This window comes from Massilia sp. GER05 (genome assembly GCF_052056005.1).
GTDB lineage: Bacteria > Pseudomonadota > Gammaproteobacteria > Burkholderiales > Burkholderiaceae_D > Telluria > Telluria orientalis.
On record NZ_CP178858.1, the window covers coordinates 460,496 to 516,927 of the forward strand.

Annotated in this window: 50 protein-coding genes, 1 tRNA gene and 1 pseudogene (2 of these 52 running past the window's edge); 17 read left to right on the top strand and 35 right to left on the bottom strand. The window is 66.5% G+C overall.

Going from position 1 to position 56,432, the window contains the following annotated elements; translation table 11 throughout:
• Positions 1 to 150, bottom strand: partial view of a GNAT family N-acetyltransferase gene (locus ACL58G_RS02020; protein ID WP_413386180.1) — the beginning only. Its footprint begins 369 nt before the window's first position; 150 of the gene's 519 nt are visible here — the first part of the coding sequence; its start codon is at positions 148 to 150; its stop codon lies beyond the left edge, outside the window.
• A gap of 69 nt (positions 151 to 219) precedes the next feature.
• Here ACL58G_RS02020 and ACL58G_RS02025 point away from each other — a divergent pair, with 69 nt between their 5' ends.
• Positions 220 to 1,650 (top strand): HD domain-containing phosphohydrolase, encoded by a 1,431-nt coding sequence (locus tag ACL58G_RS02025; protein WP_440964888.1) that lies wholly within the window; start codon positions 220 to 222, stop codon positions 1,648 to 1,650.
• A gap of 78 nt (positions 1,651 to 1,728) precedes the next feature.
• Here the strand turns inward: ACL58G_RS02025 and pth are convergent, their stop codons facing one another.
• Both pth and ACL58G_RS02035 read right to left on the bottom strand, forming a co-directional pair.
• On the bottom strand, positions 1,729 to 2,313 hold the full coding sequence (pth, locus tag ACL58G_RS02030) for an aminoacyl-tRNA hydrolase (protein ID WP_413386178.1): 585 nt from the start codon (positions 2,311 to 2,313) through the stop codon (positions 1,729 to 1,731).
• 79 nt (positions 2,314 to 2,392) lie between these two features.
• A complete protein-coding gene (locus ACL58G_RS02035; RefSeq protein ID WP_440964889.1) occupies positions 2,393 to 3,172 on the bottom strand; it encodes an alpha/beta fold hydrolase in 780 nt (259 codons plus the stop codon).
• A 144-nt stretch (positions 3,173 to 3,316) separates the two neighbouring features.
• Here ACL58G_RS02035 and ACL58G_RS02040 point away from each other — a divergent pair, with 144 nt between their 5' ends.
• On the top strand, positions 3,317 to 4,786 hold the full coding sequence (locus ACL58G_RS02040; RefSeq protein WP_440964891.1) for an HD domain-containing phosphohydrolase: 1,470 nt from the start codon (positions 3,317 to 3,319) through the stop codon (positions 4,784 to 4,786).
• A gap of 57 nt (positions 4,787 to 4,843) precedes the next feature.
• On the opposite strand, the gene ACL58G_RS02045 is transcribed toward ACL58G_RS02040, so the two are convergent.
• The 6 genes from ACL58G_RS02045 to ACL58G_RS02070 form a co-directional block, all read right to left on the bottom strand.
• Positions 4,844 to 5,431, bottom strand: coding sequence for a 50S ribosomal protein L25/general stress protein Ctc (locus ACL58G_RS02045; protein WP_413338968.1), 588 nt, complete (start codon positions 5,429 to 5,431; stop codon positions 4,844 to 4,846).
• A 275-nt stretch (positions 5,432 to 5,706) separates the two neighbouring features.
• Positions 5,707 to 6,657, bottom strand: a complete 951-nt coding sequence (locus ACL58G_RS02050) for a ribose-phosphate pyrophosphokinase (RefSeq protein ID WP_056126570.1) — start codon at positions 6,655 to 6,657, stop codon at positions 5,707 to 5,709.
• A gap of 161 nt (positions 6,658 to 6,818) precedes the next feature.
• Positions 6,819 to 6,895, bottom strand: a tRNA-Gln gene (locus tag ACL58G_RS02055).
• A gap of 73 nt (positions 6,896 to 6,968) precedes the next feature.
• Positions 6,969 to 7,868, bottom strand: a complete 900-nt coding sequence (gene ispE / locus ACL58G_RS02060) for a 4-(cytidine 5'-diphospho)-2-C-methyl-D-erythritol kinase (protein ID WP_440964893.1) — start codon at positions 7,866 to 7,868, stop codon at positions 6,969 to 6,971.
• A gap of 1 nt (position 7,869) precedes the next feature.
• A complete protein-coding gene (locus tag ACL58G_RS02065) occupies positions 7,870 to 8,484 on the bottom strand; it encodes an outer membrane lipoprotein LolB (RefSeq protein ID WP_413386174.1) in 615 nt (204 codons plus the stop codon).
• Positions 8,485 to 8,542: 58 nt separating this feature from the next.
• Positions 8,543 to 10,330: a tetratricopeptide repeat protein gene (locus tag ACL58G_RS02070; RefSeq protein ID WP_440964895.1), complete on the bottom strand. Its 1,788-nt coding sequence runs from the start codon at positions 10,328 to 10,330 to the stop codon at positions 8,543 to 8,545.
• Positions 10,331 to 10,530: 200 nt separating this feature from the next.
• On the opposite strand from ACL58G_RS02070, the gene mutM reads away from it, so the two are divergent.
• The 4 genes from mutM (at position 10,531) to ACL58G_RS02090 (ending at position 14,961) form a co-directional block, all read left to right on the top strand.
• Positions 10,531 to 11,364, top strand: a complete 834-nt coding sequence (gene mutM, locus ACL58G_RS02075; protein WP_440964896.1) for a bifunctional DNA-formamidopyrimidine glycosylase/DNA-(apurinic or apyrimidinic site) lyase — start codon at positions 10,531 to 10,533, stop codon at positions 11,362 to 11,364.
• Positions 11,365 to 11,402: 38 nt separating this feature from the next.
• Positions 11,403 to 13,337: a dynamin family protein gene (locus ACL58G_RS02080; protein WP_440964898.1), complete on the top strand. Its 1,935-nt coding sequence runs from the start codon at positions 11,403 to 11,405 to the stop codon at positions 13,335 to 13,337.
• A 3-nt stretch (positions 13,338 to 13,340) separates the two neighbouring features.
• Complete coding sequence (mutY, locus tag ACL58G_RS02085) at positions 13,341 to 14,450, top strand: A/G-specific adenine glycosylase (RefSeq protein WP_440964900.1); 1,110 nt, start codon at positions 13,341 to 13,343, stop codon at positions 14,448 to 14,450.
• Positions 14,451 to 14,592: 142 nt separating this feature from the next.
• Entirely contained in the window at positions 14,593 to 14,961 is a 369-nt protein-coding gene (locus tag ACL58G_RS02090) for a VOC family protein (RefSeq protein ID WP_440964901.1), read from the top strand.
• 3 nt (positions 14,962 to 14,964) lie between these two features.
• Here ACL58G_RS02090 and ACL58G_RS02095 read toward each other — a convergent pair whose 3' ends face one another.
• From ACL58G_RS02095 to ACL58G_RS02130, 8 genes are all read right to left on the bottom strand, one after another.
• The gene (locus ACL58G_RS02095) at positions 14,965 to 16,104 is read right to left on the bottom strand and encodes a deoxyguanosinetriphosphate triphosphohydrolase (RefSeq protein ID WP_440964903.1); all 1,140 of its coding nucleotides are present in this window, start codon (positions 16,102 to 16,104) and stop codon (positions 14,965 to 14,967) included.
• On the bottom strand, positions 16,101 to 17,714 hold the full coding sequence (gene aroKB / locus ACL58G_RS02100) for a bifunctional shikimate kinase/3-dehydroquinate synthase AroKB (RefSeq protein WP_440967939.1): 1,614 nt from the start codon (positions 17,712 to 17,714) through the stop codon (positions 16,101 to 16,103). The genes ACL58G_RS02095 and aroKB overlap by 4 nt, the downstream gene beginning before the upstream one ends.
• Positions 17,715 to 17,830: 116 nt before the next feature.
• Positions 17,831 to 19,810, bottom strand: coding sequence for a hypothetical protein (locus ACL58G_RS02105; protein ID WP_440964905.1), 1,980 nt, complete (start codon positions 19,808 to 19,810; stop codon positions 17,831 to 17,833).
• A gap of 25 nt (positions 19,811 to 19,835) precedes the next feature.
• The gene (gene pilQ / locus ACL58G_RS02110; protein WP_440964907.1) at positions 19,836 to 21,989 is read right to left on the bottom strand and encodes a type IV pilus secretin PilQ; all 2,154 of its coding nucleotides are present in this window, start codon (positions 21,987 to 21,989) and stop codon (positions 19,836 to 19,838) included.
• A complete protein-coding gene (locus ACL58G_RS02115; RefSeq protein WP_440964908.1) occupies positions 21,986 to 22,525 on the bottom strand; it encodes a pilus assembly protein PilP in 540 nt (179 codons plus the stop codon). The genes pilQ and ACL58G_RS02115 overlap by 4 nt, the downstream gene beginning before the upstream one ends.
• Entirely contained in the window at positions 22,522 to 23,190 is a 669-nt protein-coding gene (locus tag ACL58G_RS02120; RefSeq protein ID WP_413386163.1) for a type 4a pilus biogenesis protein PilO, read from the bottom strand. The genes ACL58G_RS02115 and ACL58G_RS02120 overlap by 4 nt, the downstream gene beginning before the upstream one ends.
• The gene (locus tag ACL58G_RS02125; protein ID WP_440964909.1) at positions 23,187 to 23,816 is read right to left on the bottom strand and encodes a PilN domain-containing protein; all 630 of its coding nucleotides are present in this window, start codon (positions 23,814 to 23,816) and stop codon (positions 23,187 to 23,189) included. Before ACL58G_RS02125 ends, ACL58G_RS02120 begins: the two co-directional genes overlap by 4 nt.
• Positions 23,816 to 24,889, bottom strand: coding sequence for a pilus assembly protein PilM (locus ACL58G_RS02130; RefSeq protein WP_440964910.1), 1,074 nt, complete (start codon positions 24,887 to 24,889; stop codon positions 23,816 to 23,818). Before ACL58G_RS02130 ends, ACL58G_RS02125 begins: the two co-directional genes overlap by 1 nt.
• Before the next feature lie 298 nt (positions 24,890 to 25,187).
• Between ACL58G_RS02130 and ACL58G_RS02135 the strand changes: the two genes are divergently transcribed.
• Together ACL58G_RS02135 and ACL58G_RS02140 are read left to right on the top strand one after the other, a co-directional pair.
• The gene (locus ACL58G_RS02135; protein WP_440964912.1) at positions 25,188 to 27,539 is read left to right on the top strand and encodes a penicillin-binding protein 1A; all 2,352 of its coding nucleotides are present in this window, start codon (positions 25,188 to 25,190) and stop codon (positions 27,537 to 27,539) included.
• Positions 27,540 to 27,697: 158 nt separating this feature from the next.
• Positions 27,698 to 28,291, top strand: a complete 594-nt coding sequence (locus ACL58G_RS02140; protein WP_413386159.1) for a PEP-CTERM sorting domain-containing protein — start codon at positions 27,698 to 27,700, stop codon at positions 28,289 to 28,291.
• A gap of 35 nt (positions 28,292 to 28,326) precedes the next feature.
• On the opposite strand, the gene cyaY is transcribed toward ACL58G_RS02140, so the two are convergent.
• Positions 28,327 to 28,656: an iron donor protein CyaY gene (gene cyaY / locus ACL58G_RS02145; RefSeq protein WP_056126539.1), complete on the bottom strand. Its 330-nt coding sequence runs from the start codon at positions 28,654 to 28,656 to the stop codon at positions 28,327 to 28,329.
• Between the two features lie 41 nt (positions 28,657 to 28,697).
• Here cyaY and lptM point away from each other — a divergent pair, with 41 nt between their 5' ends.
• Entirely contained in the window at positions 28,698 to 28,973 is a 276-nt protein-coding gene (gene lptM / locus ACL58G_RS02150) for an LPS translocon maturation chaperone LptM (protein ID WP_229412148.1), read from the top strand.
• An 11-nt stretch (positions 28,974 to 28,984) separates the two neighbouring features.
• Positions 28,985 to 30,256, top strand: coding sequence for a diaminopimelate decarboxylase (gene lysA, locus ACL58G_RS02155; protein ID WP_440964915.1), 1,272 nt, complete (start codon positions 28,985 to 28,987; stop codon positions 30,254 to 30,256).
• A gap of 149 nt (positions 30,257 to 30,405) precedes the next feature.
• Here lysA and ACL58G_RS02160 read toward each other — a convergent pair whose 3' ends face one another.
• The 6 genes and pseudogenes from ACL58G_RS02160 to ACL58G_RS02185 form a co-directional block, all read right to left on the bottom strand.
• Positions 30,406 to 30,588, bottom strand: coding sequence for a hypothetical protein (locus tag ACL58G_RS02160; protein ID WP_036239466.1), 183 nt, complete (start codon positions 30,586 to 30,588; stop codon positions 30,406 to 30,408).
• Positions 30,589 to 30,592: 4 nt separating this feature from the next.
• The gene (locus ACL58G_RS02165) at positions 30,593 to 31,234 is read right to left on the bottom strand and encodes a sulfite oxidase heme-binding subunit YedZ (protein WP_413340186.1); all 642 of its coding nucleotides are present in this window, start codon (positions 31,232 to 31,234) and stop codon (positions 30,593 to 30,595) included.
• Between the two features lie 13 nt (positions 31,235 to 31,247).
• Complete coding sequence (msrP, locus tag ACL58G_RS02170; protein ID WP_440964918.1) at positions 31,248 to 32,225, bottom strand: protein-methionine-sulfoxide reductase catalytic subunit MsrP; 978 nt, start codon at positions 32,223 to 32,225, stop codon at positions 31,248 to 31,250.
• Positions 32,226 to 32,345: 120 nt separating this feature from the next.
• Positions 32,346 to 33,513 (bottom strand): annotated as a pseudogene (gene ccsB / locus ACL58G_RS02175) (c-type cytochrome biogenesis protein CcsB).
• A 30-nt stretch (positions 33,514 to 33,543) separates the two neighbouring features.
• Positions 33,544 to 35,637 carry a cytochrome c biogenesis protein ResB gene (locus ACL58G_RS02180; protein WP_440964919.1) on the bottom strand — a complete coding sequence of 698 codons (2,094 nt, stop codon included), beginning with the start codon at positions 35,635 to 35,637 and terminating at the stop codon, positions 33,544 to 33,546.
• 143 nt (positions 35,638 to 35,780) lie between these two features.
• On the bottom strand, positions 35,781 to 36,464 hold the full coding sequence (locus ACL58G_RS02185) for a c-type cytochrome (RefSeq protein WP_440964921.1): 684 nt from the start codon (positions 36,462 to 36,464) through the stop codon (positions 35,781 to 35,783).
• Positions 36,465 to 36,639: 175 nt separating this feature from the next.
• On the opposite strand from ACL58G_RS02185, the gene yihA reads away from it, so the two are divergent.
• The 3 genes from yihA (at position 36,640) to ACL58G_RS02200 (ending at position 39,686) form a co-directional block, all read left to right on the top strand.
• Positions 36,640 to 37,326, top strand: a complete 687-nt coding sequence (yihA, locus tag ACL58G_RS02190) for a ribosome biogenesis GTP-binding protein YihA/YsxC (RefSeq protein ID WP_371765272.1) — start codon at positions 36,640 to 36,642, stop codon at positions 37,324 to 37,326.
• 14 nt (positions 37,327 to 37,340) lie between these two features.
• Positions 37,341 to 38,354: a porphobilinogen synthase gene (gene hemB / locus ACL58G_RS02195; protein WP_056126520.1), complete on the top strand. Its 1,014-nt coding sequence runs from the start codon at positions 37,341 to 37,343 to the stop codon at positions 38,352 to 38,354.
• Positions 38,355 to 38,438: 84 nt separating this feature from the next.
• Entirely contained in the window at positions 38,439 to 39,686 is a 1,248-nt protein-coding gene (locus ACL58G_RS02200; protein WP_440964923.1) for an MFS transporter, read from the top strand.
• A gap of 176 nt (positions 39,687 to 39,862) precedes the next feature.
• Here ACL58G_RS02200 and ACL58G_RS02205 read toward each other — a convergent pair whose 3' ends face one another.
• A complete protein-coding gene (locus ACL58G_RS02205; protein ID WP_440964925.1) occupies positions 39,863 to 40,783 on the bottom strand; it encodes a LysR family transcriptional regulator in 921 nt (306 codons plus the stop codon).
• Between the two features lie 106 nt (positions 40,784 to 40,889).
• Here ACL58G_RS02205 and ACL58G_RS02210 point away from each other — a divergent pair, with 106 nt between their 5' ends.
• From ACL58G_RS02210 to ACL58G_RS02225, 4 genes are all read left to right on the top strand, one after another.
• Positions 40,890 to 41,975 carry a tartrate dehydrogenase gene (locus ACL58G_RS02210; protein ID WP_440964927.1) on the top strand — a complete coding sequence of 362 codons (1,086 nt, stop codon included), beginning with the start codon at positions 40,890 to 40,892 and terminating at the stop codon, positions 41,973 to 41,975.
• A 130-nt stretch (positions 41,976 to 42,105) separates the two neighbouring features.
• Positions 42,106 to 43,203, top strand: coding sequence for a tartrate dehydrogenase (locus ACL58G_RS02215; RefSeq protein WP_440964928.1), 1,098 nt, complete (start codon positions 42,106 to 42,108; stop codon positions 43,201 to 43,203).
• Positions 43,200 to 44,174, top strand: coding sequence for a M14 family metallopeptidase (locus tag ACL58G_RS02220; RefSeq protein WP_440964930.1), 975 nt, complete (start codon positions 43,200 to 43,202; stop codon positions 44,172 to 44,174). The genes ACL58G_RS02215 and ACL58G_RS02220 overlap by 4 nt, the downstream gene beginning before the upstream one ends.
• A 157-nt stretch (positions 44,175 to 44,331) precedes the next feature.
• A complete protein-coding gene (locus ACL58G_RS02225) occupies positions 44,332 to 45,813 on the top strand; it encodes an NAD-dependent succinate-semialdehyde dehydrogenase (RefSeq protein ID WP_440964932.1) in 1,482 nt (493 codons plus the stop codon).
• A gap of 259 nt (positions 45,814 to 46,072) precedes the next feature.
• Here ACL58G_RS02225 and ACL58G_RS02230 read toward each other — a convergent pair whose 3' ends face one another.
• From ACL58G_RS02230 to ACL58G_RS02275, 10 genes are all read right to left on the bottom strand, one after another.
• Positions 46,073 to 47,047: a porin gene (locus ACL58G_RS02230; protein ID WP_440964934.1), complete on the bottom strand. Its 975-nt coding sequence runs from the start codon at positions 47,045 to 47,047 to the stop codon at positions 46,073 to 46,075.
• A 202-nt stretch (positions 47,048 to 47,249) separates the two neighbouring features.
• A complete protein-coding gene (locus ACL58G_RS02235; protein WP_440964936.1) occupies positions 47,250 to 48,221 on the bottom strand; it encodes a threonine/serine dehydratase in 972 nt (323 codons plus the stop codon).
• On the bottom strand, positions 48,214 to 49,230 hold the full coding sequence (locus ACL58G_RS02240) for an ornithine cyclodeaminase family protein (protein WP_440964938.1): 1,017 nt from the start codon (positions 49,228 to 49,230) through the stop codon (positions 48,214 to 48,216). Before ACL58G_RS02240 ends, ACL58G_RS02235 begins: the two co-directional genes overlap by 8 nt.
• Before the next feature lie 16 nt (positions 49,231 to 49,246).
• Positions 49,247 to 50,173: a 2-hydroxyacid dehydrogenase gene (locus ACL58G_RS02245; protein WP_440964940.1), complete on the bottom strand. Its 927-nt coding sequence runs from the start codon at positions 50,171 to 50,173 to the stop codon at positions 49,247 to 49,249.
• Between the two features lie 48 nt (positions 50,174 to 50,221).
• Entirely contained in the window at positions 50,222 to 50,998 is a 777-nt protein-coding gene (locus ACL58G_RS02250) for a cupin domain-containing protein (RefSeq protein WP_440964942.1), read from the bottom strand.
• 37 nt (positions 50,999 to 51,035) lie between these two features.
• Positions 51,036 to 52,181 (bottom strand): NAD(P)/FAD-dependent oxidoreductase, encoded by a 1,146-nt coding sequence (locus ACL58G_RS02255; RefSeq protein ID WP_440964944.1) that lies wholly within the window; start codon positions 52,179 to 52,181, stop codon positions 51,036 to 51,038.
• Positions 52,178 to 53,554, bottom strand: coding sequence for an FAD-dependent oxidoreductase (locus tag ACL58G_RS02260; protein WP_440964945.1), 1,377 nt, complete (start codon positions 53,552 to 53,554; stop codon positions 52,178 to 52,180). Before ACL58G_RS02260 ends, ACL58G_RS02255 begins: the two co-directional genes overlap by 4 nt.
• Positions 53,536 to 53,844, bottom strand: a complete 309-nt coding sequence (locus ACL58G_RS02265; protein WP_413339462.1) for a (2Fe-2S)-binding protein — start codon at positions 53,842 to 53,844, stop codon at positions 53,536 to 53,538. Before ACL58G_RS02265 ends, ACL58G_RS02260 begins: the two co-directional genes overlap by 19 nt.
• Positions 53,841 to 55,694 carry an ABC transporter ATP-binding protein gene (locus ACL58G_RS02270; RefSeq protein WP_440964946.1) on the bottom strand — a complete coding sequence of 618 codons (1,854 nt, stop codon included), beginning with the start codon at positions 55,692 to 55,694 and terminating at the stop codon, positions 53,841 to 53,843. The genes ACL58G_RS02265 and ACL58G_RS02270 overlap by 4 nt, the downstream gene beginning before the upstream one ends.
• Position 55,695: 1 nt before the next feature.
• A protein-coding gene (locus tag ACL58G_RS02275) for an ABC transporter permease (RefSeq protein ID WP_440964948.1) crosses the window boundary here: on the bottom strand, positions 55,696 to 56,432 show its 3' portion. The gene runs 115 nt beyond the window's last position; only the last 737 of its 852 coding nucleotides appear in the window; its start codon lies beyond the right edge, outside the window — the gene reads right to left on this strand; it ends in the stop codon at positions 55,696 to 55,698.

Sequence of the window (56,432 nt, forward strand, 5' to 3'; positions counted from 1 at the left end):
CACGACGAACAGCGGACCGTCCGGGTCGTCCAGCGCGGAACGCAGCCATGATTCCTCCGATGCCGGGAAGTGAGCCGGCACATTGGAGCGAAAGGCCGCCAGCACGGCCTTGCGGTCGTCCAGACGGTAGCGGCGGATACTGATCTTCATGGCGGCAGCCTAGCACAGTGAACTGTCGCGCGCCTTGTACGCCAGGGCAATGGCCGTTACATTAGTGCCATGCAACCCGATGAAACCATTACCGTCGAAGACGCCGTGCAGGTGCTGGCCATGGTCGGCGACCTGTCCATGGGCCTGTCGCCGGATCACTCCATCCGCACGGCGCGGCTTGCCGCCCGGCTGGCGGAAGAAAACGGCGACGGTGCCGATGCCTGCACGAGCACGAGAATGGTGGCGCTGCTGCGCTGGTCGGGCAGCACGGCGACGGCGGCCGGATTCGCGCACCTGCTGGGCGACGACGTCAGGGGCCGCCATGCGATGGTGACGCGGACGTTGTCCGGCCACGCCGGCCTCACGTTCGCCAACGTGATGCCGCTGGCGCAAATGCAGTGCGAGGTGGCGGGCGATATCGCCGTGCTGCTCGGGTTGCCGGGAGACGTCGAGAACAGCCTGCGCCACCTGTTCGGCAGCCACCACCGCGGCGACATGCAGGAGGTGCTGTTCGCCCCGAACATCCCGCGCGCCGTGTTCTATGTGCGTCTGGCCGGCGACCTGGAAGTGCTGGCGCCCGCGCACGGGACGGACGGCGCCTTGCGCCTGATCGGCGAGCGCGCCGGGGTGAAATATCCGGCGACGTTCGTGCAGAGACTGTCGCCGCATGCGCAGGACTGGCTGGGCATGCTGGAAGAACCGTCCTGCGCGGCCGATTATCCCGGCCACGACCGGCGCGTGCCGTTGTCCATCGTGGCCGACGTCATCGAACTGAAGCTGCCGTGGCTCACGGGCTATTCGCGCCGCGTGGCCGCGCTGGCGCGGCGCAGTGCGTCGCTGGCCGGCATGATGGCACTCGAAGAAAGTCCGCTGGTGCGGGCCGCGCTGCTGCACGGCATCGGCAAGGTAGCGATACCGAACGTCGTGTGGGAGCGGCCGGGCAAGCTCGATGCGGATGACTGGGACCAGGTGCGCAAGGTGCCGTTCTGGACGGCGCGCGCGGGCACGCAGATACCCGCGATCCAGCACGAGGCCACGCTCGCGTCCTTCATCTACGAGCGCCTCGACGGCAGCGGGTATTTCCGCAAGGCGCGCGGCGAAGCGTTAGGCATGCAGGAACGGCTGCTCGGCGCGGCCGCCGCGTTCGTCTCGCTGTGCTCGCCGCGGCCATGGCGGCCCGCGCATGGCGAGGCGGCCGCGTCCACGTTGATGACGGCACAGGCGGCGGCCGGACGCTTCGACCGCCAGGCTGTCGAGGCCGTCCTCGCGGCGGCCCGCGGCCCCGCACAACGGCCGCCCGTGCGCGACCGCCTGCTGTCCGATCGGGAACTCGAAGTGCTGCGCCACATCAGCCGGGGCGAAACGAGCCGCGAGGCGGCCCGCGCCATGCGCATCACGCCGGCGAGCGTCCGCATGCACGTCGACAATATCTTTCAGAAGCTGGAATCGGGCTCACGCCCCGCGGCCACGTTGAAGGCGCTGGCGCGCGGGCTAATCTGAGACTCGTGAACACCGGGGTCAGAGCCCGATTTTGAGCAATTTCCAAATTTCGGGCTCTGACCCCGGTTTGCGGCAACGTCAGTCCGTGTGCAGCTGCATCGTCGCAGCGCTCATCTTGCCTTCGCATACCATCGGGATAATGCGCAGGCTTTTATCGATGGCTTCCTCGATCAGGGTCTGCTCTTCGCGGCGCGGGCGATGCAGCACGAAGTCGGCCACGGCCTGCTGCAAATTCAGCGTGCGCGGATGGCCGATGCCCAGGCGGAGGCGCCAGTAATCCTGGGTGCCGAGCGCGGCCGTGATGTCTTTCAGGCCGTTGTGGCCGCCCGAGGAACCACCGCGCTTGAGCTTGGCGGCGCCCGGTGGCAGGTCGAGTTCGTCGTGCACGACGAGGATCTCTTCCGGTCCGATCTTGAAGAAGCGTGCCAGGCCCCCCACCGACTGGCCGGAGCGGTTCATGAAGGTCAGCGGCTCGAGCAGCCAGACGTCCTTGCCTGAGATCGATGTCTTGGCGACCATGGCGTTGAAGCGCGATTCGCGCTGCAGGTGGCAGCCGGGCAAGGAGTTGGCGAGGTTGTCGACGAGCCAGAAGCCGGCGTTGTGACGGGTTTGTTCGTATTCCGGGCCGGGGTTGCCGAGGCCGACGATCAGGCGAATGTGCATAAAACGTGAAAATCGAGCGTAAAGCTCGATTATCACGTAAAACGCGGCCGGCGCGGCCGCGTGAACGATCATTGAGCGCTTATTTGCTCGCGGCGACCGCGTCCAGGATCACCTTGGCGACGTCCGCCGGACGCGACTGCTGCGGCACGTGGCTGGTCGGCAGCTCGGTCGTCTTCGCGCCGATGGCCTTCGCGAAGCGGCGCTCCAGGTCCGGCTGGATCATGCGGTCGTTCTTGCTGACGATGTACCAGCTCGGGTGGTTTTTCCAGGCCGCGACCGTCGTCTTCTCGCCGAACGCTTTCACTGCAATCGGGCCCTGGGTGGCGGCCATCACGGCGGCGTGATCGGCGGGCACGTCCTGGGCAAAATTCTCTTTCAGCACGGCAGGCGACAGGCTGGCGAAGCCAGCTTTGTCGACCGTCAGCTTGGTGATGCCCGGTGCCGGCGGCAGGTCCTTGCCGAGGTCGGCGGTAGCCTGGCCGGCATCCGGCGCGAAGGCCGCGACGTAGACGAGGCTGGCCACTTTGTCGCCCGCGCCCGCTTCCGTGATCACGGTACCGCCCCACGAGTGGCCGACGAGCACGACCTTGCCCGGCTGGTTGTCGATCGCGCGCCTGGTGGCGGCGACGTCGTCGGCCAGCGAGGTCAGGCTGTTCTGCACGGCCGTGACCTTGACGCCCTTGGCCTGCAGCAGCGAGATCACTTTGGCCCAGTCGGAGCCGTCGGCGAATGCGCCGTGGACGATGACGACGGACGGTTGCTCGGCGGCGGTGGCGGCGTGGGCGAAACCGGTGCCGGCGGCGGCGATGGCGGCAGCGGCGGCGACGTTGCGGAGGACGGTGGTGATCGATGCTTTCATGATGGCTCCCTTAGTTGGTCAGTAGGTGGTTCGTTGTTGGGGTGTCGATGGAAGCCAGTGTAGAGAGACGGACCGAACCGCGGTATCGGTCGATCGACCGACCCCGACCTTGCCGCCACGCGCCATCGTCGTTACAGTACCGGGATGCAAATCGACAACACCGTCTCCGTCGAAGACGCCGTCCAGGCCCTGGCCCTTGTCGGCGACCTGTCCATGGGCCAGCCGACCGATGGCTCCATCCGCGCGGCACGACTCGCGGCGCGCCTCGCGCAGGCCGACGGCGCTACGCTTGACGCCTGCTGCCATGCGCGGCTCGTCGCCCTGCTGCGCTGGTCCGGCTGCACGGCGAACGCGTCCGGCTTCGCGACCCTGCTCGGCGACGACGTCGGCGGCCGCGACGCCATGCTCACGCAGACGCTGCCCGCGGACAATCCGCTGACGGTCCAGAGCGTGACGCCGCTGGCACGCATCCACTGCGAGGTGTCGGGCGACATCGCCGGCCTGCTGGGCCTGCCGGCCGAAGTCGAGGCGGGGCTCCGTCACGTCTGGGAGCATTACGATGGCAATGGCCTGCCGGAACGGTTGCGCGGATCGGCCATTCCGACCGTCGTCTTCTACACGAGCCTGGCCGGCGACCTCGAGATCCTCGCGCGGACGCATGGCCTGCCCGAGGCGCTGCAGATGATTGCCCGGATGGCCGGCCGCAAGTACCCGGCGCCGCTCGCGCGCCTGCTTGCCGGGCACGCGCAGGCGTGGCTGGACGAGCTGGACACGCCGGCGCCGGCGGCCGTCGACCCGCTGCTGGCGCGGCACGTGCCGCTGTCCATCGTGGCCGACATGATGGAGTTGAAGCTGCCGTGGCTCGCGGGTTACTCGCGCCGCGTGGCCGAGCTGGTGGAAGCGGCCGCCGCGCGCGCGGACCTGTCGCCGGCCCAGCAGCAAAGTCTCGGCCGCGCCGCCCTCATCCACGGCATGGGCCGCGCGGCGGTATCGAACACGATCTGGGAACGGGAGGGAAAACTCAGCGCCGCCGACTGGGAAAAGATCCGGCTCGTGCCGTACTGGACCGCGCGGGCCGGCGTCCAGATCCCGACCCTGCGTCTTGAAGCCGCACTGGCGTCGCACGCCTACGAACGGCTGGACGGCAGCGGCTATTTCCGCAACCTGGATGCCGATGGGCTCGGTCTGCCGCACCGCCTGCTGGCGGCCGCATGCGCGTACGTGGCGCTGTGCATGCCGCGGCCATGGCGTCCGGCGTATTCACAAGATGAGGCTGCGCGCGTGCTGGCCGGGCAAACACAAAGCTTCGATGCCGATGCCATACGCCACGTTATTGAAGCGGCCGGCGTTCCGGCGGCCGGCGTCCCGGCGGCCGGCGTTCGGGCGGCCGGCGTCCCTGCCCCAGCGGCACCGGCCCGCAAGAGCCTGCTGTCCGACCGCGAAATCGAAGTCCTGCGCCGCATCAGCCTGGGCGAAAGCAACAAGGAAGCGGCGCGGGTCATGCAGATCAGCCCGTCAACCGTGCGCACGCACGTGGAAAGCATTTTCCGCAAGCTGGCGTGCTCGACGCGGGCCGCGGCCACGCTCAAGGCGCTCACCCTGGGACTGATCTGAAAAACAAAAAACCCGCCGGACTCGCGTCGCGGCGGGTTTTGTGATGCTGAGTAAAAATTACTCGGCAGCGGCTTCGGCCGTAGCGGCACCGCGCGGGATCGACGAGGTGGCGACGGTCTGGTCCTTGCCGTGAGCAACGATGGTCACGCCTTCCGGCAGGGCCAGCTGCGACACGTGGATCGACTGGCCGGCTTCCAGCTTCGACAGGTCGACGGTGATGAATTCCGGCAGTTGGCCCGGCAGGCAGGACACGTCCAGTTCGTTCAGCACGTGCGACACGATGGCGCCGCTCAGCTTGACTGCCGGCGAGATCTCGGCGTTGACGAAGTGCAGGGCGACCTTGGCGTGGATCGGCTGCGAAGCGTCGACGCGCTGGAAGTCAGCGTGCAGGACCAGTTGCTTGTATGCGTGCATCTGGAAGTCACGCAGCAGGACTTTCTGCGTCTTGCCGTCCAGTTCCAGATCCAGGATCGAACCGTGGAAAGCTTCTTTCTTGAGCGCGTGGAACAACGCGTTGCCGTCCAGGGCGATCAGTTCCGGGGCAGCGGCGCCACCGTAGATGATGCCCGGGGTCTGGCCGGCGTTGCGCAGGCGGCGGCTCGCTCCGGTCCCCTGCTGAGTACGTGCAAATGCGACTACTTTCATGGTGTTACTCCAAAGTGTGGGCCCGAATGCCGGCGCGTGCCGGCCCGGTTGCCCGGGTTGTGATGTCCCCGCGACCAGGGACATCGGTAAAGAGCGCACTCGCGCACGCTCAAGAAATTCGGTACAGCTTGATGCGCCAACGGCGCGCCAGCATCTTTACCTTGCGCGCCGTGTCTTACGGGTCATTCATGCGTTTTGTGGGCTCGGGGAGCCCACCCTACGACGATAACGAATCGTAGGGTGGGCACCCCGTGCCCACCATGCATACCGCGAAATTAATCGACGAACAGCGAGATGACCGAGTCGCCCTTGACGATACGCTTGAACGTTTCGGCCAGCAGCGGTGCGCAGGTCAGCTGGCGGATCTTGCCGCAAGCCTGGGCAGCCGGGCTCAGCGGGATCGTGTCGGTGACGACCAGTTCATCCAGCGGCGAGTTCGCGATACGCTCGATCGCCGGGCCGGACAGGACCGGGTGCGTGCAGTACGCGACGACTTTCTTCGCGCCACGCTCCTTGAGGACTTCGGCGGCCTTGGTCAGCGTGCCTGCGGTGTCGACCATGTCGTCCATGATCACGCAGTTGCGGCCTTCGACTTCACCGATGATGTTCATGACTTCCGACACGTTCGCCTTCGGGCGGCGCTTGTCGATGATCGCCAGGTCGCAGCCGAGGCGCTTGGCCAGGGCACGGGCACGCACCACGCCGCCGACGTCCGGCGACACGACGAGCAGGTCGTCGTAGTTGCGCTTCTGCAGGTCACCCAGCAGCAGCGGCGATGCGTAGATGTTGTCGACCGGGATGTCGAAGAAGCCCTGGATCTGGTCGGCGTGCAGGTCCATGATCAGGACGCGCTCGACGCCGGCTTCCTGCAGCATGTTCGCGACGACTTTCGCCGAGATCGCGACACGCGCGGAACGCGGACGGCGGTCCTGGCGGGCATAGCCGAAGTACGGAATCGCCGCGGTGATGCGGCCAGCCGATGCGCGCTTGAGAGCGTCGACCATCAGCATGATTTCCATCAGGCTGTCGTTAGTGGGAGCGCAGGTCGATTGCAGAACGAAGACGTCCTTGCCGCGAACGTTCTCGTTGATTTCGACCATGACTTCGCCGTCGGAGAACTTCGAAACTACGGCTTTGCCGAGAGGAATGCCGAGGTTTTTTGCGACCCCTTCTGCTAGCGCCGGATTGGCATTGCCGGTAAAAACCATCAGGTTTTCGTAAGCCATGGGAGTCCCAGAGATGTAAGAGCGTTGAAAGAAACTTGAAAAGTCGCTAATCGTCGGATGATTAACGCTGAACCACAAAAAAAAATGAGCCGCTCATTGGCGGCTCCATTTTTATCTGCCTGCTGGAGCACGTGTCATCATCAGCTCAGGCAAAGAAACTTTGGCAGGGGAACAAGGATTCGAACCTTGGTATGCCGGAATCAAAATCCGGTGCCTTAACCAGCTTGGCGATTCCCCTACACTGAAACTTACAGCTTGCCGCTGCACTCGATTATTATATCGTCGAATGCGTCGACAGGCAGAATTTTATTCTACAACTCGTTGATTTGCAAGAGCGATTTCATCGGATGTCGCTGCAGCGCTTTCGCTTTCCACGCCCTCCACCGAGCGGGCACATGCTTCAGTACCCGTTCAGCTTCCTGCTCTGTGGAAAATGCGCAAAACACGCACGAGCCCGAACCAGTCATCCTGGCCGCTCCGTAACCACCCAACCATTCGATCGCCTCTGCTACCGGCGGGAACAAGCGGGCTGCCACGTCCTGCAAATCATTTTTTCCGAAGCCAATCAAATCATTCGATTCGACATGTCGTCTGGAAAAGTCCGATATTGTGATGGCTTTCGTGTTTCTTGTCAAATCGGGGGCCGTAAAAATTGCAACGGTGGGAACGGACACGCCCGGCTCGATGACCACATACCAGCAATCCGGCCCCGGCACGGCCTGCAATGCCTCCCCCACGCCTTCGGCGAATGCCGTCTCGCCGAACAGGAAAAACGGGATGTCCGCGCCCAGCGGCAGGCCCAGCGCGATCAGCTCGGCATCCGTCAGGCCGGCCTGCCATAGATGATTGGCCGCCATCAGCGCCGTGGCCGCGTCGGACGAGCCACCGCCGAGTCCGCCGCCCATCGGCAGGCATTTCTCGACGGCGACGTCGATGCCGGGCGGCAGGCGCCCGTGGCGGCGCTGGTATTCCGCCTGCAGCGCGCGCAGGGCGCGGACGATCAGGTCCTGCTCTTCCGGCACGCCGGGCACATCCGTCGTGCGCACGATGCGCTCGTCGCTCCGTACATCGAAGTGCAGCGTGTCGCTGCGGTCGATGAGTTGGAACACGGATTGCAGCAGGTGGTAGCCGTCCGGCCGGCGGCCCACGACGTGCAGGAACAGGTTCAGCTTGGCCGGCGCGGGACAGTTGTGCAGAGACGTCGGCGCCATGTCACGCCACCGGATCGATGACGATGCGGATCGTCAGCGCATCGCCGACGGCCGTCGTGCTGCGCTCGGCATCGATGCGGCGCGGCATCGGGGCGCCGCCCGGGCCGTTCTGCCATTCCACGAAACGCAGGCGCCAGCCGTCGTTCGTGACGACGCTGTCGTGCGCGGGCGACGCCGTGAAGCGCTTGCCGCTCGCGTCGACGGCATAGCCCTGCAGCCAGTCGCGCAGGCCGCTCACGGGCAGGGTCCAGCCGAGGGACTTCGCCGTCAGCGTGTCGATGTCTTTTTCCACGCGCGGCGCGCGGCCGGACTGTTTCAACGTCGCGGTCTCGGGCGTGACCGTGATCTCGGCGACGGTCTGGCCCAGCGGCGAGAACAGGGAGACATCGATGCGGCCGGGGCGCTGCGCCCACGTGAAATTGCCGTTGATCGATTGCGGCTGGCCATCCTTCTGGTAGTTCGCAGCCAGGCGGCCGTTCAGGTCGATGGTGTCGCGGTAGGCGCCCACCTGGGCGGTCGGGTTGGCCAGCGGGACGTTGGCGGTGGTGGCGCAGCCGGCCAGGGCCGCGACGCAGGCGGCGGCGATAACGAATCGGGAAAGTGAATGCATCGGCATGAAGTCAGCAAGTCGAATGAACCGACGGACGCCGCAGCGTCCGTCGATTGTCATTATTTCACAGAGTCTGGTGCAGGCGCGCCAGTGTGCTCTTCAACGCGTCATTCTTCGGATCCCTGGCCTGCGCCTCGCGCCATAGCTTGCGGGCATCGTCCTTCTGGCCTTTCTTCCACAGCACTTCGCCCAGGTGGACGGCGATTTCCGGATCGTTGCGCACCTCATAGGCCTTGCGCAAGTGGACCTCGGCCTCGTCCAGCTTGCCAAGGCGATAGTTCACCCAGCCCATGCTGTCGAGGATGAACGGGTCGCCCGGCGCCATTTTCAGGGCCTTGGAGATCAGTTGATAGGCTTCCTTCAGGCGGATGTTGCGGTCGGCCAGCGAATAGCCGAGCGCGTTATAAGCCTGCATATTGTCCGGCGACTTGGCGATCACTTTCCGCAGCGCCTTTTCCATCACGGCCGTCTTGCCCATCTTTTCGGCCATCAGGGCATAGTCGTACAGGAAGTCCGTATTGTCCGGGAAGCGCTTGACGCCCTGCTCCATCAGCTTGAACGCGTCCTTGGCCTGGCCCGCGTCGCGCAGGATTTGCGCTTCGACGAGGACGATCTGCGCCTGCTCCGTCTTGTCGTCCGTCTTCAGGGTGCCCAGCAGCTTGCGCGCGCCGGCGACGTCGCCCTGCTTCGCGGTCAGCTGGGCGCGGCGCAGCTCGGCGCCGAACTGGACCTTCGGATCCTCGGTGTCGAGCCGGTCGAGCCAGTCGGCCGCAGCCTTGTAATCGCCCCGTTCCTCGGCGATCTGCGACAGGATCATCACGGCCTTCGACGGGTCGCGCTCGTCTTCCGGCGCCTTGTCCATCAGGTCCACGAAGCGGCTGAAATATTTTTCCGCGGCCGTGCGGTCGTTCATCTGCATCGACAGGATGCCGAGCGCGTACAGGGTGCCCGGATTGTCGGGCTGGGCTTTATCCAGCGTGAGGAATTCCTGGCGCGCGGCCTCGTACTGCTTTTCGTTGACGAGCAGGCGCGCATACGCGGAACGCACTTCGCGCGCCTCCGGGTGGGCGGCGAGGAAATCCTTCAGCACCTTGATGGCGCCGCCTTCGTCCTCGCTCACCTGGGCCGCGGTCAGCGCGGCGATCTCGGAATCGGGCTTCAGTTGCAGGGCCGTTTGCGCCTCGCGCCTGGCGGCCGCCTTGTCGTTGCGCGCCAGCGCGGCTTGGGCCAGCACGACGTGCGTTTCCATCAGGTTGCCGTACGGCGCGACGAGGCGCTCGAGCATGGCGCTGGCCGCTTCCTTGTCCTTGGCACGCAGCAGCAGTTGCTGCATCTGGAACATGACGAGGCCGCGCGCGGCCGGGGTCGCGTCCGCCAGACGCTGTTTCAAGATATTTTCGGCCTCGCCGAGGTTGTCGGAGAGGATGACCAACCCCAGATAGTACTGGCTGGCCTCTTCGGAGTCCGGTGCGTACTGGCGCCACAGTTTCACGGCGGCGAGCGCGTCGTCGGCCTGCTTGGCGGACAGCGCCATCTCGGCGGCGCGCTTGGCCAGGCGCGGGTCCTTCGTCTGCTGGGCCAGGCTCATCATCGTCAGGTACGGTCCCTGCCAGTCCCCGTTCTTGTAGGCCATCTCGGCCTGCATGAGCTGACTCATCATGGCCGGGGTCATCTCGACGTTGGGAAGTTTTTCGGCCTGTTCGCCTTCCTTGGCCTGGTCGGGATGGTCCCGGGCTTCGGCGGCGGCGAGCGGCTGATCGGACAGATCCTGGGCCGGTTGCTGCTGCTTGGGAGCCACAGCGCAGGCCGACAGCAGTGCGGAGAGGGTTACAATGGCGAAAGCGTTTTTCAAGGCAAGTCCCACGTCATCGAGATTGTCCGATTCTACGCCATGCACCCGCCCCGCGTGCGCCGCTGCAACACGAATTTACATTCCGATCATTTCAAAGGGTCGCTTCAACATGTTCAGGGCAAGGCGCAGCGACGCAGACAGTGCTGTAGCACGGCAAGGAGCTGCAACACCGCACTGGACATTTTTAAGCGAGACCATACATGCCTGAATTACCAGAAGTGGAAGTCACCCGGCGGGGGGTTGCACCTCACCTGGAAGACCGCATCGTCGAAGACGTCGTGCCGCGCCGCGACGGCCTGCGCTGGCCCTTTCCCCCGAATCTGCGCGAGCTGCTCACGGGCCGCCGCATCCTCGGCACGGGCCGGCGCGGCAAATACCTGCTGCTGACATTCGAACATGGCACCTTGATCGTCCACCTGGGCATGTCCGGTCATTTGCGCGTGCTGCCGGAAGGGGTCGAATTGAAAAAGCACGACCACTTCGACCTCGTCGTGCGCGGCCCGGAAGGCCGGCGGGTGCTGCGCCTGCACGACCCGCGCCGCTTCGGCGCCGTCCTCTGGCACGGCCACGACGACGGCGAGCTGGAACAGCACGTGCTGCTGCGCGGCCTGGGCGTGGAACCGCTCGAAGACAAGTTCTCCGGCGCCCTGCTCCACCAGGCGACGAGAAACCGCAGTGCCCCGATCAAGCAGGTGCTGCTCGCGGGCGACATCGTCGTCGGGGTCGGCAATATCTATGCGTGCGAGAGCCTGTTCCGCGCCGGCATCAACCCGAAGACGGCCGCCGGCAAGATCAGCCGCGCCCGCTACGACAAGCTCGCCGAAGCGATCCGCGACATCCTCGCCGCCGCCATCGTGCAAGGTGGCAGCACGCTGCGTGACTTTATTGCCGTAAATGGTCAATCGGGCTATTTCCAGCAGACATATTTCGTCTATGATCGTGCAGGAGTTCCTTGCCGCAACTGTGGCACGCCGGTCCGCCAGATCAAGCAGGGCCAGCGGTCCACGTTCTACTGCGCGGTCTGCCAGCGGTAAGGTCATCGACGAGGCACGGGACACGCGGGACACCTAATATGCAGGATTTGCAACAGTACGCGTACTGGCGCGCGCAGGTCGCCCAGGCGCTGGAAGCGTATCGCGGCTGGGCCCAGGGGGCCGAGCTGCTGGACGGGGCGGCGGAACAGCGCGTCGCGCGTGCGCTCGCACGGCTGCGCGACGACCGCCTGTCGGTCGCGTTCGTGGCCGAATTCTCGCGCGGTAAATCCGAACTGATCAACGCCATCTTCTTTGCCGACTACGGCCAGCGCATCGTGCCGTCGAGCCCCGGCCGCACGACGATGTGCCCGACCGAATTCGCCTGGGAGCCGGCGCTCGTCCCCTGCATCCGCCTGCTCCCGATCGAGACCCGCGCCGAGCGCCTCGCGACGGGCGACTATCGCGACGTGCCGGATGCGTGGACCGTGCTGCCGCTGGACCTGTCCGCGCCGGAGCGCATGCACGAGACCTTCCTGCAGGTGAGCCTCACGCGCCGCGTCGCGCCGGACGAAGCGCAGCGCTACGGCCTGTACGATCCCGACGATCCCGACCTCGCGGCGACCCTGGGCGCGGACGGCCTCGTCGAGATCCCGCGCTGGCGCCATGCGCTGATCAATGTGCCGCATCCGCTGCTCCAGCAGGGCCTCGTGATCCTCGACACGCCGGGCCTGAATGCGATCGGCACGGAGCCGGAGCTGACGCTGAACCTGATCCCGAACGCGCACGCCGTGCTGTTCATCCTGGCCGCCGAGACGGGCGTCACGAAGAGCGACATCGACGTCTGGCGCACCCATATCAACGCCGATTCCGGGTCCAATGCGGGACGGATCGTCGTGCTGAACAAGATCGACGCATTGTGGGACGAGCTGCGCAGGCCGCACGACAACGACGCCGCCATCGCGCGCCAGCAGCACGACGCCGCGCGCCTGCTGGGCGTGGCGGATGCGCAGGTGTTCCCGGTGTCCGCGCAAAAGGCCCTCGTCGGCAAGATCACGGGCGATTACGCCCTGTTCGAAAAGAGCCGCATGGGCGCGCTGGAATCGGCGCTGTTCCATGAACTGATCCCGGCGCGCCAGGACATCCTGCGCCGCCAGCTGCAGGAGGATCTCGCGACGTTGACGGGCGCCCAGTCCGCGCTGCTGGCCGCGCGCGGGCGCGACCTCGTCGAGCAGCTGCAGGAACTGCAAAGCCTGCGCGGCAAGAACCAGGGCGTGATCGCCCACATGGTGCGCCGTGTCGAGATGGAAAAGAAGGAATTCGACGCCAGCCTGTTCAAGCTGCAGGGCACGCGCGCCGTGTTCACGACCTTGTCGACGGAGCTCTACTCCATCATCGGCATGGACGTCGTGCAGGACCATGTCGAGGCCGTGCGCGCCGCGATGGAAGCCGCGCGCTTTTCGACGGGCATGCGCGCGCCGGTGCGGACCTTCTTCGACCAGGCGCGCGCATGCCTGGCTGCGGCGCAAGCAAAAATCGCCGAGATCGCGGCGATGATGGAGACGATGGTGCGGCGCTTCTCCACCGAGCACGGACTCGCGCTGGCGCTGCCGGCCGCGCTGTCGCTGGAACGCTACCGCCGCGAGATCGACGCCATCGAAGCGATCTATGTGAAGCAGTTCGGCACGGCGACCCTGCTCATCACGATCCGCGGCACCCTGCTCGAACGCTTCTTCGACACGATCGCGTCGCGCATCAAATTCGCGTTCCGCGAAGCGAACGGCGACGCCGAGGCGTGGCTGAAGGTGGTCATGGCGCCGCTCGAAGCGCAGATCCGCCAGCACCGCGACCAGCTGCGCCACCGCCAGGCATCGATCCAGCGCATCCTGGAAGCCACCGACAGCCTGGAACAGAAAATCGCCGCCTTCGAGGCGGCCCAACACGACCTGGAGCAGGTCAAGGCGCGGCTGGTGAATTTATCCGGCGGCGTCGCGGACGCCTTGCGCGCCGACCTGCCCGAATTGCGAGCAGCTTGATAGATGAAACGCAGCACCGACACCGAAATCCTGTCCGACCCCAGCTTCTCGCGCGCCGTCATCGACTGGCAGCGCGCCCACGGCCGCCACGCCCTGCCCTGGCAGAACACGCGCGACGCGTACCGCATCTGGCTCTCCGAGATCATGCTGCAGCAGACGCAGGTGACGGCGGTGCTGGCCTATTACGCGCGCTTCCTCGAGCGCTTCCCGACCGTGCACGACCTCGCCGCCGCGCCGGCGGAAGACGTGATGACGCACTGGAGCGGCCTCGGTTACTACACGCGGGCGCGCAACCTGCACGCGTGCGCCAGGCGCGTCGTTGCCGACTACGGCGGCGTGTTCCCGAGCGACCCGGCACTGCTGGCCGACCTGCCCGGCATCGGCCGCTCGACGGCTGCCGCCATCGCCGCGTTTTCCGCCGGCGCGCGCGCCGCGATTTTGGACGGCAACGTCAAGCGCGTGTTCGCGCGCGTGTTCGGCATCGACGAATACCCGGGCCTCAAGCCGGTGGAAGACGCGTTGTGGCGCCGCGCCGACGCGCTGCTGCCGGAAGGCGACGGCATCGAGGCGTACACGCAGGGCCTGATGGACCTGGGCGCCACGCTGTGCACGCGCGGCAAACCGGACTGCGACCGCTGCCCGCTGCGCGACCGCTGCGTGGCATTCGCGACCGACCGCACCTCGGTGCTGCCCGTGCCGAAGCCGAAGAAGGCGACGCGGGAGCGGCGCGCGCTGATGCTGGCCGTCGTCGACAACGGCCAGGTGCTGCTGCAGCAGCGGCCGGATTCCGGCATCTGGGGCGGCCTGCTGTCGCTGCCGGAATACGATGGCCACGTGGCGCTGGACGAGGCGGACGACGTGTCGCCGACGACGCTGGCCGGCGCCGCCGGCGAGTTCGGCACGGTGGCCGAGGTCGAACCGCTGCTGCCGCTGGTACACGGCTTCACGCACTACCGCCTGCACATCCAGCCCTACCGGATCGGCCTTCAGGCGCGCGGCGAGGCGCCGCCGGGCCACGTGTGGTGGGACCTGGCGACCATCGCGGACGCACCGCTGCCGGCGCCGATCAAGAAGCTGCTGGGGCAACTGGCCGCCCCATCGCTGTTCAGCTAACACCGGGGTCAGAGCCCGATTTTTGGAAATTGGCACTAGGCTTTTGCCCAAATTCGGGCTCTGACCCCGGTTGTCTCCTGACAGGAATTGACAGTGGTCCGGCCTAGACTGGCCGCACTGTCAACCAATGAAGGAGAACACCATGCTGACCCCGACCTACACCATCCTCTACGTCGCCGATCCGCACGCCAGCGCACGCCTGTACGGCAAGCTGCTGGACGCGCAGCACGTCGAGAGCTCGCCCACGTTCGTGCTGTTCCCGCTGGAGAATGGCCGCATGCTGGGCCTGTGGGCGAAGTCCGATGCGGTGCCGGCCGCCGACTTCCACGGCTGCGGCAGCGAGCTCGCGTTCCGCGTGACCGACGACGCGCAAGTCGATGCGCTGCACGGCAAGTGGCGCGACGCCGGCCTGCGTATCCTGCAGGCCCCGGCCAAGGTGGATTTCGGCTACACGTTCACCGCGGCCGATCCGGATGGGCACCGGCTGCGCGTGTTCGCGCGCGGCGAGTGAGCATCAGAACGTATCGAGCGAATAAATGCGCCGGTGTTCCTTGATCGCATACCGGTCCGTCATCCCGGCGATGTAATCCGCGATCTTGCGCGCCTGTTTCATGGTGTCGCCGGATGCCACCTGGTAATCCGGCGGCAGCAGCACGGGATCGGTCATGAAGGCGTCGAACAGCTCGTGCACGATGCGACTCGCCTTCACGCGCATGCGGTTCACCTGGTAGTGGCGGTACAGGTTCGCGTGCAGGAAGCGCTTCAGTGCCGTCGTCTCCTCGCGCATCTTCCGGGAGAAGCGGATCAAAGGCGGACCGGCACGCACGTCCTCGATGCTCTGCGGCGAAGCGTCCGCCAGCAGCTCGGCCGACGTCGCGGCCAGGTCGGCCGTCATCGCCGTGATCATCAAACGGATCGTCTCGTACAGCTCGCGCCGGCCCTGCAGGCCCGGGTACTGCCGCACGACCTCGCGGTGCAGGCGCGCGAACAAATCCACCTCTTCCATCTGCTTCATCGTCAGCAGGCCCGAACGCAGGCCGTCGTCGATGTCGTGGTTGTTGTACGCGATTTCGTCGGCCAGGTTCGTCAGCTGCGCTTCCAGGCTCGGTTGCGTCCTGTCGATGAAGCGCTGGCCGAGGTCTCCCAGCTGGCGCGCGTTCGTCAGCGAGCAGTGCTTCAGGATGCCTTCGCGCGTCTCGAACGTGAGGTTCAGGCCATCGAAGGCGCCGTAGTGTTCCTCGAGATGGTCGACGACGCGCAGGCTTTGCAGGTTGTGCTCGAAGCCGCCGTAGTCCTTCATGCAGTCGTTCAGCACGTCCTGGCCGACGTGGCCGAAGGGCGTGTGCCCGAGGTCGTGCGCGAGCGCGGTCGCTTCGACGAGGTCTTCGTTCAGGCGCAGGCTGCGCGCCAGCGTGCGCCCGATCTGCGCCACTTCGATCGAGTGCGTGAGGCGGGTGCGGAATAAATCTCCCTCGTGATTCAGGAAGACCTGGGTTTTATACTCGAGCCGGCGGAACGCGGTCGAGTGGATGATGCGGTCGCGGTCGCGCTGGAATTCGCTGCGCGAGCCGGGCGACGGTTCCGGATGACGACGCCCACGGCTCTTCGACGACTGCGCCGCGTAGGGAGCCAGGTGGGCGTCGAAGTCGATCATGACGAGCAGGCCTGCAACGTGGCGTCGAGCAGTTCGCGCGGCGCGTTCGTGATGCTCGGGCTGCCCAGCGGTTTCAGGAGGATGAACTTGATGGCGCCGCCCTCGTTCTTCTTGTCGACTTCCATCAGCTCGATCCAGCGCTCGATGCCCAGGTCCGGCGCGACGACCGGCAGCCCGGCCGCCTTCACGAGCGCGCGCACGCGCTCGAGCGCGGCGTCGTCGATGAGGTTCAAACGGCGCGACAGGTCGGCCGCCATCACCATACCGCAGCCGACGGCCTCGCCGTGCAGCCACGCGCCATAGCCCAGGCCCGCCTCGATGGCGTGGCCGAACGTGTGGCCGAAGTTCAGCACCGCGCGCAGGCCGCCTTCGCGCTCGTCGCGGGCGACGACGTCGGCCTTGATCTCGCACGAGCGCGCGATCGCGTGCGCGAGGGCCGCGTGGTCGCGCGCCACCAGTTTCCCGATGTTCGCCTCGATCCAGTCGAAGAACGGGGCGTCGAGGATGGCGCCGTGCTTGATGACTTCCGCCAGGCCGGCCGACAGCTCGCGGTCCGGCAGGGTGTCGAGCGTGGCGGTGTCGGCGATCACGGCGCGCGGTTGATAGAACGCGCCGATCATGTTCTTGCCCAGCGGGTGGTTGATGCCCGTCTTGCCGCCGACCGAGGAATCGACCTGCGCGAGCAAGGTGGTCGGGATCTGCACGAACGGCACGCCGCGCATGTAGGTCGCGGCCGCGAAACCGGTCATGTCGCCGATCACGCCGCCGCCCAGCGCCACGAGGGTCGTCTTGCGGTCGCACTTGTTGGCCAGCAACGCGTCGAACACCTCGTTCAGGCTCTCCCAGTTCTTGAACTCCTCGCCGTCGCGCAGGATGATGGGCACGACCTCGCGGCCGGCCGCCCGGAGCGGGCCCGCAACCTTGTCCAGGTACAGCGGGGCGACGGTGGTGTTGGTGACGATGGCCACCTTGCCGCTGCCGCCGATGTGACGGTTGAGTAAAGAAGAATCGTCCAGCAGGCCGCGTCCGATCGCGATCGGATAGCTGCGGTCGCCCAGCTCGACGTTAAGAGAGATGCATGCCTGTTCGTTCATTGTCGTCTTTGCGTTGGCCTGCTCGCGCGCGGCGTTGTCCGCGTCGAGCTGGTCCAGGATTGTCTGAACCATCGATTGTACGTTAGGTCGGCCCGTGTCGATGACCATGTCGGCGATCTCGCGGTACAGCGGCTCGCGCTGCGCGGTCAGGTCTTCCAGCTTCCTGCGCGGGTCGGCCGTCTGCAGCAGCGGGCGGTTCTTGTCGTGCGCCGTGCGCGCGAGGATGCTGGAGACGCTCGCGCGCAGGTAGATCACGGTGCCCCGCTCCGCCAGCAGCGCGCGGCTGGCCGGGTTCAGCACGGCGCCGCCGCCGGTCGCCAGCACGATGCCGTTCTGCGCGGTGAGTTCGCGGATCACGTCGGCTTCGCGGCGGCGGAAGCTGGCCTCGCCCTCGATCTCGAAGATCCACGGAATCGTGGCGCCCGTGCGCGCCTCGATCTCGTGGTCGGAATCGATGAAGGTCATGTCCAGGCGCCGCGCCAGCAGGCGGCCGATGGTGGTCTTGCCGGCCCCCATCAGGCCGACGAGGAAGATGTTGTTGTTCTTACAGTCAGACACGTGTACGCGTTCAAATAAAAACGGCCAGGATATCCCTGGCCGCTTTGTTGCAATTGGGCATCCCTTAAGAAAACTTATGGGCAGGTGAACGACAGTTTAAACGGAATACTGGTTACGGAGCCAGCGGGCGTCGTGACCGTGACGTTGAACTTGGCCGTGGACGGTCCCGTGCAATTGGTCGGGCTCGTGCTGCCGACGCTGAACAAATGCGTATAGCCCTGCGGGATGCTGCCCACCGTCAGGCCGGTCGGATCGTCGACGGCGCTGTTCGTGTGCGGCGCGACGCTCGGCACCGTGGCGGGCACCACCGGCGCCGCGTTGCCGCCGAGCATACCCGTGATCGCGACCGTGGAATTGGCCGGCATCGGGTTGTTGTTCACGTCGTTGAACTGCAGCCGGAAGCTCTTGGTCGCACTGGACGGCAGGGTGCCCAGGTCGATCTCGCCGCTCGCCAGCGGCGTGGGGCTGGCGTCCATGTAGACGTATTTGACGGCGCTGCCGCTCATGAAGATCGCGGTCCGGGTGTAGACGGTATTCGTGCCGTCCGTCGAGCTGGCGCAGATCGTGGCCAGGCCGGGGCGGGTCGCGTCCGGGGTGGCGGCGTTGCACGGCGTGGCCGGCGTGCCCGGGATCGCGACGCGCGGCGCCTGGGTGCGGAACGCGACCGAGCAGACGCCGTTGACGGTGTTGCAGCCGCCTTTGTCGGACGAGCCGATGGCCCCCATGTTCGTCTGGAACACGACCGGCGTGCCGTCCGGGACCGGGTTGCCGAAGGCGTCGGCCACCATCACCTGCACGGTCGTGGCGGACGGGTTGTCCACGCTCCAGCCCTCGACGTTGAACGAGCCCGAGCTCAGCGAGAACCCGCGCTGCGCCGGCAGGCCGGTCGTCACGACGATCGAGTCGGACAGGGTCGAGATGTCCGGACCGCCGTTGGTGCCGGTGCCCTTCAGCGTGGCCTGCACGCGGAACGACGTCGGGGTCGCGCCCGAGTTGACCGTCGTGACCACGCTGCCGGTGGCATCGGTCGTGTCGCTGGCCTTGTTGATGACGACGTCGGCGCCCGCGGGCACCGGCGTGAAGTCCACGCGCTGGCCGGCCAGCGGATTGCCGAAGATGTCGACGACCTTGTACGTCAGGATCGCGGTTTCGGTGCGGCCGTTGCCGCCGTTGCCGCGCACGACGATCGATTGCGTGGTCGGCGTGGCGCCCACGAACTGCACCGACGCGGCGGCCGGCGGCGCGATCGCCAGCGTGGCCGACGCCGACTTGGCGATGCCGGCGGCCGTCACGGTGATGATGTCGTTGTTGGCGCAGCCCTTGTCGCGGTAGACCGTCTGCACGGTGCCGTTATTGGTCGGCACGGTCGCGGCCAGCGTTGCCTTGCCGGCCGTGACGCACGCGGAGCTGAAACTGACGTTGACCTGCTGGTCCGTGTACTTGCTGGAACCGTTCAGCACGTCGACCGACAGCACGGTCGAACCGTAGGCCTGGATGCTGGCCGGGCTGGCGGACAGGGTGCCGAACGTCAGCGTGGTGGCGCCGACGGAATAGTTCGCGGTGCCGCTCACGGTCGTGCCGGCGACGCTCGACGTGGCGGTCACGGTGCCCGCGCCGCCGGAGGCCAGGCTGGCGGCGCGCATGCTGACCTTCGCGACGCCGTTGACATCCGTGAGCGCGGTGGCGGCGGTCGGCGAGAACACGGCCAGCGTGTTGTCGGTGGCGAAGGTCACGATCGCGTTCGGCACGGGCTTCTTGTCCGCGTCCAGCACGGTGGCATTGACGGTCAGCAGCGTGGCGCCGGAGAGCGCATTGGTCGACGCGCCGGCCGCGTTCGTGAAGCCCACGGAGACGGTGGGCGCCGCAGGGGTGGTCGTGCCGCCGGTACCGCCGGTGCCGCCGGTCCCCGTGCTGCCGGAACCGGAGCCGGTCCCGCCGCTCACGGCGCCCGGATTGCCGCCGCCGCCGCCGCATGCGGTCAGCACCATGGCCATCAGCAGGCCGGCCACGCGCATGCCGTGGCGCGCCGTGGAGTCGTTCTTGAAGTCGTTCATGTGTGGGTTCTTGTTGATGATTCCGTCAATGACCGTTCTGCAGGCGCTCGGCCACGATCTTCGGCGTGATGAAGACGAGCAGCTCGGTCTTGGTGTTCTGGCGCGACGTCGACTTGAACAGATTGCCCACGACCGGGATGTCGCCGAACAGCGGCACCTTGTTGTCGTTGCGGGTCTCGGTCATCTGGTAGATGCCGCCCAGGACCACCGTGCCGCCGTTCTCGACCATCACCTTGGTCTTCACGTGCTGCGTGTTGATGGCGAAGCCCGACGCGGTCGCCTCGCCCTTCGAATCCTTGGCCACGTCCACGTCCAGCACGACGTTGCCGTCCGGGGTGATCTGCGGCGTGACTTCCAGCTTCAGGTTCGCCTTCTTGAACGTGACCGACGTGGCGCCGCTGCTCGTGGCCTGTTGGTACGGCAGCTCGACGCCCTGCTCGATGATGGCCGGGACGTTGTCCTCGGTGACCACGCGCGGGCTGGAGATGATCTTGCCCTTGCCGTCCGCTTCCAGCGCGGACAGTTCCAGGTTGAGGAAGCGGTTCGCCGCCGACGAGAACAGGGAGAATGCGATCGACGGCGCATTCGTGCCGTTGATGCCGGCCGCCGGCAGGTTCACGAGCGTGGTGTTGGTGTAGCCGTCGCCCTTGTCCGGCGTCTGGCCCGTGACCTGGCCCACGCCCGTCAGGTTGCCGCCGATGGCCACGCGCTGGTTGCCGCTGACCTGGTAGCCGGTGTCGCCGCCGCGCAAGGTGCGCAGGTCGGCAAAACCGAGCTTGGCGCCGAGGTTGCGCGAGAAACCGTCGTTCGCTTCCACGAGGCGCGCCTCGACGAGCACCTGCCTGGTGGCGATGTCGGTCTTCTGGATCAGTTTGCGGATGTCTTCGATCTTCGACGCGATGTCCGTGACGAACAGCTGGTTCGTGCGCGGGTCGATGATGGCGCTGCCGCGCTTGGACAGCACGCGGTTCTTGCCGCCGCCGTCGCCGCTGGCGCCGCCGTTCTGGTCGAGGCCGAACACGGTGCGGAACGACTCGGCCTTCTGGTAGTTCAGCTGGAAGATCTCGGAGCGCAGCGGTTCCAGGTCGGAGATCTGGGCCTTCTGCTCGAGCTCCAGTTTTTCCTTGGTCAGCAGTTCTTCCTTCGGCGCGATCCACAGCACGTTGCCGTTCTTGCGCATGTCGAGGCCCTTGGCCTGCAGGACGACGTCCAGCGCCTGGTCCCACGGCACGTCCTTCAGGCGCAGCGTGAGGTTGCCGGTGACGGAATCGCTCGTGATGATGTTCAGGCCCGAGATGTCGGCGATCGCCTGCAGCGCCTGGCGCACCTCGACGTTCTGGAAGTTGAACGACAGCTTCTCGCCGCGGTAGCCCGCGCCGCCTGCGCCGCCGGCCGGCCGGTTCGGATCTTCCTTGACGGGCTTGACGTCGATGACGAGCTGCGTGTCGCTCTGGTAGACGCTCTGCTCCCAGTTGCCGTGCGCTTCGACGACCATGTGCGTGTTCTCGCCCTTGGTCGTCGTCGTGATGCGCGACACGGGCGTGCCGAAGTCGGTCACGTCCAGGCGCCGGCGCAAGGTCGGCGGCACGCCGGTTTTCATGAAATCGACGAGGATCTGCGAGCCGACCTGGCGCACGTCGACGGCGACCTGGCCGTTCGGCAGGTCGACGACGATGCGGCCTTCGCCATGGGTGCCGCGGCGGAAATCGAGATCGCGCAGCAGCGGCAGGCTGGCCGGGACTGCGCTTGCCGCGCGGGCCGGCTCGCCGGCGGCGTCGATGGCGCGCGCGGGCGCGCCCGAGCCTTCGACGGTGACGATGACATCCTTGCCGTCGACGGCGGTCGCGTAGTTCAGCACGCGCTTCAGGTTCAGCACGAGACGCGTGCGCTCGCCCGCCTGCACGACGTTCACGCCGCGCACGTCGCCCAGGTTGATGTCCTGGACGTTCTTGCCGGTGGCGTTGGCGGTGGCGCCGAAATCGAGCGCGATGCGGGCCGGGTTGGTGATCGAAAAGCCGATCGGCAGCTGCTTTGGCGGCGCCTTCATGCCCACGCGGACGACGACGTTGCCGCCCTGCTGGTTGGCGCTGATCGACTCGATCGCGTTGTCCTGGGCCCAGGCGCACACCGTGGCAAGCGCCAGCAGCATGCCGCCCGCGGCGGAAAGGAATCGGGTCATTTACGGTTCTCCTTGGTTTGCAGCTCCAGCTTCGTCATGCGTTGCGTCCATTCTCCGGCGGCGTCCTGCACCACTTCGCGGATGTCCACGGCGTCCTCGCCTACGTGCGTCACGACGCCGAAGTTCTGGCCGATGCGCTGGCCGGCCTTCACCTGGTACAGCGCGCGTTCGATCTGCAGCAGCGCGAAGCGCGTGCCGCCCTTTTCCATCGTGCCGACCATCTGCATGGTGTCGAGCGGGAAGGTCTCCAGCTGCTCGCGCGGGCGCTGCAGGTCCGGCTGGTTCGGGTTGTTCGACGTCGCGGCCGTGCGGGCCAGTTCGCCCAGCAGCTTGTTCGCATCGAACGGGTCGACGGCATCCTTCGCGCCGTACGCGTAAGGCAGGAAGTCCTTCGGCTCGGGCAGCGGCTTCACGGCCGGGCGCGTGTCGCGCTTGACCTGTTCCATCCAGTCGCGCACTTCGCGCACGTCGGAATCGCCGCAGCCGGCCAGCAGCAGGGTCGCCATCAGGGCGCCGATCGCGATGCGCGGGCTCATGCCTTCCCCTTCTTGGCGGTCTTCTTCGCCTTGCGGGCCTTGGCCTGCGCATCCAGTTCGTCCTGGTCGAGGTAGCGGAAGGTCTTGGCGATCGCGTCGAGCGACAGCGTGCCGTCCTTGCCGGCGGTGAGCGCCAGGTTGTTCAGGGTGACGATGCGGGGCATCCTGGCCATGTCGGCCGCGAATTCGCCGATGTCGTGGTAGTGGCCCGTGACCTTGATGTCGATCGGCAGCTCGGCGTAGTAATCCTTGACGACGACCTGGCCCGGCTTGAACAGTTCGAACTGCAGGCCGCGGCCGATGCCGGCCTGGTTGATGTCGGACAGCAGCGCGGCCATCTCGGCCTTGCTCGGCAACTGCTTTTCCAGGCGCTCGACGTAGCGGTTCACCTGCTGCTGCTGGGCTTCCAGCGCGTCCAGGTTGATCGCCTGCGCCATCTTGACCTTGTAGTCGTCGCGCAGCTTGAGTTCCTGCGCGGCCAGAGCGGCCTGCTCCTCGAACTGGCCGCTCCAGTAAAAGAAGTAGCCGAGGCCGAGGACGGCCGCCATCACGCCGGCCGCGCACAACAGGCGCGGCGCCAGCGGCCACAGGCCGGGATGGCGTCCCTGCAGGCCCTCGAACTGGGCGGCCAGGTCGGCGAAAGACTGTTTCAGATCGATGTTCATGACTTGGTGCCCGCGCTGTTACCCGATTTTGTCGTGGACGGCCTGGCGTCCTTGTCGTCGTCCTCGGCGCGGGCGCGCTTGATCGCGACGTTCAACGTGAATTCGACGACCTTGCGGCCGGTCTTGCTCTGCGCGAGCGTGGCCGCGCGCACCTCGGTCAGGTCCGGGCGCTCCAGCCACGGCGAGCTGCCGGACAGGTTGCGCAGCAGCTCCGCCACGCGCTCCTGCGACTGCGCATAGCCGTTCAGCAGCACGCGCTGGCCGTCCTGCTTGAAGCTTTTCAGGTACACGCCGTCCGGCGTCTGGCGCACCAGTTCGTCGAGCAGGTAGACGGGCTGGTTGCGGTCGCCCTGCAAGTCCTCGACGGCCTGCTGGCGCGCCTTCAGCGCCTCGATCTCGGCCTTCAGGCTGGCGATCTTGCCGATCTTCTTGTCCAGTTCCGCGTTGGCGTTCTTGAGCACCAGGTTGCGTTCGTTCTGCGTGGCGATGCGGCTGGCGTTGTACGCGCCGACGAGCAGCACGAGCGCGACGCCGACCAGGCCGCCCAGCGCCAGCAACGCGATGAACGCAGCCTGTTTCTGCTTGCGCTTCGCTTCCCGGTGCGGGAGCAGGTTAATGCGGATCATCAGCCGAACCTCCGCAGTGCCAGGCCGCAGGCGACGAGATAGCCGGGACCGTCCGTGCGCAGCTGCTGCTCGCGCACGGCGGGAGCCAGCTGCATGCCGGCGAACGGCGCCACGACGGAGGTCGCGATGCGCGTGCGGCCCGCGATGATGTCGGGCAGGCCGGGCAACTGGGCGCTGCCGCCGGCGAGGACGATCTGGTCGATGCGCGTGTACGGCGTCGACGTGTAGAAGAACTGGATCGCGCGCGTGACTTCCAGCGCGGCGTTTTCGAGCCAGGGCGCCAGCAGGTCGGCGCGGTAGTTGTCCGGCAGGTCGCCCGTCTTCTTGCGCGTTTCCGCTTCCTCGAACGACAGGCCGTAGGCGCGCACGACGTCCTGCGTGAGCTGCACGCCGCCGAACGGCTGCTCGCGCTCGTAGACGGTGTCGCCGTTCTGCAGCACGGAGACGTGGGTCGCGTTGGCGCCGATCTGGAACAGCGCGACGATGCGGTCGCGCGGACCGTTGTCGTTGTCGAGGAGGCGCTGCAGCGCGGCGCGGGCGGCGTACGATTCGATGTCCATCACGGTGGCCGTGAGCCCGGCCGCTTCGGCGATGGCCACGCGGTCCTCGACCTTTTCGCGGCGCGCGGCGGCCAGCATCACTTCCATGTCCTCGGGCGAACTGGCGACGGGGCCGATCACGTCGAAGTCGAGGCTGACCTCGTCCAGCGCGAACGGGATGTACTGGCTGGCCTCGGACTCGACCTGCACTTCGAGCTGGTCTTCCGGCAGGCCGGCCGGCAGGATGATCTTCTTGGTGATGACGGCGGCCGGCGGCATGCCGAGCGCCACGTGCTTGATGCGGGTGCCGCTCCTCTGCACGACGCGGCGCACGGCGTCCGACACCGCGTCGATGTTCTCGATGTTGCCGTCGACGACGGCGCCGCGCGGCAGCGGTTCCGCCGCATGGCGCTCCAGCCGCAACTCACCCTTGCCGCCGTCGGACAACTCGACCAGGCGCACGCCGGACGTACTGATGTCGAGCCCGACGAGCGGCGGGCTCTTTTGTCCGAACAAGGAACCTAGACTGATCACGAGCGCACTCCCCTATCTGCTGCTTCTTTGAACGCCCGCTTGGGGAACTGTTGAAATGGTAGAAATACAGTGCATATATATCAGGCACGGTATTGAATCGTAGCAATACTGATGTATGAGGACAAGAAATTTCTACACGGGAACATAATAGTGCGCAGCATGAAAACGACACTCCTTTCACTCTGATATCAATCAATCTTGCCTCTGTTTTCACACCTATTGTCCGCTTGTCACGCCGTGCCTCAGATACAAGCGTGACTTATAATGAAATGGATCAATAAAGCGACCGACATTACGCATGAAAGCATCCCAAAACGGGGCCAGCCCCGCGCCGCAGTCTCCTTCGCCGAAGCACACACCCAAGCGCATCCTCCTGACCCTCCTCGCCACGCTGGCCGGTCTGGCCGTCTGCGGGGTGCTCGTGGTCGTGTTCGCGCTGGCGATGGCGTACCCGAACCTGCCCGCCCTCGACACCCTGACCGACTACCGGCCCAAGATGCCGCTGCGGATCTTCACGGCCGATAACGTCCTGATCGGCGAATTCGGCGAGGAGCGCCGCACCCTCGTCCACTTCAAGGACATCCCGGACGTGATGAAGAAGGCCGTGCTGTCCATCGAGGACGACCGCTTCTACGAACACGGCGGCGTGGACTACTGGGGCATCCTGCGCGCGGCCATCCACAACGCCACCGGCGGCGCGCGCCAGGGCGCGTCCACCATCACGCAGCAGGTGGCCCGCAACTTCTTCCTGTCGTCGGAGCAGACCCTCAAGCGCAAGGCGTACGAGGCCCTGCTCGCGTACAAGATCGAAAAGAACCTCACCAAGGACCAGATCCTCGAGGTTTACATGAACCAGATCTACCTGGGCCAGCGCGCGTTCGGCTTCTCGTCGGCCGCGCAGATCTACTTCGGCAAGGATCTGAAAGACATCTCGGTCGCGGAAGCGGCGATGCTGGCCGGCCTGCCGAAGGCGCCGTCCGCGTACAACCCGGTCGTCAATCCGAAGCGCGCGCGCGTGCGCCAGCAGTACATCCTGCAGCGCATGCACGACCTGCGCTACATCACCGACGCCCAGTACGAACAGGCGAAGAACGAGGAACTTAAGATCAAGATGGACAGCACGGCGTTCGGCGTGCATGCGGAATACGTGGCCGAGATGGCGCGCCAGCTCGTGTACGAGCAGTTCAAGGAAGACACCTATACGCGCGGCCTGAACGTGTTCACGACGATCACCAAGGCCGACCAGGACGCCGCCTACCTCGCGCTGCGCCGCGGCGTGATGGACTACGAGCGCCGCCACCCGTACCGCGGCCCGGAAAAATACATCGAGATCCCGTCCGCCAAGGGCGAAGCCGACGAAGCGATCGAGGCGGAGCTGGCCGAGCATCCGGATTCGGACGGCATCGTCGCGGCAGTCGTGATGGCGGCGTCGCCCACGCAGGTGAAGGCGGTGCTGGCGTCCGGCGAGGACATCACGATGACGGGTGCCGGCCTGGCGTTCGCCCGGGACTGGCTGTCACCGAAGGCGGCCGAGACCCGGCGCCTGCGCCGCGGCGCCGTCATCCGCGTCATGCAGGACGACGATTCGTCATGGCGCATCACGCAGATGCCGGAAGTGGAATCCGCCTTCATCGCGGTGAGCCCGGACGACGGCGCGATCCGCGCGCTGGTGGGCGGCTTCGACTTCAACCGCAGCAAGTTCAACCACGTGACGCAGGCGTGGCGCCAGCCGGGATCGTCGTTCAAGCCGTTCATCTATTCGGCGTCGCTGGAGCGCGGCTTCTCGCCCGCCACCCTGATCAACGATGCGCCGATCTCGTTCGACGCGGGTGCGACGGGCGGCCAGGCGTGGGAACCGAAGAACTACGACAACAAGTACGAAGGCCCGATGACGATGCGGCGCGGCCTGACCAAGTCGAAGAACATGATCTCGATCCGCATCCTGAACAAGATCGGCGCCCGCTACGGCCAGGAATACGCGACGCGCTTCGGCTTCGATCCGGACAAGAACCCGCCGTACCTGACGCTCGCGCTGGGCGCGGGTGCGACGACGCCGCTGCAGATGGCCGGCGCCTATTCGGTGTTCGCCAACGGCGGCTACCGCATCAGCCCCTACATCATCTCCAAGGTGACGGATGCCGACGGCAAGGTGTTGTCGGAAGCGCGTCCGGACCGCGCCGGCGTCGAAGCGAACCGCGTCATCGACGAGCGCAATGCGTGGCTGATGGACAGCATGCTGAAGGACGTGGCCCGCTACGGCACGGCGGCGAAGGCATCGCAGGTGCTGAAGCGCACGGACATCGCGGGCAAGACGGGGACGACGAACGATTCGATCGACGCGTGGTTCGCCGGCTACCAGCCGCACCTGGTGGGCATCGCGTGGATCGGCTACGACCAGCCGCGCAACCTGGGCAACAGGGAAACGGGCGGCGGCCTGGCGCTGCCGATCTGGATCGGCTTCATGCAAAAGGCGCTCAAGTCCGAGCCGGTGGTCGAGCGTCCGGTGCCGCCGGGGCTCGTGCAGTACGGCGACGAGTACTATTACGCCGAGAATCCGCCGGGCACGGGCGTGCAGTCGCTGGACGTGGGGCCGGTGGCCCCGGCGGCCGAGCAGAAGTCGCGCGACGCCGTGCGCAACGAGTTGTTCTGAAACTGTCGGAAGTCTTTACAGTTGAATTGCTCGCTTGGAACACTGTTCGTTCAAGTTGTTGTTTCTAAAAGGCAAAGCGTTTGCATTGCAAAATGGCATGAAGATTGCTCAACAGGAAGCCGACGTCCAACACTGTCCTTTCCTGGGGAGCCAATAACATGATCAAAAAAATACCTGCAATCGCTTTCGCTCTTCTTTCCGGCATCTTTTCGGTACAGTCCGCCAACGCGACCGTGTATTCGGTGGCCTACACCGCGACGGCGCCCAGTTTCTCGATCCTGTCCGGGACGGGCGACGTCGGCGCGACGCTCTTTGTGGGCGATTCGTTGACGGTGACGGTCAACGCCCCCGCCAACAAGGCGTTCAAGACCACCGGGGGATTCTTTTTCAATTACCAGATGTGGAACGGCAGCGGCCAGCTCACCGAGGATGCCACCTACGACTTCTCGCTGGGCGGACTCAGCGTCCTGTCCGGAACCGTGAACAACGCGGCGGGATGCTGCTCCGACGTGCGCCTGCCCCTCTACAGCCTGCCTCCGCTGACCTGGGATACCCTGACCTTCACGGCGACGATCGTCAGCGCGAACGGTCCTATCCAGCTGCTGAACCTGTTCGCCTCCCAGCAGGACAACACGCAGTTCATCGACACCGCGGCCGTGCCGGAACCGGCGTCGATCGCACTGATGGCCATCGGCGCGCTGGGCTTCGCGCAGCGGCGCCGCCAGCGCGGCAAGCAGGCCACGCTGGCCTGACCTGGAAGCCGGCGCCCGCCGGCTTTTTTTCGCCGTCAGCGCAGCTTGACCGGCGCGCCGCCCTGCTGGGTGGCGAAGTCGGACAGCGACGTGAAGAACTCCGTGTCGTCGCGCGTATTGCGCCACTCGTCGCCCACGCGCTTGTAGTGGAAGCCGCCGGCGCGGGCGGCGATCCACATTTCCTGCAACGGCGCCTGGCTGTTGACGATGATTTTCGAGCCGTTGTCGACGAACTCGATCTCGAGCACGTTGCCGCTGCGCTTGCACTCGACGTCGACGATATCCTGCTCGAACAGGCGGTCGAATGCCTGCTCGATGTCGTTCAGGGTGGACTCGGCCAGGGCCAAAAATTCGGATTCGGTCATGCTACACTCCAAGGTCTGCTAATCAAACCGTGATTCTAATCGTGAAGTCCCCATTTGCGCTCCTGACAAGCCTGGCGACCCTGATGGCGCTGTCGGCCTGCGGCCAGACCGGTCCGCTCTACATGCCCAAGCCCCCCGCCCGTCCCGGAGCCGCGCCTACCAGCGCCGCCCCGGCCGGCACCACCACGAACACGGCCACTCCGGCGGTCCAGATCTCCCCGCCGGCACCCGCTGCCGGCGTGACCGTCCCCGCCGCCGGTTCGAATGCGAACAATACCGAAGCGAACAACCAGACGCCGCCGGCCACCCAACAGTAAGCACCGATTTCATGTCTCACTTCACTTATCAAGACGGCGTCCTGCACGCCGAACGCGTTCCCCTGTCCAGGATCGCCACCGAACACGGCACCCCGACCTACGTCTACTCGAAAGCCCAGTTGCTGGAAAACTTCGCCGGCTACGCGCGCCCGTGCGCGGGCCGCGACGCGCTGGTCTGCTATGCGATGAAGGCGAACTCCAACCTGGCCATCCTCGACCTGCTCGCGCGCCAGGGCGCCGGCTTCGACATCGTGTCGGGCGGCGAACTGCTGCGCGTGATCGCGGCCGGCGGCGACCCGGGCAAGGTCATCTTCTCGGGCGTCGGCAAGACGGCGGCCGAAATCGCGCTGGCGCTGGAAAAAGGCATCCTGTGCTTCAACGTCGAGTCGATTCCCGAACTGCACCGCATCAACGAAGTCGCCGGCCGCATGGGCAAGCGCGCGCCCATCTCGCTGCGCGTGAACCCGAACGTCGACCCGAAGACCCACCCGTACATCGCCACCGGCCTGAAGGCGAGCAAATTCGGCGTCGCGTTCTCGGACGCGCTGGACACCTACCGCACCGCAGCGCAGCTGCCGCACCTGGACGTCGTCGGCATCGACTGCCACATTGGCTCGCAGCTGCTGGACGACGCGCCGCTGCTGGAAGCGCTGGACAAGCTGATCGAACTGATCGACGCACTGGCGGCCGAGGGCATCCACCTGCACCACGTGGACGTGGGCGGCGGCCTGGGCATCGACTATGGCACGGGCGAGGACTCGCCGGTACCGATCTCGCATTACGTCGAGCGCGTGTTCGCGCGCGTGGACGCGTGGCGCGCGGAGAAGCACGGTGGGCAGCCGATCAAGGTGATTTTCGAGCCGGGCCGCTCCATCGTGGGCAACACGGGCGTGCTGCTGATGTCCGTCGAATTCCTCAAGCCGGGCGAGGAAAAGAACTTCTGCGTCGTCGACGCCGCCATGAACGACATGGCCCGTCCGACCTTGTACCAGGCCTGGATGGACGTCAAGCCGGTCGTGCAGCGCGATAGCAGCGCGGTGACCTACGACCTCGTGGGCCCCGTGTGCGAATCGGGCGACTGGCTCGCCCGTGACCGCGCGCTGGCCGTCGAGCCGGGCGACGTGCTGGCCATGATGGCGGCCGGTGCCTATGGCTTCACGATGGCGTCGAACTACAACACGCGCGGCCGTGCGGCCGAAGTGCTCGTCGACGGGGACCAGGTGCATGTCATCCGCCGCCGCGAGAATCCGGCGGACCTGTTCGCGCTCGAGACCATCGTGTAGGGTGGGCGGCCCCCGCCCACGCGTAACGCCGGCATCACGCGAACGTTACGCGTGGGCACGGGTGCCCACCCTACTGCGCATTGTCCGGTTGACGTAGGGTGGGCGGCCCCCGCCCACGCGGACGCCGGCAACAGGTCACAACCGGCCGATCATTCCCGCCCCCTGGACCGGTCGTCCGGCCACATCTGCGCCGCGCACGCGGCAGCCTGCTCGTTCCAGCGACCGCCCAGGTCGAGACAGCGTTCGAGCAGGCCATAGCGCGGCCGCCCCATGCCGAATACGAGCACGAGGGCCAATACGACGACGATCACCAGCGCGAGGGGCCACTTCATGTCGTCATGATCGCACGGAAGCAGGTGTAATACGTTTTTCGGCACGCGTGCGGCTGAGGCTCCACCACACGCGCAACAGCAGCAACACGCCGACGACGCTGCCCCACACGATGGGCTGCTCGAAGTTGTGCTTGCCCGCCTTCATCCACCAGTAGTGCAGGATCGCCAGCGGCGCGATCACGTAGATCACCTTGTGCAGCAGGGCCCAGTTGCGGCCGAGCCGCCTGATCATCGCATTGGTGCTCGTCACGGCCAGCGGGATCAGCAGCACGAAGGCGGCGAAACCCACCGTGATGAACGGGCGCTTCAGCACGTCCTTCCACATGGCGGCCACGTCGAAGAAATGGTCGAACCACAGGAACGTCATGAAGTGCATGAACGCGTAGAAGAACGTGAACAGGCCCGCCATGCGCCGCAGTCGTACGACCCAGTTCCAGCCCGTCAGGCGGCGCAGCGGCGTGATGGCGAGCGTCGCGCACAGCAGGTACAGGGCCCAGTCGCCGCTGCCGTGCGTGAGGAATTCGACCGGGTCGACGGGCACCCCGGCCGCCGTCAGCCACGCCATGCGCAGGAACGGCAGCAGCGCCAGCACGAAGATGACCGCCTTCAGGGCCTTGAACTGCGTCGAGCTCGGGTTGAATGCCATGACAGCCCCCGGCTCAGAAATTTTTCTTGAGATCCATGCCCGTGTACAGCGAGGCGACCTCGTTATAGCCGTTGAACAGCAGCGTCTTGCGCTTGGGCGTGAACAGGCCGCCCTCGCCGATGCGCCGCTCGGTCGCCTGCGACCAGCGCGGGTGGTCGACGTTCGGGTTCACGTTCGAATAAAAGCCGTATTCGTCGGGCGCGATGCCGTTCCACGCCGTGCGCGGCTGGTCGCGCAGGAAGCGGATCCTGACGATGGATTTCGCCGACTTGAAGCCGTATTTCCACGGCACGACGATGCGCACGGGCGCGCCGTTCTGGTTCGGCAGCACCTGGCCGTACATGCCGACCGTCAGCAGGGTGAGCGGGTGCATCGCCTCGTCCATCCGCAAGCCTTCCACGTACGGCCATTCCAGCACGCGGCTTTTTACGCCCGGCATCTGGCTGCGGTCGGCCAGGCTCGTGAATTCGATGTATTTCGCGTTGCTCGTCGGTTCGACCTGGCGGATCAGGCTCGAGAGCGAATAGCCGACCCACGGAATCACCATCGACCAGCCCTCCACGCAGCGCAGGCGGTAGATCCGCTCTTCCAGCGGCGCCAGTTTTACCAGGCGGTCGAGGTCGATCGTTTGCGGCTTCTTGACTTCGCCTTCGATCTGCACGGTCCACGGTCGCGTGCGCAGCGTATGCGCGTTGGCGGCCGGGTCGGCCTTGTCCGTGCCGAATTCGTAGAAATTGTTGTAGTGGGTCGCGTCTTCGAACGAGGTCTGCTTCTCGTTCGTCGAAAAGGCCGGGTTGCGCGTGGCCGGCAGTTTCTGCACGGTGCCCTGCGCGAATGCCTCGCGGGTGGCCATTTCCCACAGCGACGAGCCGACGACGGCCGAGGCCGCAACCTTGGCGAGGAACGCGCGCCGGCCTTCGTAGACCTCGCGCGGCGTGATTTCGGACGGGAACGGCAAATCGATGCCGTTCGGATTTTTTCTGATCAACATGGCGGCTCCGGCTGTATGTAATGTTTCTCGCGACATATCAACGTTACACCATCTGGCGCCACCGGGTTGTCCGGGCGGCGATTTGTTACCAATTGCCGCCAACGGACATAATCGAACACATTACAGCTTGCCGTACGAATGCAGGCCCGACAGGAACATGTTCACGCCCAGGAAGGCGAACGTCGTCACGACGAGGCCGATGAGGGCCCACCACGCCGCCGCGCGGCCGCGCAGGCCGGACATCAGGCGCATGTGCAGCCACGCCGCGTAGTTCAGCCAGAACGATCAGCGCCCACGTCTCTTTCGGGTCCCACGACCAGTAGCCGCCCCACGCCTCGGCCGCCCACAGCGCGCCCAGGATCGTGGCGACGGTGAAGAACGCGAAGCCGACGGAGATCGCCTTGTACATCACGTCGTCCAGCACTTCCAGGGACGGCAGGCGGTCGGCCAGGATGCCGTGCGACTTCAGCAGGTAGGCCGAGCCGACCATCGCCGCGAGTGCGAACGTGCCGTAGCCGATGAAATTCGCCGGCACGTGGATCTTCATCCACCAGCTCTGCAGCGCGGGCACGAGCGGCTGGATCTCGGCGGCATCGCGCGCGACCGTGTACCACAGCAGGAAGCCGACGGCGGCCGAGATCACGAGCAGCACGAACGGGCCCAACTGGCGCGTCTGGTAACGCTGTTCGTAGTACAGGTAGAACATCGCCGTGATCATCGAAAACAGGATGAACACTTCGTACAGGTTCGACACGGGGATGTGGCCGACGTCGGTCCCGATGAGGTACGACTCGTACCAGCGCACCATCATGCCCGTAAAGCCGAGCACGACGGCGGCCCAGCACAGCTTGGAGCCGACGCTGCCGCCGAACGGCGAACGCGTGAGCAAACCGAGCCAGTAGAACACGGTCGAGAACACGAACAGCGCGCTCATCCACAGGATCGCGGACTGGCTCGACAGCATGTATTTCAGGAAAAATTTCTGGTTCGCGGCATCGAGCGAGCCGCCGTACAATTGCACCGCCCACAGCGCCAGCAGCGCGACGAGCGGCATCAGCCAGCGTACCGGCTTGAAGGTCCAGCCGACGAAGGCGAACGTCGGCGCGGCCAGCACCAGGATCGCCCGCTCGTAGATGTCCATGTAGGCGCCGAAACGGCTCAGCGCGTACAGCGCGGCGGTCAGCAGGCCGGCGCCGAACAGCCAGTCGATGGCCGTGAGGCGCTTGAAGAAGCCCGGCGGGCGGGTGTACGCCGCGCCTTGCGCTTGCGATGCGGATGAAATGTCCATGGGTGTCTCCTGTTTCCTTGCTCTGCTAGCTTACGCCGATTGCGGCAATTTGGTCTTCAAGTCTTCGAATTCGCGCTCGAAATCGAGCGTCTTGCGCTGCGTGCTCATCGCCATCAGCGCATGCGTGCCGCCGCCAGGTGCCGGTTTCACCCAGACCCAGACGCGACGCTCGCGGATGTAGAACATCGAGAAAATGCCCAGCACCAGCAACAGGCAGCCCACATAGACCACTTTCTTGCCGGGCGAGCGCGTCACCTGCAGCACTGACGCCTTCACTTCCTTGAAATCGTCCAGCGCGAGGAACACGGGGGCGCCGTAGAAAAAGCTGTCGGACAAGGCGTTCGTCGCCTGCTGCAGGAAGCGGCCGTGGGCCTCGGTGGGCGTGGCGGGTTGCTCGCCGGCGCGCACACGCGCAGCCTGCCACAGTTCCCACATGGCGCCGTTGAGCATCTTCATGAACACGGTGGCCGCCTTTTCCTGCTCCGCGGCGGGGATGCGTTCGAGGAATTTGGACACGGCGAGATAACCGCCCTGGTTGCCGTCGCCCGCGAAGATGGCCAGCGTCTTGGCGGCCGATTCCTGCAACTGCGCGGACAGCGCGCCGCTCGCGTCGCCCGGCGGCAGCGCGCGCGCGGCGTAGCGGCGGGCCGCTTCTTCCCGCAGCGACGGGTCGGCGAGCGCGGCGCGCAGGCGCATCCATTCGCGCAGGCCGTGCTCGTCGTCGGCCGGGATGCGCAGGAAGCTGAACTGGTCGGACGGATTGTTGCGCACGCCGGCCAGGTACACTTCATGGCCGTCCAGGGTCACGGGCTGCATGTAGTTCAGGAATTCGCGCGCCTGGCCCGTCTTGTCGCGCAGCTTGTATTGCACGCTGGGACCGACGTTTTTCAGGTCCTTGTTGCCCACGTTCTTCGCGGCCGAGCCGGAGTGCTGGGACAAGGTCTGGGCGAACTGTTCCTCAAGGCTCTTGCCCTTGGTGACGGCACGCGCATCGTTGTTCTGGCTCGTGTTCTCGACGTTGAACGGACGGAAGCCCGACCACTCGACCGAATACACGTCGGCGCCCTGCTTCAACTCGGTCGCATTGCCGACTTCGCCTTCGAACGAGAACGATTTGTCGCTCGCGCCCGTCATGGGCCAGCCCGTCAGCTTGAGCTTGCTGCCGCCATCCTCGAAGCTGGACTGGTAGACGGCAATGCCGCGGTAGATCAGCGGCTCGTTGACCTTGATGGTGGCGGGGAACGCCTTGCCCGTCTCGTGGTCGCGGATCACGACTTCGCTGGCGAACAGCTTCGGCATGCCCGTCGAGTAGAAGTCGATGATGAATTTGCGCAGCTCGATCGTGAACGGCAGATCCTGCACGAGCACGCCGTCGGCCTGCTGGAGCAGCGCCGTGTCGCTGGCCTGGCCTTCCGGAATCATCGTGTTGCCGCGGAAGGTCGGGTTGCCGAGACCCAGGCGGTGCTGCGGTGGGATGGCGGCGATGAGGCCCGTGCCGGCATACGGCGTCTTGCCCATGAACCATTGCTGGAAGCGGATAGGCAGGTTCGAATCGAGCAGACCGCCCAGCAGGATGACGATGATGGCCGTGTGCGCGAAGATGTAGCCGAACTTGTTGCCGGCGCCCTTTTTCGCGGCGACGAGCACGCCGCCCGCCTTGTCGACCATCTTCGTTTTATAACCGGCGTCGACGAGGCGGGACGCCGTCTGCTGCGCGAGCGGGACCATGTCCAGCGGCGCCGTCCATTCGCTCCGGTGATGGAAATTGCGCAGCGATTCTTCGCGCACGGAATCACGCCAGCTCCGCATGTCGCGGATGAACTTGGGCGCATTGCGCGCAATGCACAGGCTCGTGGACACGATCAGGAACGCGAGGATCAGCAGGAACCACCAGGCCGAATAGACCGTGTACAGGCTCAGTTTGCGGAACACTTCGAACCAGAACGGCCCGAACTGGTTCACGTAGTCCGGCATCGCCCGGTCCTGTTGCATGATGGTGCCGATGATGGCGGCAATCGCGATCATGACCAGCAGGGTGATTGCGAAACGCATCGAGGACAGCAGTTCGACCGTTTCCGCTACGCCGCGCCGGCGCGTCTTCAGTTCAATTCCGGTGGTACTCATCGACTTTCACTCTAGACACAACATTCATTGAGGATACAACAAAAGGGCGCACCGCTTGCGCGGCCGCCCTTCCCTGTTGTCCTGCTTTTTTATTGTAGGCCGATTATTCGGCTCTATTTACTCTGACCGGCTGATACCGGGTATCACTTCAGGCCGGCGATATAGTCCGCCACTGCCTTCATTTCATCGTCAGACAGGCGCTTGGCCAGCGTGGCCATCTGCGGGCTGTTGCTGCGTGTACCCGCTTTGAACGCTTGCAGCTGGGCGACGGTGTAATCCTGATGCTGGCCGGCCACGCGCGGATACTGGGCCGGAATGCCGGAACCGGTGGCGCCGTGGCAGCTGGCGCAGGCGGCCACGCCGCGGTCGGCGATGCCGCCGCGATAGATCTTGCGGCCCAGTTCCAGCGTGTCCTTGTTGCGCGCGGCGCCCTGCTTGGGCTGCTGCGTGGCGAGGAAGGCGGCGATGTTCTTCTTTTCGTCGTCGCTCAGCATCTTGGCGTACGTCGTCATCACGGGCTGGTTGCGGGCCGGCGTCGTGAAGTCGACGAGTTGCTTGTGCAGGTAATTGTCGATCTGTCCTGCCAGCTTGGGGTTCGTGTTGATGGTCGAATTGCCGCCGGCGCCATGGCACGACGCGCAGGCCGGCAGGCCGCGGGCATTGTCGCCGGTGTCGTAGAGGGAACCGCCCTTGGCCGGATCGGCCTTGGCGGCGGCCGGGGGCGCGTGGGCCGCGTCCGCTGCAAGAGCGCTGCCCGCGATGAGGAAACTGGCCAGCAAGGACTTCACGATCGCCGCACACGCGGCCGGTTGGAACACACGATTCATTCAAGCACCCTGAAAAAGTCAAAGATAAACTTGCAGTTGCAGTGCAGCGGTCATGCGCGTGCCCCCGCGTCGGCAATGGAGCCTTCAAGCTCGCCGGCGGCAGGTAACTCCCTATTGTACAATAGCCTTTGTTTCCTGCCCTCACCTTCGTTGTCTTTTTCGCTCCACTTCCCTCATGTCCAAACTCTGGCAAGCCCGTTTCTTCACGACCGTCAACCAGTTGCGGGATCTTCCCAAGACCCAGGTGCCGGAAATCGCCTTCGCCGGCCGGTCCAATGCGGGCAAATCGACGGCGATTAATATCCTGACGAACCAGAAGGGCCTCGCGTTCGCGTCCAAGACGCCCGGCCGTACGCAGCACATCAATTTCTTCTCGATCGGCGGGGCGCACGTCGCCATGCACCGCAAGGATCCGACCAAGGTCGAGGAAATCGAAGGCCTGCTCGTCGACTTGCCGGGCTATGGCTACGCGGAAGTGTCGGGCGATGCCAAGCTGCACTGGCAAAGGCTGCTGGGCGACTATGTGCAGCGGCGGGAACAGCTGGCCGCGCTCATCCTGATCATGGATTCGCGCCGCCCGTTCACCGAGCTCGACATCCAGATGCTGGAATGGTTCGCTCCGACGGGCAAGCCGATCCACTGCATCCTCACGAAGGTCGACAAGCTCAACCGCAACGAATCCGTCAACGCCTTGCGCCAGGCGCAGCAAGTGCTGGACAGCTATGTCGACGAGGAAGGCAACGGCTTCCCGTTCACCGTCCAGCTGTTCTCGGCCCTGAAACGCATCGGCATCGAGGAAGCCAACGACAAGATCATCGAACTGCTCGGCCTGGAGGACGATCCGGCCGATCCCGAACAATAACCTTTGGAACCGCCATGCCGATCATCACGCCTTCGCAATACCCCGCCGTGCGCATGCGCCGCATGCGCCGCGACCCGTTCTCGCGCGCCCTGATGCGCGAAAACGTCGTCACCGCCTCCGACCTGATCTATCCCGTGTTCATCCTCGACGGCCAGAACCAGCGCCAGCAGGTCGCGTCGATGCCGGGCGTGGAGCGGCTGTCGGTCGACCTGCTGCTGAAGGTGGCCGAGGAAGCGGTCGCGCTGGGCATTCCCGTGCTCGCGCTGTTCCCCGTCATCGAGGCGTCGCTGAAGACCTATGACGGCGTGGAAGCGACGAACCCGGACGGCCTCGTCCCGCGCGCCGTGCGCGAGCTGAAACGCCACTTCCCGCAGCTGGGCATCATGACGGACGTCGCCCTCGACCCGTACACGACCCATGGCCAGGATGGCCTGCCGGACGAAAACGGCTACATCGTCAACGAAAAGACGATCGCGATGCTGACGCGCCAGGCGCTGGCCCAGGCCGAGGCCGGCGTCGACGTCGTCGCCCCGTCGGACATGATGGACGGCCGCATCGGCGCGATCCGCGTGGCACTGGAAGAGAAGGAACTGATCCACACACGCATCATGGCCTACTCGGCCAAGTACGCGTCGGGCTACTACGGCCCGTTCCGCGAAGCCGTCGGTTCGGCCGCCAACCTGGGCAAGGCCGACAAGAACACGTACCAGATGGACCCGGCCAACAGCGACGAAGCCCTGCGCGAAGTGGCGCTGGACATCGCAGAAGGCGCGGACATGGTGATGGTCAAGCCGGGCATGCCCTACCTGGACGTCGTGCGGCGCGTGAAGGACGAATTCAAGGTGCCGACCTTCGCCTACCAGGTCAGCGGCGAGTACGCGATGCTGCAGGCCGCGTTCCAGAACGGCTGGCTCGATCCGGACAAGGTCATCATGGAAACGATGATGTCGTTCAAGCGTGCCGGCGCGGATGGCGTGCTCACCTATTTCGCGATGGATGTGGCGCGGCGCCTGAAGGCCGCGGCATAAAACACGCTTGAAACGTTACACATCGTTCATGTGTGACATTTCGATAGCGTCCGGCAATCCTGGATCGGTAACATCTCCAGTTTTATGCCTGCCTTTCCCAAGGATTCCCGGACGTCCCCCTACCGCTGGCTGATCCTGGCCGTCGCCACCGTGCTCCAGGCCGGCGCGGCGTTCGTCACGCAAGGTATCGCCGTGCTGGCCGGGTACCTGCAAAAGGATCTGCACCTGTCCGCCACCCAGGTGGGCCTGCTCATCACCGCCTCGACCGTGGCGCCGATCTTCACCCTGCTCTTCGTCGGCGACCTGCTCGACCGCAAGTCGGAGCGGGCCATCATCGGCGCGGGCATGCTGATCATGGCCCTCGGCCTCCTGGGCGCGTGCGTGGCACCCGGTTTCCTCGCCTTGTGCGGCGCCCTGTTCGTGATCGGCATGGGCTACAGCACGGTCCAGCCGGGCGGCAGCAGATCGGTATCGCAATGGTTCCACGGCCATCAACTGGGGATCGCGATGGGCATCCGGCAGGCGGGCCTGCCGCTCGGCGGCGCCGCGGCTGCGGCGGCCTTGCCGTTCCTGGTCGGCGTGCGCGACTGGCGCGCCGCCTTCCTGTTCAGCGTCGCCGTCGTGCTGGCTTCCGGTTTGCTGTTCTGGGCGGTCTATCGTCCGCCCACGCTGGCCGACCGTCCCGGCAAGCGTGCCGTGCTGACCGTCTTCTTCCTGGTCCGGATGGTGCGTCAACGGTGGATGCAGCGTGTCGTCTGGTCCGGCATGGCCCTGGTCGGCACGCAATACGGCATCGTCGTCTTCCTGATGCTGTTCCTGCGCGACCGGTTCGGCCTGCCGTTGCGCGAGGGCGGCTGGATGCTGCTGTCGATGCAGCTGTGCGGCGGCGTCGGCCGCATCGTCCTGTCGATCTGGAGCGACCGCTGCGGCAAGACCGGCGACCGGTTCGTGCCCGTGGCGGTCAGCATGCTGGCCACGGCCATCGGCCTGCTTGCCCTGATCGGCCTGCCCGTCGACGCGCCGCGATCCTGGCTGTTCGGGCTGATCGCCGTGCTCGGTTTTTTTGCGCTGGGCTGGTATGGTCCCTGGGTCACGTACATCGCGGATTCGGCACCGCCGGACAGCGTCGGGCTGGCCCTCGGCGCCGCCATGACCGTCAACCAGATCGCCATCGTCCTGACGCCGCCGGCGCTCGGCATGCTCCACGATGCGGCGCACGATTACGATGCCGTGTGGAGCATCCTGATCGGATGGATCGTGGCGACGCTCGTGCTCCTGCACGTGCTGGGCCGGTTCCACAAGCCGCAGGCGGCCGCGGCGGGCCGGCCGTAGGCTCAGCGGGCTTTCTGGTTCGCGGCGATACACGTACACCGTCGTGTCGTCCAGCTTTTCGATTTCCCGGTGCATCGTGCGGCACGGTGCGCAATCCACGTCGGAAAAGATCGCCACGGCCCGGCTGCCGTTGCCGAACTTATAGGCCAAAGTTTCTCGGATCTCCACGGTGAAAATTATTCGCGGCGAAACGAAACGTCGAACGCCTGCGCCAGGAAAGCAACCAGCGTACGCACACGCGCCGACTGCTGCCGGTGCTGCGGATAGATCGCATAGATGTCCGCATCGGGTGTGACGTATTGCGGCAATACCTGCACGAGCCGTCCGCTGTCGAGGTAGCGCGCGACATCCCATTCCGCACGCAGCAGGATGCCGTGGCCGTCGAGCGCCCAGTTGACCGCGGTTTCGCCGTCATTGGTCGCCAGGTTGCCGCGCACCTTGACGGTTTCGCCGGGGCCGTCGGCGCCGTCCCGGCGCAGGCGCCACGTCCCGTGGGCGTCGTCGCCCTGGCGGATGCAGATGCAGTTGTGGCGCGCGAGGTCCGCGGGACTCGCCGGCGCGCCGCGGGCCGCGAGATACCCCGTCGACGCGCACAACAGGCGGCGGTTGCTCGCCAGTTTCTTCGCGATCACGCGTGCGTCGGCGGGCGCGCCGAACCGGATGCAGACGTCGAACTGGTCGTCCGTGAGGGGCGGCGGCCTGACCGACAACTGCAGCTGGACGTCGACCTCGGGATACCGCAGCACGTATTGCGAGATGGCGGGGGCCACATGGAGACGGCCGAAACCCAGCGTCGCGTTCACCCGCAACTGGCCCTTGGGCTGGCCTTTCGACGCGCCCAGCAACTGGTCGAGGTCGGCGATGTCGTCCAGGATGCGCCGGGCGTGCTCGAGCAGGACTTCGCCATCGGGCGTCAGGCTCATGCGTCGCGTCGTGCGATTCACCAGTGGCAGGCCCAGCCGTGCCTCCATCTGCGCCAGGCGCTTGCTGACGGCGGCCGTGCTGACGCCGAGCTCACGCGCCGCGCCGCTCAGGCTCCCGCAGGTTGCCAGCGACACGAAAAACCCCAGCTCGGCCGGCTGTAAGCCCGTACTCATCCCGATTCTTGATCCCAGGTTAAAGATGCATTGAGTCTAGCCATGCTGTTTCCGTTCGTCCAGCACCTACAGTACGGCCACATCATCGAGACAGGAGACAGGCACCATGAAGACATATCGGATCGCAACCATTCCCGGCGACGGCATCGGCAAGGAAGTCGTGCCGGCGGGGCGCGAGGTACTGGAAACACTGGCCGCGGCGGGCGCCGGGTTCAGCGTCGAGTTCGAGGACTTCGACTGGGGCGGCGACTATTACCGGCGCCACGGCGTCATGATGCCGGCCGACGGCCTCGACGCGCTGCGTGGCAAGGACGCCATCCTGTTCGGCTCGGCCGGCGACCCGGACATTCCCGACCACATCACCCTGTGGGGCCTGCGCCTGAAGATCTGCCAGGGTTTCGACCAGTACGCGAACGTGCGTCCGACCCGCATCCTGCCCGGTATCGACGCACCGCTGAAACGCTGCGCGCCGCAGGACCTGGACTGGGTCATCGTGCGCGAGAACTCGGAGGGCGAGTACGCGGGCGTCGGCGGCAGGGTGCACCAGGGTCATCCGATCGAAGCCGCGACCGACGTCTCGATGATGACGCGGGCCGGGGTCGAGCGCATCCTGCGCTTCGCGTTCCGGCTGGCGCAGTCGCGTCCGCGCAAACGGCTGACCGTCATCACCAAGAGCAATGCGCAACGCCACGCGATGGTGATGTGGGACGAGATCGCGCTGCAGGTCTCCAGGGAATTCCCGGACGTCGCCTGGGACAAGGAACTCGTCGACGCCGCGACCGCCCGCATGGTGAACCGCCCCGCCACGCTCGACACCATCGTCGCGACGAACCTGCATGCCGACATCCTCAGCGACCTGGCCGCGGCCCTGGCCGGCAGCCTGGGCATCGCGCCGACCGGCAACATCGATCCGGACGGCCGCTATCCGTCGATGTTCGAGCCAATCCACGGCTCCGCCTTCGACATCATGGGCCGTGGCCTCGCCAATCCGATCGGCACGTTCTGGTCGGTCGCCATGCTGCTCGACCACCTGGGCGAGTCCGGCGCGGCGCAGCAGGTGATGCGCGCGATCGAAAGCGTGACCGCCACGCCGTCGCTGCACACCCGCGACCTCGGCGGGACGGCGACGACGGCGGACGTCACGCGGGCCGTGTGCGGTTTCCTGGCGGGGCAGGCGGTTCGTGCCGCATAACATGCCGAACCGGCCCTGAAAAACACAACATCCCGCAACTTGCGCCCCCCACGACGGCCGTTCCCGCCGGCGCTTCGCGCCTACGATAAGGAGATCCATCGTCCCAACCGATCTTCGAGGAGCGTTCTTCATGGGGAAGCACATCTACAACATCGCCGTCATCCCGGGTGACGGCATCGGCAAGGAAGTCATGCCCGAGGGCTTGCGCGTGCTCGACGCCGCCGCCAGCCGGTTCGGCATCCGGCTCGAGTACAAGCACGTCGAATGGGCCAGCTGCGACTACTACGCGGCCACCGGCAAGATGATGCCCGACGACTGGAAGGCGCAGTTGTCCGGCATGGACGCGATCTACTTCGGCGCCGCCGGCTGGCCCGCCGCCGTGCCCGACCACGTGTCGCTGTGGGGCTCGCTGCTGAAATTCCGGCGCGAGTTCGACCAGTACGTCAACCTGCGCCCGGCCCGCCTGTTCGACGGCGTGCCCTGCCCGCTGGCCAACCGCAGGCCGGGCGACATCGACTTCATGATCGTGCGCGAGAATACCGAGGGCGAGTATTCGTCCGTCGGCGGCATCATGTACGAGGGCACCGAACGCGAAGTGGTGATGCAGCAATCGGTCCATTCGCGCATCGGCAGCGACCGCGTGCTGCGCTTCGCCTTCGAGCTGGCGCGGCAGCGGCAACGCAGGCACGTCACGGTCGCCACCAAGAGCAACGGCCTGGCCGTCAGCATGCCGTGGTGGGACGGGCGCGCGGCGGCGATGGCGGCGCAGTATCCCGACGTGGACTGGGACAAGCAGCACATCGACATCCTGTCCGCGCGCTTCGTGCTGCAGCCGCAGCGCTTCGACGTGGTGGTCGCCTCGAACCTGTTCGGCGACATCCTGTCCGACCTCGGTCCCGCCTGCACCGGCACGCTGGGCCTGGCGCCGTCGGCCAACCTGAATCCGGAACGCGCCTTCCCGTCGCTGTTCGAGCCGGTGCATGGCTCGGCACCGGACATCTACGGCAAGAACATCGCCAATCCGATCGGGATGATCTGGTCGGGCGCGATGATGCTCGACTTCCTCGATGCCGGCGGCGGCCCCGGGCGCCAGGCCCACGACGCCATCCTGGCCGCCATCCAGCAGGTGCTGCGCGACGGCCCGCACACGGCGGACCTGGGCGGCCAGGCCTCGACCACGGAAGTGGGCCAGGCCATCGCGGCGGCAGTGGCGGTGGCGGGGGCATGACCATGGACACCGCCACGCGTTCCGCCTATCCGATCGACGTCGCCTTCCCGGACCTGCGCCCCTACGCCGCCGGCAACGGCGGCATCCCGTACCTGTACACGTACGACAGCGGCGTGCCGGGTCCGCACGTGATGGTCAACGCGCTCACCCACGGCAACGAGGTATGCGGCGCCATCGCCGTCGCGGACCTGCTCGGCCTCGGCATTCGCCCGCGCCGGGGCAGGCTGACCCTCGCATTCGCCAACGTCGAGGCCTACCTGCGCTTCGACCCGGCCCATCCCGACGCCTCGCGCTTCGTCGACCAGGATCTCAACCGCGTATGGACCGCGGCCATCCTCGACGACGCTGCCCGCGATTCGTCCGAACTGCGCCGCGCGCGGCAATTGCGGCCCGTGCTCGATACCGTCGACTTCCTGCTCGACCTGCATTCGATGCACGAGCGCTGCGCGCCGCTGTCGGTCTGCGGCCCGCTGGACAAGGGCATCGCGCTGGCGCGCCGGCTCGGCACGCCAGCCTGGATCGTCAGCGACGAGGGCCACCCGGAAGGCCGGCGCATGCGCGACTATGCCGGCTTCGGCGATCCGGACAGCGAGAAGAACGCGCTGCTGGTCGAATGCGGCCAGCACTGGGAAGCCGGCGCGGTGGACGTCGCCCGCGACGTCACGGGCCGCTTCCTGCTGCTGCACGGGGTCGTCGAGCCGTCCGACCTGCCGGCCGCGTGGCTGCAGCCGCAACCCGCCGCCACGCGCGTGGTGCGCGTCACCGAGCCGGTGGTCGCGTCCAGCATGGACTTCCGCTTTGCCGCCGACTACACCGGCCTGGAAACCTTCCGGGACGCCGGTGCCGTGATCGGCTGGCGCGACGGCGAGCCGGTCACGACGCCCTATCCGGATTGTGTGCTCGTCATGCCGTCGCTGCGCCAGCTGCGGCCCGGCGTGACCGTCGTGCGGCTGGGGAAATTGCTGGACTGATCCACGGCACAACATGCCGCTGCGGCGCGAAATTCGCAATTTCCGCCGCTTTGCCGCCCGCCGTCCGTACGATCCTGCCGCGGGGTCCGGCCTACCATGAAACGGTGCCGCTTTTGTTTGCCGGCCCCTTCCCGCTTCCACATAAGGACTCAAGACCATGTCTCTGACACTGACCCGCACCGACCTGCTCAAGGAGCACAATTTCATCGACGGACAATGGCGCGACAGCAGCAGCGGCGTCCGCTACGACGTCGCCGATCCGGCCTCGGACGAGAACTTCGCCACCGTGCCCGCCAGCGGCGCGGACGACGCGTTGCTGGCCGTCGCCGCGGCGCAGGCCGCACTGCCGGACTGGCGCGCCCGGCCCGCGCGCGAGCGTGCCCGCTTCCTCAAGCGCTGGCACGCGCTGATCGTGGCCAACACGGACGACCTGGCGAAGCTCATTTCGCGCGAACAGGGCAAGCCGCTGGCCGAGGCGCGCGGCGAAGTGGCCTACGGCGCGTCCTACGTCGAATGGTTTGCCGAGGAAGCCGTGCGCGGCTACGGCGACATCATCCCCGAACAGGTGCGCGGCAAGCAGTTGACGGTGACGCGGGAAGCGGTGGGCGTCGTGGCCGCCATCACCCCGTGGAACTTCCCGCTGGCGATGATCGCCCGCAAGATCGCGCCGGCCCTCGCGGCCGGCTGCACCGTCGTGGCCAAGCCGGCGGAAGACACGCCGCTGACGGCGCTGGCGCTCGTCAGGCTGGCGGAAGAGGCGGGACTTCCCGCCGGCGTGCTGAATATCGTGACCACGTCGCGCGACCGGGTGGCGGACGTGGTCGGCGCATGGCTGCAGGACGCGAGGGTCCGCAAGATCACGTTCACGGGATCGACCGCGGTCGGCAAACGCCTGGCGCGCGAATCGGCCGGCACGCTGAAGCGCCTGTCGCTCGAACTCGGCGGCAATGCCCCGTTCATCGTGTTCGAGGATGCCGACCTGGATGCCGCGGTCGACGGCCTGATGGCGGCCAAGTTCCGCAACGGCGGGCAGACCTGCGTGAGCCCGAACCGCGTCTACGTGCACGATGCGGTCTACGCCGCGTTCACGCAAAAACTGGCGGCCCGCGTGGAAGCGCTGCGTGTCGGCCCGGCCACCTGGGCCGACGCGCAGATCGGCCCGATGATCAATGCCCGCGCGGTCGACAAGATCGAAGCCCACGTGCGCGATGCGCTGGCCAGGGGCGGCCGGCTGGTCGTCGGCGGCAAGCGCCTGGCCAACGACGTCGCCGACGGCCCGAATTACTACGCACCGACCGTGATCGCGGAGGCCAGCCACGACATGGCGCTGGCGTCGGAAGAAACCTTCGGTCCGGTGGTGCCGCTGTTCCGTTTCGCGGACGAGGACGAGGTCGTCCGACTGGCCAACGACACCCCGTACGGCCTCGCCGCCTACTTCTACTCGCGCGACATCGTGCGCGTGGCGCGCGTGAGCGAGCGGCTGGAGACGGGCCTGGTGGGCATCAACGAGGGCGTGCTGGCGTCGGAGGCGGCGCCGTTCGGCGGCGTCAAGGAATCGGGCTACGGCCGCGAGGGCTCGCGCTACGGCCTGGACGATTACACGCAAACCAAGTACCGCTGCCAGGGCGGCCTGGCGTAAGCCCCGCCGTCCGTCGCCTGTCCGCCTGCTCCCCGCGAGGGGACGCAGGCTTTTTTGCACCCGACATCTGTGGCCAAAATCCGGGGTCAGAGCACATTTCGGATCAATGTCCGGCCGCACAACAAGCGCTTGCGCCCACGGCGAGGGGCCGCCGCCCCGTCGCCATGCGGCGTGACAGGCCGGACGCCATGGACTGACGTTCGACCTTACCTCAAGGATCTTGCGCGAAAAAGAGACCTGACCCTGAATTTGCGGGCGGTCAGAAGCTGTGGCGGATGCCCCAATCCGCGCGGTTGGCGTTGTTGGGGTCGATGTGGCCGATGGAGGTAAACAGCGAGGTACGCTTGGACAGCGCATACGTGTAGCCGATCGCATACTGCGCCGTATCGGCATTGCGCACCGAGCGGTCGTTCAGCCGGTTGTACGACGCCAGGATACGTCCGCCGCCGGCCGGGATCGTCAGGCCGACCAGCAGGTCGCTCGCGTCCACCGGCGCCAGGCCGGCGGCGTCCGTTTGCTGCCGGTCGAGGCCGAAATGCAGCTTGGCCACGCCGAAGTCATAGTTGCCGCCGACGAAGCGCAGCTTGGCCGCCCCGGTGCCGTTGGCGTCGTTGTTGTTCTGGTAGCCGTACGCCACCTTCAAGCGGCCAACGGTATAGGTGAAGGCCCCGCTGATCTGCCGGTTCGCCGACATGCTGCCGGCCGTCTCGCCGAACGCATACGACACCTCGCCCTTCAGCCCGCCGACCTGTTTCGCGTAGAAGATGGCGTTCTGCGTGCGGATGTCGATCGCGGCATAGATGTTGCGGCCGAAGAACGATTCGGCCGCGCCCGACATGCCGTCCTCGAACGGATCGATGACGTCGGTCAGCAGGCAGTAGGACGGCGTCCAGGTGCGGCCGAAACGCACGGTGCCGAAGTCGCCTTTCAATCCCACCCACGACTGGCGGCCGAAGATGCGTCCGCTCTGGCCCGCGGTGCCCGTGTCGGGGCTGAACCCGTTTTCGAGCTGGTAGAGGACGGACATGCCATTGCCCAGGTCTTCCGAGCCGCGGAAGCCGAGGCGGGAACCCCACCAGCCGCCGGGGTCGACGCCCCAGCGCGTGGGCGCCACGTCCGATTTCGAATACACCAGGCCGATGTTGATCAGGCCGTAAACCGTGGTCGTCGATTGCGCCGAGGCGGGACCGGCAACGGCACTGCACACCGCCGCCGCAAGCAGGATTTTTTTCATGATTGTCTCCTTAAATTATGTTTTGGACGTGGCTTGAGCGGGTTGAAAAACCTGCTGGAATGAGCTCGCGATCATCCGCTCCACACCCATCAATTTAAGGCTGCTCCCTCGGCACTTTTTCTCGAAAGACGGCGGGCCAACAACATGAACACTGCGAAATCACCGTGCCTGACGGCGGAATATGCTGCGCTGTACGGGGACATTATTCGGCGCGCTGGTAGATCGCGGCGAGGTCGCACAAATCCCAGTTCCCGCCGCTTAAAACCGCGCACACTTTCTCGTCCGGCCGGACAGCGACCGCACCGCCCAGCAAGGCGCCGATACCGATGGACGCCGCCGGCTCGGCGATCAATTTCGCATCGTTGGCAAGCATGCGCATGCCCGCGACGATATGCGCGTCGTCCACCAGCACGATCTCGTCCACGTACTTCTCGATGATGGGATACGGATTCCGCCCGGGGACGCTGAGCCGCAAGCCGTCCGCAACGGTGTCCTTCAACGGCAGCGACGTGCGTTCCCCGTTGATCCTGCTGTGGAAGTACTTCGGCGTCAGGGCCGGCTCGGCGCCGATGACCCGCACCGACGGTTTCGTTTCCTTGATGGCGGTGGCGATCCCGGAAATGAGGCCGCCGCCGCCCAGCGGCACGATGACCGTGTCGACGTCCTCGAGGTCGTCCAGAATTTCGCAACCGATCGTGCCCTGGCCCGCCATCACCAGCGGGTCTTCGAAACCGTGGATCACCGCGTACCCGTTTTCTTCGGCGATTTCATACGTCTTTTTCCAGCGGGCCGCGTTATCGCCGTCGAACAGGATGACTTCCGCCCCGAGCGCCCTCGTGTTGGCGATCTTGACCTCAGGCGCGCTGGCCGGCAGCACCAGGAACGCTTTCACGCCCAGCATGCGCGCCGCGTACGCGAGTCCCTGGGCATGGTTGCCCGACGACGTGGCGATCAGGCCGTTCGCCACGGCGTCCCGGGGGAGCGCCAGCGCCGTGTTCAGGGCGCCCCTGATCTTGAATGCGCCCGTGATCTGCAGGGTTTCCGGCTTGAGCCAGAGCTGGCAGCCGAGGGCCTTTTCCATCTTCTCCGCACGTAACAGCGGCGTGTGACGGATGTGGGGTTTCAGCCGATCTCGGGCTTCCCGGATATCCTGGATGGTGGGGTAGTTACGCATGGTGTCTTTCTGGAGGTTGCGTGAAGAATTCGAAGAAGGCGCCGACCCCGTTTTCCAGCGCATTCCGGTAGATCCGCGACGCGGTGGTGTTGTCCTGGATGGCCATGCCCGTGGAATCGAAGATCGTGATCTCGTCGTCGTTCTCCCGGCCCGGTTTTTTCCCCGCCAGGATCTCGCCGATTTCCCCGTGAATGTCGTCCTTCGTGATGATGTGCGCGTTCAGCGGATGCCAGGTTTCGCCCTTCGTGACGCACTGCGCGATGGAATCGTTGACGATCTTCGCGTTGCGGAAGATCTCCGGTTCGAATTCCTGTTTGCCTTGCTGGTCCGTCCCGATGGCCACGATGTGCGTGCCGGGCTTTACCCAACCGGCTTCGACCAGCGTTCCTTTGCCGCGAGTCGTGGTCACGAGAATGTCGGCCCGGCGCACCGCGTCCTCCTTCGACGCCGCCATGACGACGGGAATGCCGAACTCCCTTTCGATATCGGCCTTGTACTTCGCCAGCGTCTCGGGATGGTTGTCCCAGGCGTGGATCTCCTCGATGGCCATGACCTCGCTGATCGCCCGGATCTGCAGCCTGGCCTGGATGCCCGTACCGATCGACGTGACCGTTTTCGCATCCTTCCTGGCCAGGGCCTTGACCGACACGGCGCCGGCCGCACCGGTCCTGAGGCCGGTGATCAGGCTCCCGTCCATCACGCACGTCAGCGCACAGGTTTGCCCGTCGAACAGCAGGATGGTCCCCATGTTGGTGGGCAGGCCGTATGTCCTGGGGTTGTCCGGAAATCCGCCGGACGACGCCTTCATCGAAATCACCTCGTTGGCCCGGTAGTAGCCGAGCTTGAAGTCGATTTCCCCGCGCGGGGGAGGCAGGTGGATGCCGATATAGTCGGGTTGCTCGACCTGTCCGCCGCTGAACGCCACAAAGGCTTCCTCCACGGCGGCGATGACTTCGCGCATGCAGATCAGCTGGGCGACTTCTTCCTTTTTGAGTAACAGCGTTTTCATTGCGTTCCTTTCGATATCAGTAACCGAGCGACCGGTCGACCAGGCCGCTCATCGGTAACCCTTCCCAATGCCGCCGGAGGTTGTCGATGACCGCGTCGGCCGCGGTCTCCGGCTGCGTCATGCTGGCGACATGCGGCGTCAGCACCACGCGCGGATGCGTCCACAACGGATCGCCGCGCGGCAGCGGTTCGGGCTCGCACACGTCCAGGATGGCCTGGCCGACCTGCCCCGTGTCGAGCGCCTGCAACAGGTCGCGCTGCACGAGATGCCCGCCGCGGCCCACGTTGATCACGGTGGCGCCCTGCGGCAGCCGGTCGAACAGGCGGCGGCACAGGATGCCGCGCGTGTCGTCCGTCAGCGGCAGCAGGCAGACGAGGATGTCGGTGCGCGCCAGGAAGTGCGCCAAACCTTCCGGGCCCGCATGGCAGTCGACGCCGTCGATCTGCTGCGGCGACCGGCTCCAGCCGGCGCAATCGAAACCGAGGCCGCGCAGGCTGGCCAGTACCGCGCGGCCCAGCACGCCCAGGCCCAGCACGCCGACGCGCCGCGCCGCGGCGGGATACACGCGATGCGGCTGCCAGTGCCCTGCCCGCTGCTGGTCGAGGTAGGTACGCCAGTCCCGGTGGATGGACAGCACGGCCAGCGTGACGTATTCGACCATCCCGCCGACGATGCCCGGCTCGACCATGCGCACCACGGCCACCGTCGCGGGGATGGCGGACAGGTCGAACTGGTCGGTGCCGGCACCGGTCGAGAACAGGACTTCCAGGTTCGGAAACCGGTTCGCCAGGTCCGCCGGCGGTTCCCACGCGGCCAGGTAGCGCACGGCGTGCGGATCGCCGACGTCGGGCCAGGTGCGGAATGGCAGCGCCGGCATCTTGCGGGCAAACCGTTCCGCCCAGATGGCGCCGCGGACCGGATCGGCTTTGTACAGGAAGGTCATGGGGCCTCCGCGCCGCATCCCGACAAGGCTGTCACGATCTTCTCCATGTCAGGCCGGACGGTAGATCACGTACAGCTTCGCCACGTGCTCGCGGCTGTCCCAGGTGCACGACGCCTTCTGCTCGATGAGGAAGATGTCGCCCTTCGAGAACGTGCCGCTGCGGCCTGCTTCATCGACGAAGGTCACGCTCCCTTCCAGCAGATACATCAGTTCCATGTGGCGGAAGTACAGTGCACGGCGGGCGTAGGGCGTCGAGTCCCACGTGCCGCACGTGAATTCCCCGTCTTCGGATTTGTAGTCGGTGTGGTTGCGGCACAGCGGCGTGGGCGTCAGCAACAGGTCGGGCGACGGGCCGCCGGCCGACGGGCCCATCTCCGGATTTTCCCTGATCGGCACGATCGCGCCGTCGCCCGCCCGGCTCTTGTTGTAGCGGACGAAGATCAGCGACACGGGTCCTTGCGCGGACCAGGCGAATGCCGCGCCATGCTTGAGAATCGCACTCTGGTTCGCCCCCAGCGTGACGGACGTACCCTGCTGCGTCAGGGTCAGGCTGCCCTGGTGGACGATGATGAATTCGTCCGCCGCGAGAGACTGTACGGCGCCGTTGCCGGCGTCGAGCGTGATGACGCCCGCCGTGACCGGGCCGGGCGCCCAGTCCAGGACGCGGCGGCTGGCGAGGAAGCGGTCTTCTCCCGCCGGCGCGGTCACGGCGATGCCCTGGGTCGGGTCCTGCGCGAACTTGCGCAGGTCGACGAAGGATGGCGTATGGACCGGGACGGCAACTGCGGCTTGCTGGAAATTCGACGTGATGGTAGCTCGAGACATGATGGTGGCTTGCATTGAATGTTGATGAGAATGAGGTTCACGCCGCGTTCGCGACCGGCGTGGCGAACCGTCCGATGTGGTAACACTCGATCGGCGTGCTCGTGGCGCCCGTGGCGATCAGTTCCGCCATCACCTCGCCCACGCCCGGCCCCAGCTGGAAGCCTTCGCCGGAAAAGCCGAACGCATAGAACAGGCCGGGTACGCGCGCGCTCGGTCCCATCGCGGGCCGGCTGTCGTCCATGTAGCCCTCGATCCCGCTCCAGACGCGGATGATGTGCAGGTGCTCGAATGCCGGCATCACGCCCGGTGCGCTCTTCAGCTTGTACAGCGTCCGGGCCGGGTTCACGTACGAGCGCCGGCTCTCGATGTCCGCCGGTTCATGGCCGCCGCCGCCGATGACGATGTTGCCGCGCGCAACCTGGCGGAAATAGACGACCTGCTCGAACGTGTCCGCCATCGCACCGATGGTCGGCCGGATCGCGTAAGGCACGGGTTCGGTGACGCACATCTGCGGCGCCCTGGCGATCATCGGCACCGGCTCGCCGAAGTGCGTGCTGATGCGATTGCCCCAGGCGCCGGCCGTGACGAGGGCCACGGGCGCGCGGAAGGTCCGGCCATCCGCGGTGGTCGCGACGAAGTCCGCGCCGTCCTTTTCCAGGCTCGTCATCTCGGTGTTTTCGAACACCTGCACGCCGGCGCGTACCGCCGCACGGCCGATGGCCGGCGCCGCCAGGCGGGGATTCGCATGCCCGTCGTGAGGGGCGTAGCACCCCGCGGTGATGTCCGGCCCGAGGTACGGAAAGCGCTCGTGCAGCGTTTTCGCGCCCAGCATCTGCATGCCGATGCCGAACGATGCGGCATCCTCCGCATACTTCACCATGCGTTCCTCGTGCGCCGGCGTGACGCCCACGCGCAGGTGGCCGTTCAGCAGGAGCTCGACGTCCGCACCGAACAATTCCTTGAACTTCAGCCAGATCGCGCGCGCGCGGTTCGCCAGCGGCAGCTGCTCGATGGGGCGGCCCATCCGGCGCGTGTTGCCGAAGTTGACGCCGCTGGCCTGCTGACCGATCAATCCCCGCTCGAGCAGGATGACGGACATGCCGCGCTGCCGCAGGAAGAAGGCGCTGGAGGCCCCCATGATGCCGCCGCCGACGATGATGACATCCGCTTTCAACGCACTCATTCCACTTCCTCCCGCACCGCCATCGACAGCGGCTTCACCGGCGCCTGGCCACGCAGGCGTCCTACGAGTTCCACCGGCACGCCGGCCGCATGGGCGATGACTTCCGCGCCGGCGTGCCCGCAATACCGTCCCTGGCAGCGGCCCATGCCGACGCGGCACAGCGCCTTGGCGCGGTTCGCTTCGCATGCCCCCATCTCCGAGACCGTGCGGCGCAGTTCGCCCGCCGTGACGGCTTCGCAACGGCAGACGATGGCGTCGTCCGGCAGCGCCGCCGCCTGCTGCGCGGGCCAGGGGAACGCTTGCGCCAGGCCCTGGCGGAAACGCTCCATCCTTGCCTGTTGCGCACGGAGCGTCCGCACTTCGTCCTGCGCGACCGTGAACTTCAAATCCGTCAGCACGGCCAGCGCCGCCAGGCGTCCGCCGATCTCGGCGGCATCGGCGCCCAGCACCTTCATGCCGTCGCCGGCGAGATAGACGCCAGGTACCGACGTGCGTCCATCCTCGCCCACGGCGGGCAGCCACTGGCGCGTCTCCTGGTCGAAGCGGAAGGCGCAGCGCGCCAGGTCGGCCAGCTGCGTCTCGGGACGCAGGTGGTAGCCCATCGCCACCGCGTCGCAGTCGAAGGCAAGTTCGCGGCCCCCCTTGTCGCGCACGACCACGCCCTGCACGCCGGTGTCGGGCGAACCCGTGATTTCCACGGGCACGATGCCGGTCAGCACCTGCACGCCGGCCCGCTTCAATTCCCGGGCGAGCGCCAGGCCGTTGCGCAGCACGGACGGCCGCGCCATCAGCTTCGGCAGCGCGGCCACGCGCCGCATGAAGGGCGACGTGTCGAGCACCGCCGCCACGCCGGCGCCCGCCTTCACGTACTGCGACGCCACCAGGTACAGCAGCGGCCCTGTGCCCATGAACACGACGCGACGCCCGATCGCGCACGCTTGCGCCTTCAGCGCGATCTGCGCCGCGCCCAGGCTGTAGGTGCCCGCCTGGTGCCAGCCTTTCACCGGCATCAGGCGGTCGGTCGCGCCGGAACAGATCACCAGCGCGTCGTACGGCAAGGCGCGCGACGTGCGCTGGTCGGTGACGTGCAGCTCGCGCTGGAAGATGTTCCACGCCAGCGTCTCCGGCAGGTAGTCGATCTTGCCGCGCAACGCGTCGAAACTCGCGTGCAGCGACCGGGCGCGTTCGGCTTCGGTGCCGTACAGCTTCGCGTACGGGCGGGTGAAGTTGTCGGGCTGGCGGCGGTAGATCTGGCCGCCGTCGCGGCGGTTTTCGTCGACGACGGTCGGATGCAGGCCGGCCGCGACGAGGATTTCGGCGCAGCGCACGCCCGCGGGGCCGGCGCCGACGATGATTACGCGAGGTTGGGCCATGTCGCCTCCGGTTGTGTCGTCACTAGGTTCATGCCGTCCGCCACGACGGTGGTACAGGCGCGCAGGCGGCGGCCGTCGGCGGTCCAGACCCAGCAATCCTGGCAGGCGCCCATCAGGCAGAAGCCGGCGCGCCGGCCGTCGCCGAATTCGGACTCGCGCAGCTGGCGCACGTTGTCGAGCATGGCGACCATCAGCGTGTCGCCGGCGAGCGCCTCGACCGGGTGCCCGTCGATCACGATGCGCACCCGCGCGCGGCCCGTCTCGGCCAGTCGTACGAAGCGGCTGCTCATGCGACGTCTCCTTCGACGACGCGCAGCGGCGCCTGGATGGCGCGCAGCTCGGCTTCCGGACGGTGGCACAGGATGCTGCCGCCGTCGGCGAGCATCTGGCGCGGCGGCGGCAGGCGGTTGCACATGCCGTCGACGCGCAACGCGCAGCGGTCCACGAAGGCGCACATGGCGCGCGCCGCTCCGTTCGGCGTCAGCGGCGGCAGCGCCGCCGGCGTGGCGCCCGCAACCTCTTCCAGCCAGCCGCGGCGCAGCGCCGGCACGGACGAGATCAGCAGATGCGAATATGGATGGAATGGCGGCAGCGCCTGCGCCTCGCGCTTGCGCGCCTCGACCTTGCGGCCGGCGTACAGGACGACGATCTCGTCGCAGATGGCGCGCACGGTGCCGATGTCGTGGCTGATGAACATGTAGGACACGTTCAACTCCTTGCGCAGCTCGGCCATCAGTTCGATGATGGCGGCGCCGACCACGGTGTCGAGCGCGGAGGTCACCTCGTCGCACAGGATCAGGTCGGGCTGGGCCGCCAGCGCGCGCGCCAGGTTGATGCGCTGCTTCTGGCCGCCGGACAGTTCGCCCGGCAGGCGGTCGGCCACCGCGGCCGGCAGGCGCACCAGGTCGAGCAGCTGCAGCACGCGCTTGCGGCATGCCTCGCCGCGCATGCCGTGGTAGAACTCGAGCGGACGGGCGAGGATGCGCCCGATGCTGTGTTGCGGATTGAGCGCCGTGTCGGCGTTCTGGAACACGAACTGGATGCGGCGGAACTGCTCGCGCGTGCGTCCCTCCAGCGTGGGCGCGAGGCGCTTGCCGTCCAGGAGGATCTCGCCTTCGGACGGCGCCACCATGCCGGCGATGGCCCGTGCCAGCGTCGTCTTGCCGGAACCGGATTCGCCGATCACGCCGATCGTGGCGCCGCGCGGAATCACCAGATTGACGTCGTCCAGCACGCATTTGACGGGCGCCCCGCGCCGCGCCGTGCCGTAGGCCGCGTGCAGGCCGCGCACCTCCAGCAGCGGATGCTCGTGCGCGGTCTTCGGGTCGCGCACGGCCGCGGCCGCCGGCTTCGGGGCGATCGCCGCCAGGAGGCTCTTCGTGTAGGGATGGGCGGGCGCGGACAGGATCTGCGCGGTCGGCCCCGATTCGCGGATCTCGCCGTCGCGCAGCACGACGATGCGGTCCGCCATCTGCGCGACGACGGCGAGATCGTGCGACACGTAGACGGCCGTGCTGCCGCGCTCCTTGACCACCTTCTTGAACGCGCGCAGCACCTCGATCTGCGTCGTCACGTCTAGCGCGGTGGTCGGCTCGTCCAGGATCACCAGGGCCGGATCGGTGATCAGGGCCATGGCCGCCATCACGCGCTGCAGCTGCCCGCCCGACACCTGGTGCGGGTAGCGCTGGCCGATCCGCTCCGGATCGGGCAATGCCAGCGCGCGGAACAGCTCGACCGCCCTGGCTTCGGCCTCGGCGCGCGGCATCACTTTGTGGATCAGGGCGCTCTCGACCACCTGGTCCATCAGCCGCTTGGACGGGTTGAACGCGGCGGCGGCGCTCTGCGCGATGTACGCCACCGTGCGGCCGCGCAGTCCCGCCAACTGGCTCTCGCTCATCGCCAGCATCCGGTTGCCGGCCACGGTCACGTCGCCGCCGGCCAGGCGGCAGCCGGTGCGGGCATAGCCCATCAGCGCCAGCGCGATGGTGGTCTTGCCGGAACCGGACTCGCCGATCAGCGCCAACACCTCGCCCCGTTGAATCGAAAAATCCGCGCCGTGGACGATGGGCACCTCCTCGTCCATGTCGTTGCGCGCCGTGACCCGAAGGCCAGCCACCTTGACGATCGTGTTCGTGTCCATGTCAGCCCTCCCTGCCGCGGCGTTTGCGGCCTGCCAGGCCGTCGATGGCCATGTTGACGGCGATGGTCAGCGTGGCGATGGCGATGGCCGGCATGACGACGGCCGGCGCGCCTTCGGACAGGCCGATGATGTTTTCGCGCACCAGCGAACCCCAGTCCGCATGCGGCGGCTGGATGCCGAGTCCCAGGAACGACAGGCCGCTGAGCAGCAGCACGATGAACAGGAAGCGCAGGCCGAAATCGGCCAGCACGGGCCGGATCATGTTCGGCAGCATTTCGCGGCAAGTGATATAGGCCATGCCCTCGCCGCGCACCCGCGCCGCCTGCACGTAGTCCATCGCCTGCACGTTCACGGCCAGCGCGCGCGCGATGCGGTAGGCGCCCGGCATGTAGCCGATGCCGGCCGTCAGGATCAGCAGCGGCACCGACGTGCCGAAGCCGGCGACGATGATCAGCGCCAGCAGCTTGTGCGGGATGCTGAGCATGGTGTCGACGATGCGGCTGACGATGGCGTCGAACCAGCCGCCCGCCGCCGCGGCGCACATCGCGAGCACGGTGCCGCCGACGCTGGCCACCAGCACGGCGGCCAGCGCCAGGCCGATCGTGTACGGCGCGCCGTGGAGGATGCGGCTCAGCATGTCGCGGCCGAGGTAGTCGGTGCCGAGCGGATGCAGCGCGCTGAGCGGCGCGAACACGTCGTCGCCGACGCCGCCGGCGTCGTCCGGGGCCAGGTACGGGC

Excerpts from the sequence above, each read along its gene's own strand:
- ACL58G_RS02025 (WP_440964888.1), top strand. The coding sequence starts at position 220 with ATGCAACCCGATGAAACCATTACCGTCGAAGACGCCGTGCAGGTGCTG.
- pth (WP_413386178.1), bottom strand. The coding sequence starts at position 2,313 with ATGCACATTCGCCTGATCGTCGGCCTCGGCAACCCCGGCCCGGAATAC.
- ACL58G_RS02035 (WP_440964889.1), bottom strand. The coding sequence starts at position 3,172 with ATGAAAGCATCGATCACCACCGTCCTCCGCAACGTCGCCGCCGCTGCC.
- ACL58G_RS02040 (WP_440964891.1), top strand. The coding sequence starts at position 3,317 with ATGCAAATCGACAACACCGTCTCCGTCGAAGACGCCGTCCAGGCCCTG.
- ACL58G_RS02045 (WP_413338968.1), bottom strand. The coding sequence starts at position 5,431 with ATGAAAGTAGTCGCATTTGCACGTACTCAGCAGGGGACCGGAGCGAGC.
- ACL58G_RS02050 (WP_056126570.1), bottom strand. The coding sequence starts at position 6,657 with ATGGCTTACGAAAACCTGATGGTTTTTACCGGCAATGCCAATCCGGCG.
- ispE (WP_440964893.1), bottom strand. The coding sequence starts at position 7,868 with ATGGCGCCGACGTCTCTGCACAACTGTCCCGCGCCGGCCAAGCTGAAC.
- ACL58G_RS02065 (WP_413386174.1), bottom strand. The coding sequence starts at position 8,484 with ATGCCGATGCATTCACTTTCCCGATTCGTTATCGCCGCCGCCTGCGTC.
- mutM (WP_440964896.1), top strand. The coding sequence starts at position 10,531 with ATGCCTGAATTACCAGAAGTGGAAGTCACCCGGCGGGGGGTTGCACCT.
- ACL58G_RS02080 (WP_440964898.1), top strand. The coding sequence starts at position 11,403 with ATGCAGGATTTGCAACAGTACGCGTACTGGCGCGCGCAGGTCGCCCAG.
- mutY (WP_440964900.1), top strand. The coding sequence starts at position 13,341 with ATGAAACGCAGCACCGACACCGAAATCCTGTCCGACCCCAGCTTCTCG.
- ACL58G_RS02090 (WP_440964901.1), top strand. The coding sequence starts at position 14,593 with ATGCTGACCCCGACCTACACCATCCTCTACGTCGCCGATCCGCACGCC.
- ACL58G_RS02095 (WP_440964903.1), bottom strand. The coding sequence starts at position 16,104 with ATGATCGACTTCGACGCCCACCTGGCTCCCTACGCGGCGCAGTCGTCG.
- aroKB (WP_440967939.1), bottom strand. The coding sequence starts at position 17,714 with ATGGGGGCCGGCAAGACCACCATCGGCCGCCTGCTGGCGCGGCGCCTG.
- ACL58G_RS02105 (WP_440964905.1), bottom strand. The coding sequence starts at position 19,810 with ATGAACGACTTCAAGAACGACTCCACGGCGCGCCACGGCATGCGCGTG.
- pilQ (WP_440964907.1), bottom strand. The coding sequence starts at position 21,989 with ATGACCCGATTCCTTTCCGCCGCGGGCGGCATGCTGCTGGCGCTTGCC.
- ACL58G_RS02115 (WP_440964908.1), bottom strand. The coding sequence starts at position 22,525 with ATGAGCCCGCGCATCGCGATCGGCGCCCTGATGGCGACCCTGCTGCTG.
- ACL58G_RS02120 (WP_413386163.1), bottom strand. The coding sequence starts at position 23,190 with ATGAACATCGATCTGAAACAGTCTTTCGCCGACCTGGCCGCCCAGTTC.
- ACL58G_RS02125 (WP_440964909.1), bottom strand. The coding sequence starts at position 23,816 with ATGATCCGCATTAACCTGCTCCCGCACCGGGAAGCGAAGCGCAAGCAG.
- ACL58G_RS02135 (WP_440964912.1), top strand. The coding sequence starts at position 25,188 with ATGAAAGCATCCCAAAACGGGGCCAGCCCCGCGCCGCAGTCTCCTTCG.
- ACL58G_RS02140 (WP_413386159.1), top strand. The coding sequence starts at position 27,698 with ATGATCAAAAAAATACCTGCAATCGCTTTCGCTCTTCTTTCCGGCATC.
- cyaY (WP_056126539.1), bottom strand. The coding sequence starts at position 28,656 with ATGACCGAATCCGAATTTTTGGCCCTGGCCGAGTCCACCCTGAACGAC.
- lysA (WP_440964915.1), top strand. The coding sequence starts at position 28,985 with ATGTCTCACTTCACTTATCAAGACGGCGTCCTGCACGCCGAACGCGTT.
- ACL58G_RS02160 (WP_036239466.1), bottom strand. The coding sequence starts at position 30,588 with ATGAAGTGGCCCCTCGCGCTGGTGATCGTCGTCGTATTGGCCCTCGTG.
- ACL58G_RS02165 (WP_413340186.1), bottom strand. The coding sequence starts at position 31,234 with ATGGCATTCAACCCGAGCTCGACGCAGTTCAAGGCCCTGAAGGCGGTC.
- msrP (WP_440964918.1), bottom strand. The coding sequence starts at position 32,225 with ATGTTGATCAGAAAAAATCCGAACGGCATCGATTTGCCGTTCCCGTCC.
- ACL58G_RS02180 (WP_440964919.1), bottom strand. The coding sequence starts at position 35,637 with ATGAGTACCACCGGAATTGAACTGAAGACGCGCCGGCGCGGCGTAGCG.
- ACL58G_RS02185 (WP_440964921.1), bottom strand. The coding sequence starts at position 36,464 with ATGAATCGTGTGTTCCAACCGGCCGCGTGTGCGGCGATCGTGAAGTCC.
- yihA (WP_371765272.1), top strand. The coding sequence starts at position 36,640 with ATGTCCAAACTCTGGCAAGCCCGTTTCTTCACGACCGTCAACCAGTTG.
- hemB (WP_056126520.1), top strand. The coding sequence starts at position 37,341 with ATGCCGATCATCACGCCTTCGCAATACCCCGCCGTGCGCATGCGCCGC.
- ACL58G_RS02200 (WP_440964923.1), top strand. The coding sequence starts at position 38,439 with ATGCCTGCCTTTCCCAAGGATTCCCGGACGTCCCCCTACCGCTGGCTG.
- ACL58G_RS02205 (WP_440964925.1), bottom strand. The coding sequence starts at position 40,783 with ATGAGTACGGGCTTACAGCCGGCCGAGCTGGGGTTTTTCGTGTCGCTG.
- ACL58G_RS02210 (WP_440964927.1), top strand. The coding sequence starts at position 40,890 with ATGAAGACATATCGGATCGCAACCATTCCCGGCGACGGCATCGGCAAG.
- ACL58G_RS02215 (WP_440964928.1), top strand. The coding sequence starts at position 42,106 with ATGGGGAAGCACATCTACAACATCGCCGTCATCCCGGGTGACGGCATC.
- ACL58G_RS02220 (WP_440964930.1), top strand. The coding sequence starts at position 43,200 with ATGACCATGGACACCGCCACGCGTTCCGCCTATCCGATCGACGTCGCC.
- ACL58G_RS02225 (WP_440964932.1), top strand. The coding sequence starts at position 44,332 with ATGTCTCTGACACTGACCCGCACCGACCTGCTCAAGGAGCACAATTTC.
- ACL58G_RS02230 (WP_440964934.1), bottom strand. The coding sequence starts at position 47,047 with ATGAAAAAAATCCTGCTTGCGGCGGCGGTGTGCAGTGCCGTTGCCGGT.
- ACL58G_RS02235 (WP_440964936.1), bottom strand. The coding sequence starts at position 48,221 with ATGCGTAACTACCCCACCATCCAGGATATCCGGGAAGCCCGAGATCGG.
- ACL58G_RS02240 (WP_440964938.1), bottom strand. The coding sequence starts at position 49,230 with ATGAAAACGCTGTTACTCAAAAAGGAAGAAGTCGCCCAGCTGATCTGC.
- ACL58G_RS02245 (WP_440964940.1), bottom strand. The coding sequence starts at position 50,173 with ATGACCTTCCTGTACAAAGCCGATCCGGTCCGCGGCGCCATCTGGGCG.
- ACL58G_RS02250 (WP_440964942.1), bottom strand. The coding sequence starts at position 50,998 with ATGTCTCGAGCTACCATCACGTCGAATTTCCAGCAAGCCGCAGTTGCC.
- ACL58G_RS02255 (WP_440964944.1), bottom strand. The coding sequence starts at position 52,181 with ATGAGTGCGTTGAAAGCGGATGTCATCATCGTCGGCGGCGGCATCATG.
- ACL58G_RS02260 (WP_440964945.1), bottom strand. The coding sequence starts at position 53,554 with ATGGCCCAACCTCGCGTAATCATCGTCGGCGCCGGCCCCGCGGGCGTG.
- ACL58G_RS02265 (WP_413339462.1), bottom strand. The coding sequence starts at position 53,844 with ATGAGCAGCCGCTTCGTACGACTGGCCGAGACGGGCCGCGCGCGGGTG.
- ACL58G_RS02270 (WP_440964946.1), bottom strand. The coding sequence starts at position 55,694 with ATGGACACGAACACGATCGTCAAGGTGGCTGGCCTTCGGGTCACGGCG.